Here is a 56,750-nt window from a genome sequence, read left to right on the forward strand (position 1 = left end):
TTACGTATCAACGTCTGGCTGAACAAAGATACTGCCAGTATTGCTCTGGATTTGAGCGGAGACGGTCTGCATCAGCGTGGCTATCGCGATCGCGCGGGTCAGGCACCGATCAAAGAAACGCTGGCCGCCGCCATCGTGATGCGTTCAGGCTGGCAGCCGGGTACGCCGCTGCTCGATCCGATGTGTGGTTCCGGTACGCTGCTGATCGAAGCGGCGATGTGGGCGACCGATCGTGCGCCGGGCCTGCATCGTGGATACTGGGGTTTTAGCGGCTGGGCACAGCATGATGAGGCTATCTGGCAAGAGGTCAAAGCGGAAGCTCAGGTGCGTGCGCGCAAAGGGCTGGCAGATTATACGTCGCATTTTTATGGCTCTGACAGCGATGCCCGCGTTATTGAAAAAGCCCGTAGCAACGCCCGCCGCGCCGGTATTGCCGATCTGGTGACGTTTGAAGTCAAAGATGTGGCTAAACTGAGCAACCCACTGCCGAAAGGGCCGTATGGGACGGTGATCAGCAACCCGCCATACGGCGAACGTCTGGATAGCGAACCGGCGCTGATCGCATTGCACAGCCTGCTGGGACGCACCATGAAAAACCAGTTTGGCGGCTGGAATCTGTCGCTGTTCAGCGCTTCCCCGGATTTGCTCAGCAGCCTGCAATTACGTGCCGATAAGCAGTTCAAAGCGAAAAACGGCCCACTGGATTGCGTGCAGAAAAACTATCACGTTGCGGAAACCACCGCAGACAGCAAGCCTGCGACCGTGGCGGAAGATTATGCGAACCGTCTGCGTAAGAATATCAAGAAACTGGAAAAATGGGCGCGTCAGGAAGGGATCGAATGCTATCGCCTGTACGATGCTGACCTGCCGGAATATAACGTTGCAGTAGACCGTTACGGTGACTGGGTCGTGGTACAGGAATACGCGCCACCGAAGACGGTTGATGCGCAAAAAGCACGTCAGCGCTTGTTCGACATTATTGCTGCCACGCTGTCGGTGCTGGAGATTGCGCCGAATAAACTGGTACTGAAGACCCGTGAGCGACAGAAAGGGAAAAATCAGTATCAGAAGATGAATGAGAAGGGTGAATTCATTGAGGTTGGCGAGTACAACGCACGTTTGTGGGTCAACCTGACTGACTATCTCGATACCGGTCTGTTCCTGGATCACCGTATTGCGCGTCGCATGCTGGGTCAGATGAGCAAAGGCAAAGACTTCCTCAATCTGTTCTCTTACACCGGCAGCGCCAGCGTACACGCTGGTCTGGGCGGTGCGCGTAGCACGACGACAGTCGATATGTCGCGTACTTATCTGGAGTGGGCGGAACGCAACCTGCGACTGAACGGACTGAGCGGTCGTGCGCATCGTTTAATTCAGGCGGATTGCCTGGGCTGGCTGCGCGAAGCAAATGAACAGTTCGATCTGATTTTTATCGATCCGCCGACGTTCTCTAACTCGAAACGTATGGAAGACTCGTTTGACGTCCAGCGCGATCATCTGGCGCTGATGAAAGATCTGAAGCGCCTGCTGCGTAAAGATGGCACGATCATGTTCTCCAACAACAAACGTGGATTCCGTATGGATCTCGACGGTCTGGCTGAACTGGGGCTGAAAGCACAAGAAATTACCCAAAAAACGCTTTCCCAGGACTTTGCCCGTAACCGTCAGATCCACAATTGCTGGCTGATCACCTCAGCCTGAAAGGAAAAGTAAATGTCATTAATCAGTATGCATGGCGCATGGCTATCGTTCAGCGATGCGCCGCTCCTTGATAACGCCGAGCTGCATATCGAGGATAACGAACGCGTCTGTCTGGTTGGCCGTAACGGCGCAGGCAAATCGACGCTGATGAAGATCCTTAACCGTGAACAGGGTCTTGACGACGGCCGGATTATTTATGAGCAGGATCTTGTCGTGGCGCGTCTGCAACAGGACCCGCCGCGTAATGTTGAAGGCAGCGTCTATGATTTCGTTGCGGAAGGGATTGAAGAACAGGCTGAATACCTGAAGCGCTATCACGATATTTCTCGCCTGGTAATGACCGATCCCAGCGAGAGAAATCTGAACGAAATGGCGCGGGTTCAGGAAATGCTCGATCACCACAATTTGTGGCAGCTCGAAAGCCGCATTAATGAAGTGCTGGCGCAGCTTGGGTTGGAGCCAGACATGGAGCTGGCATCGCTCTCTGGCGGCTGGCTGCGTAAAGCGGCGTTGGGCCGGGCGTTAGTCAGTAATCCACGCGTTTTGCTGCTGGATGAACCGACGAACCACCTGGATATCGAAACCATCGACTGGCTGGAAGGCTTCCTGAAATCGTTCAATGGAACGATCATTTTCATCTCTCACGACCGTTCGTTTATTCGCAATATGGCGACGCGTATTGTCGATCTTGACCGCGGCAAACTGGTGTCCTATCCGGGGAACTACGATCAGTATCTGCTGGAGAAAGAAGAAGCGCTGCGGGTTGAAGAGCTACAGAATGCGGAGTTTGACCGCAAGCTGGCACAGGAAGAAGTCTGGATCCGTCAGGGCATTAAAGCGCGCCGTACCCGTAACGAAGGCCGTGTGCGTGCGCTGAAGGCCATGCGTCGTGAACGTAGTGAACGTCGCGAAGTCATGGGTACAGCGAAGATGCAGGTTGAAGAGGCGAGCCGCTCGGGCAAGATCGTCTTTGAGATGGAAAATGTCGATTATCAGGTTGATGGTAAGCAACTGGTGAAAGACTTCTCTGCGCAGGTACAGCGTAGCGACAAAATTGCATTAATTGGTCCTAACGGCTGTGGAAAAACGACGTTGCTGAAGCTGATGTTAGGCCAACTTCAGGCGGACAGCGGCCGAATTCACGTCGGAACAAAGCTGGAAGTTGCCTATTTCGATCAGCATCGTGCGGAACTGGATCCCGATAAAACCGTGATGGACAACCTTGCTGAAGGTAAGCAAGAAGTGATGGTAAACGGTAAGCCACGCCACGTGCTGGGTTATCTGCAGGACTTCCTGTTCCATCCTAAACGCGCTATGACCCCTGTTCGTGCGCTCTCGGGTGGGGAACGAAATCGCCTGTTGCTGGCGCGTCTTTTCCTGAAACCCAGCAATCTTTTGATTCTCGATGAACCGACGAACGATCTCGATGTTGAAACGCTGGAATTACTCGAAGAGCTGATCGACGGGTATCAGGGCACCGTTTTACTGGTGAGCCACGACCGTCAGTTTGTCGACAACACTGTGACCGAGTGCTGGATCTTTGAAGGCGCAGGCAAAATTGGTCGTTATGTGGGCGGATACCATGACGCGCGCGGCCAACAGTCACAATATGTGGCGCTTAAACAGCCTGTCGCAAAAAAAACTGAGGAAGTTGCTGCTCCTAAAGCAGAAATTGTAAAACGTGGCACTAGCAAACTAAGCTATAAACTACAGCGCGAACTGGAGCAGCTTCCCGCGTTGCTTGAAGAGCTGGAAGCGAAACTGGAAGCACTACAAGCTCAGGTTGCAGACGCCGCTTTCTTCAGTCAGCCGCATGAGCAAACGCAACAAGTATTAGCTAATCTGAATGAAGCGGAACAAGAACTTGAGCAAGCCTTTGAGCGCTGGGAGTATCTTGAGTCTTTGAAGAATGGCGCATAATTAAAGGAGCACATATGTGCGAACATCACCATGCCGCGAAGCATATTCTATGTTCGCAGTGTGACATGCTGGTGGCGTTACCTCGCCTTGAGCATGGTCAGAAAGCGGCATGTCCACGATGTGGCACTACGTTAACCGTTGAGTGGGACGCGCCAAGGCAGCGTCCTACTGCTTATGTTATCGCAGCGTTGTTTATGCTGCTTTTATCTAACCTTTTCCCCTTTGTGAACATGAATGTCGCGGGGGTGAGCAGTGAAGTGACGCTGCTGGAAATCCCCGGTGTTCTTTTCTCTGAAGATTACGCCAGTCTTGGCACCTTCTTTTTATTATTTGTCCAGTTGGTTCCCGCTTTCTGCCTGATGAGTATCCTGCTGTTGGTGAATCGGGTAGAAATGCCCGGGCGGCTAAAAGCGCATCTGGCCCGTATTCTGTTTCAGTTAAAAAGCTGGGGGATGGCGGAAATCTTCCTTGCCGGCGTACTGGTCAGTTTCGTTAAGCTGATGGCTTATGGCGATATCGGGGTGGGGAGTAGCTTCATCCCATGGTGTCTGTTTTGTATTCTCCAGCTGCGCGCGTTTCAGTGTGTGGATCGACGCTGGCTGTGGGATGACATTGCCCCGATGCCTGAAATTAAGCAGGTTCTAAAGCCGGGCGTTCCCGGTATTCGACAAGGTTTACGTTCATGTTCTTGCTGCACGGCTATTCTTCCCGCTGATGAGCTGGTATGCCCACGTTGCCAGGCCAAAGGCTATGTGCGTCGCAGAAATAGTCTGCAATGGACGCTGGCGTTATTGTTCACGTCGATCATGCTTTATCTTCCAGCCAATATTTTGCCGATCATGATCACCGATTTGTTGGGGTCAAAACTGCCTTCAACGATTCTTGAGGGTGTCGTTTTAATCTGGAGTGAAGGTTCTTATCCGGTGGCGGCGGTGATATTTATCGCCAGTATTCTGGTGCCGACGTTAAAAATGATCGCTATTGCCTGGCTGTGTTGGGATGCAAAAGGGCATGGTAAGCGCGACAGCGAGCGGATGCATTTCATCTATGAGGTCGTGGAATTTGTCGGTCGTTGGTCAATGATCGATGTTTTTGTTATTGCGGTACTCTCTGCGCTGGTGCGCATGGGAGGATTGATGAACATTTATCCTGCAATGGGTGCTTTGATGTTTGCTTTAGTCGTCATTATGACAATGTTTTCTGCGATGACGTTTGATCCACGTCTGTCGTGGGATCGTGAACCAGAACCAGGCCATGAGGAGTCCTGACAGCATGGAATCTAAAAGTGGGGAAGCCAAAGTGCAGAAGGTGAAGAACTGGTCGCCCGTATGGATATTCCCGATCGTCACTGCACTCATTGGCGCATGGGTACTGTTTTACCACTACAGTCATCAGGGGCCGGAAGTCACGCTGATTACGACCAATGCCGAAGGTATTGAAGGGGGTAAGACAACGATTAAGAGCCGTAGCGTTGACGTTGGCGTGGTTGAAAGCGCGACGTTGACAGACGATTTAACGCACGTGGAAATTAAAGCACGGCTTAACTCCGGCATGGAAAAACTGCTCCATAAAGATTCGGTCTTTTGGGTGGTCAAACCGCAGGTGGGACGTGAAGGTATCAGCGGTTTAGGTACGCTGTTATCGGGTGCCTATATTGAACTGCAGCCCGGAAATCAGGGTAGCCGACTGGCTAACTATCAACTGCTGGACTCTCCGCCGCTGGCACCACCGGATGCGAAAGGGATCCGCGTGATTCTGGACAGCAAAAAAGCCGGTCAGTTAAGCCCGGGCGATCCGGTCTTGTTCCGTGGTTATCGTGTGGGTTCTGTTGAAACCAGCACGTTTGATGCGCAAAAACGCACGATCAGTTATCAACTGTTCATTAATGCGCCAAACGACCGCCTTGTCACCAGCAATGTGCGTTTCTGGAAAGACAGCGGTATTGCTGTGGATCTTACCTCTGCGGGTATGCGCGTAGAAATGGGATCCCTTGCCACATTGTTTGGCGGCGGAGTGAGCTTTGATGTACCTGAAGGGTTAGAACAGGGCCAGCCGGTTGCGCAGCAAGCGTCCTTTAATCTCTATGATGACCAAAAAAGTATTCAGGATTCACTCTATACCGACCACATTGATTACCTGATGTTCTTTAAAGATTCGGTTCGCGGATTGCAGCCTGGCGCGCCGCTTGAGTTTCGCGGCATTCGTCTTGGTACGGTGAGCAAAGTGCCTTTCTTCGCACCGAATATGCGTCAGGTCTTCAACGATGATTATCGTATTCCGGTCCTGGTCCGCATTGAACCTGAACGGTTGAAGGCGCAGTTGGGTGAAGATACCGATGTCGGGGCTCACCTGGCGGAATTGCTCAAGCGTGGGTTAAGAGGATCGTTGAAGACAGGGAACCTCGTGACAGGGGCATTGTATGTCGATCTCGACTTCTATCCGAAGGATCCGCCGATTACGGGCGTACGTGAATTTAATGGTTATCAAATTATCCCGACGGTGAGCGGTGGTCTGGCGCAGATCCAGCAGCGTTTGATGGAAGCGCTGGATAAGATTAATAATCTGCCGCTGAACCCAATGATTGAGCAGGCGACCACTACGCTGTCGGAAAGCCAGCGGACGATGAAACACCTGCAAACCACGCTGGATAATATGAATAAGATAACCGGTAGCCAGTCGATGCAGCAGCTTCCGGCAGATATGCAGAACACGCTGCGCGAGCTCAATCGTAGCATGCAGGGCTTCCAGCCAGGCTCCGCAGCCTATAACAAGATGGTGGCAGATATGCAGCGTCTTGATCAGGTTCTGCGTGAACTGCAGCCGGTTCTGAAAACGCTGAACGATAAGAGCAATGCGCTGGTGTTTGAAGCGAAGGACAAAAAAGATCCAGAACCGAAGAGGGCGAAACAATGAAAAAGTGGCTAGTAGTCATGATGGCGGTCTGGCTGACTTCATGCAGCTCAAGCGGAGAGAATAAAAGCTATTACCAGCTACCCATCGCGCAGGGAGGTGTGCAGAGCACGGCCAACCAGGGTAACCGTCTGCTGTGGGTTGAGCAGGTTGCGGTACCGGATTATCTGGCGGGTAATGGTGTGGTGTACCAAACCAGCGATGTTAAGTACGTGATAGCCAATAGTAATCTCTGGGCCAGCCCGTTAGATCAGCAACTGCGCAATACGCTTGTTGCTAATCTCGGCAAACAATTGCCCGGATGGGTTGTTGCTTCACAGCCGCTGGGCAGCACGCAGGACACGCTGAACGTGACGGTGACAGGCTTTCACGGCCGCTACGATGGCAAGGTCATTGTCAGCGGGGAATGGTTGCTGAATCATCAGGGGCAGCTGATCAAGCGTCCGTTCTACATCGAGACCGTGCAGACAGAGGACGGTTATGATGCGATGGTGAAGGTGCTGGCCAGCGCCTGGAGCCAGGAAGCGACGGCTATTGCACAAGCGCTGAAGCAGATCCCTTAGTTTAAATAATTGTAAATTCTACCGCCTCCGGCCAAGCGCCCGAGGCGGTTTTTTTTATTTTTTTATCCGTTGAGGTAGCTGTTCTGACAGCAAATTTTTGTACAAATGATTTACCAGGTAGCTCACAAATATGACACTGGCGTGAATTTTGCGCATTGACGAGCCTGGTGTTTAGAGGTATTCGTTTAGTGTGATTGCACACTTAGTAATCACTGTTTTCTTTTCCACCAGACCCAAAGATGAGGGAAACGAGGCATGAAGAGACAAAAACGAGATCGCCTGGAACGGGCACATCAACGTGGATATCAGGCCGGCATTGCCGGACGCTCAAAAGAAATGTGTCCCTATCAGACGCTGAATCAGAGGTCATACTGGCTGGGAGGCTGGCGAGAAGCCATGGGGGATAGGGTTTTAATGGCCTGATTCTGTCTCTTTAGATAAAAGAAACCTCCGCAGTGCGGAGGTTTCGCCTTTTTGTAGACCTGATAAGACGCAATCACATCATCATCATCAGATGTTCTACGCGCTCCTGGATTAGAACGCTGAAGTATCCTGGAAAAGGCCCACTTTCAGATCATTGGCGGTATAGATCAGACGACCATCAACCAGCACTTCACCATCAGCCAGGCCCATGATCAGGCGGCGGTTAACGATGCGTTTGAAGTGAATACGGTAAGTCACTTTCTTCGCCGTCGGCAGAACCTGGCCGGTGAATTTCACTTCACCTACGCCCAATGCACGGCCTTTACCTTCGCCGCCCAACCAGCCGAGGTAGAATCCAACCAGCTGCCACATGGCGTCCAGACCCAGGCAACCAGGCATCACCGGATCGCCAATAAAGTGGCATCCGAAGAACCAAAGGTCCGGGTTGATATCCAGTTCAGCTTCAACATAACCTTTGTCAAAGTTGCCGCCGGTTTCGGTCATCTTGATGACACGGTCCATCATCAGCATGCTTGGCGCAGGCAGTTGTGGGCCTTTTGCGCCGAACAGTTCACCGCGACCAGAGGCAAGAAGGTCTTCTTTTGTATAGGATTCGCGTTTATCTACCATGTTCTCTGTAAGCCTTATTTTATTGAAGCACGCAGGATAGCTAACACGTGTACGCTGAACAAGTCCGATCAGTTCGGAATAATGGCGTTCAGCCAACGTAGCGGCCATGGAAAACGGTGACGACCTTCCTGTTGCGTTGCGGTAGCAATACGCTCCTGGATAGTTTGCATCAGCGTTGTCTGGCCTTCACCGTCCCACACCAGATTTAACAATAATGGCAGCGCATCGGTCACATCGTCCACTGCCCAGATAGTGAATTTTTCTTCCTCAACGGCCTGTAACAACGCGGGCTGCAGACTCAGGTGTCTGACGTTGGCTGCAGGAATAATGACGCCCTGTGTACCCGTGAGTTCGCGTTGCTGGCAGATGGTAAAGAAGCCTTCGATTTTCTCATTCAAGCCGCCAACAGGTTGTGCACGACCGAACTGATCGACAGAGCCGGTAATGGCGATACTTTGATTAACCGGGACATCCGCAAGGGCGCTTATCAAGGCGCACAGTTCCGCCATTGATGCACTGTCGCCGTCCACTTCGCTATAAGATTGCTCGAAAGTCAGTGAGGCTGAGAAGGGGATCTGCTGTTCAAGCTGCAGTTCCGACATCAGGAATGCCTGCATAATCATCATGCCTTTGGCATGAATATTTCCGCCCAGCTCAGCTTTACGCTCGATATCCGTAAATTCGCCATCGCCAATGTGCACGACGCAGCTAATGCGAGAAGGTTCGCCAAACGCACGCGGGTGACCCGGAAATTCAATCACCGACAGGGCGTTGATTTGGCCAACACGCTCACCTTCAGTTTCGATAAGAATCTGCTCTTGCAGGATCTCATCCTGCATACGTTCGGCGAGGAAACCTTCTCGCCATTCACGTTGCGCAAGCATCAAACTGAACTGCTCGGCATTGCAGGTTTCGCTCTCGCACAATGGCGCAACTTCTTTGAGTTGTCGGGTGATCCACAACGGGTTTAGCGGCAATGTGTCTTGCTCGCCAGTGTAGCGCACGGCCTCACGGATCAATACTGGCCAGGCATCTGGCGCGGGATACGGCAGCGTGTTGCGTCTGGCGGTATGCGTCACCCACTGACACCATTGCGTCATTGTTTCAGCATCGACTATTTGCAGGTTATCTTCAAACTCGCTGTAAATGGCCTGTTCTGCCAGTTCGGGCTCCATTTCCTGGAAGTCTGCCAGCGATTCCCGCTCACCGACTAACACCACTTTCAGTTTAAGCGGCATAGAAGGCACGGAGACAGGAAGCGGACGAGACTCATCAAAGGCAACCCAGTCAAATCGCTCGTGGCTGACAATGGCTTTCAGTCGCATCCACAGGAGTGGTTGAGCCAGAAGGGTGCGTAATGAGATAACAAGCACACCGCCGTTAGCCTGATGCACCAGCCCCGGTTGCAGCGTAATTTCGCCATTGAACTGACGCAAACAGCCAAACAGTTGTTCGGCTTCAACCCAGTCAGCATTTACCACCTGAGTTAACGTCGCAAAATTGTCTTCTGCTTTCTCTGCTGTACGGTAACGGATGGTGTGACCAGAGATCTCGTAATGACCTCCGGTCAGGTTTCCGGCATCCATGTGCAACGCGCGCGCAGCCGTTGAAATAAGATTGAGATACTCAAGCTCTTCCGGCGCTTTAACCAGCATAAACGAGGATGTCGTCCAGTGCTGAAGAAGCTGCTCTAGCGCAAATTGTAAACGTGGTTGAGTATCACTGAGTAAGGTGTCAGTTTCGTCAGTGACGTGGGGCTGTGCAAATATTTCCTGATAACTGTCGGTATCAGGAACCAGATCACGCCATGCAAGTTTCGTAATGGTCAAAGTTGATGTTTTTTAGTCTGTTGTAAAAAACGAGATTATACCGTAACCGCCAGCACTGCACACGCGGAAAGCACCACGAAACGGATGCGATGGCGCGCGACAGTTCACAGGCTGGATATTCTTTTCTTCAGATGCTCAAAAAGCTGATATTCTGATAAGAGTTACACGGTAACATTGAGATCGCAATGAAATATCAACAACTTGAAAACCTTGAAAGCGGCTGGAAATGGAAGTATCTGGTGAAGAAGCATCGTGAGGGGGAATTGATCACCCGTTACGTGGAAGCCAGCGCTGCCGAAGAAGCCGTTGATTTGTTGCTAACCCTCGAAAATGAACCGGTTCGGGTTAATGCCTGGATTGAAAAACACATGAACTCTGCGCTGCTTAATCGTATGAAACAAACCATACGGGCGCGGCGTAAGCGGCACTTTAATGCCGAGCATCAGCATACGCGTAAGAAATCAATCGATCTGGAGTTTATCGTCTGGCAGCGCTTAGCCGGTCTTGCGCAGCGACGTGGTAAAACGCTCTCAGAAACGATAGTGCAGTTGATTGAGGATGCAGAGCATAAAGAGAAATACGCGAACAAAATGTCTACGTTGAAACAAGATTTGCAGGCGTTGTTGGGAAAAGAATAGGGCAGCAGTCGCGGTAATATGTTGAGAAACCGCGTTGTTCAGATCAATATTCAGATGAAAAAAAACCCCGCAGCGCGGGGTTTTTTTATAAGACGATAACTTATGCCTGAGGCTGAGTTACAACGTCTTTGATGCCTTTAACTTCGATCTCAACGCGACGATCCGGGGCCAGGCAGTCGATCAGTGCAGCGCGAGCTTTCACGTTGTCACAGGTGTTGCCGGTAACCGGGTTGGATTCGCCCATACCACGTGCGGAGATTTTGTCAGAAGGAATACCTTTAGAGATCAGGTAATCAACAACGGACTGAGCACGTTTCTCGGACAGACCCTGGTTGTAAGCGTCAGAACCGATGCGGTCAGTGAAGCCCAGAACCACTACGGAACCGTCTTTCGGATCCAGGTTGCTCAGCTGGCTGTACATCTGATCCAGAGCCTGCTGGCCTTCTGGTTTCAGAGTTGCTTTGTTGAAGTTGAACAGAACGTCAGACTTCAGAGTGAAGTGTTTGGTCTGTACTTCTGGAGCCGGAGCCGGAGCCGGAGCAACTACCGGAGCTGCTTCTTCCTGCTGGCCGAAACGGTAGGAAACACCTACGCTCAGCAGGCCGTTATCTGGACGACCACCAACGGTGTTCGCGTCACCGATGTTGTTGGTCCACTGGTATTCCAGACGGGTAGCGATATCAGGAGTAATTGCATACTCTACGCCACCAGCGAATACTGGGGATACACCAGTGTCGTGGTCTTTGAAGCCATTGCTGCTTTTAGCGTCTGCACGCCAAACCATACCACCCAGACGGGTATAAACGTCCAGATCGTCAGTGATTGGGTAACCCAGTTTAGCGGTCAGCTGAACGCCCTGAGCTTTGAAAGCGCCGTTTTGAGATACATCACCGTTAGCATAGCCTTTGTATGGCATACGACCTAACCAGTCGTAACCCATTTCAAAACCAACATACGGGTTAACCTGATAACCACCGAACGCACCAGCACCCAGTTGGCTTTCGTGGGTAGGACCGGTGTTGTTGATCTGGTTGTTGCCTACATCATGGAACTGAGACCAGCCCATTTTGGCACCAGCATACCAGGTGTTATCTTTCGGAGCGGCCTGCGCCACGGTAGCGAAACCAGCCAGTGCCACTGCAATTGCGATAGCTGTCTTTTTCATTTTTTGCGCCTCGTTATCATCCAAAATTCGCCATGAATATCTCCAGAGAGATAACACGGTTAAATCCTTCACCCGGGGACCAGTTCAATAGTTACTCTACCGATATCTGCGGCTTATGCCGAGCACCCCTGGCGATGTAAAGTCTACAACGTAGTTGAAAACTTACAAGTGTGAACTCCGTCAGGCATATGAAAAAAAAAGGCTTGTATACACACTATTTAACATTTATGGATGATTTATTGTGCTGCAAATACGCGGAAAACCGCTTCAGACAGGCATTCACACTAAAAATACGTTAGAGCTCAAAGCCAAATTGAGACATGAAAAAAAATTCCAGGAAAAATCCTAATTTTACTCAATGATACAAATTTGAGTGAATTTTTAGACCAGAAAGGTGTCTCCCGCCAGGAGCCTGTGCACGGACAGGACGCATTATAAATCCCATCGCGTTACCTTCATCTGCTGCTTTCACCAGTTCAGCATGCTCATCTTCCGTTAATTCTTCTGTCAGCCAGCCGATGACGACACTGTAGTTGCCTGTGCGCAGTGCGCGCACCATTGACTCCAGCGTATGACAAGGAGAAAGCTGGTGGATTTGCATCACTTTCGTCAATGGGAGTCCCGCTGATTGAACCCATTCACGGCTCAATTTTTGCTGAGGCGTGAGCCAGAGTTGCCAACGTGATTGCTGACCCAATTGCTGAAGCAAGGGTAAAAGCAGTAATTGCGTCATCATGGGCTGGTCCTCGCGATAGACAACTTCACTAATAAGCCCGGCGGTCGCGTTCTCAGAAGAGACGCGCGCAATATTGCTTGATGCGGAAGAGAACGACGAAGAGCGATTTGCGTAGCCTGAAGTGTACATAATCAATCCAGCCCTGTGAGTTACTGTATGGATATACAGTAACCCTGCAACCAACAAAGATCAACCTAATTTTCGGAAACAGTCTCGCAATTTTTAGTCGCCGTCACGGGAAAAATAAAATTCATCTTGCCCCACAACACTAAGTTGCCTATTTTCGTCATTAACGGATCCGTTATTACGAAGTATTCTTTTACGTTATGATTTAAAAGGATTTTTATGAAGAAACTTTCCTATGACAGGATCTATAAATCGCAAGAATATTTGGCATCGTTGGGGACCATTCACTATCGCTCATTGTTTGGCAGCTACAGTCTGACGGTTGGGGATACGGTCTTCGCAATGGTCGCCAGCGGTGAGCTATACCTTCGGGCTTGTGAGCAGAGCGTACAGTACTGTGTAAAGCATTCACCTGTCTGGCTGACGTTTATGAAGCGAGGGCGGCCGGTCATACTCAATTATTACCAGGTGAATGATGCGCTATGGCGAAACCAGACGCAGTTGCTGTCGTTATCTCAGTATTCGCTGGATGCGGCAGTGAAAGAAAAGCAGAGTCGTTTTGCGCATCATCGCTTGCGCGAATTACCGAACATGACGTATCACCTGGAGTCTCTGCTGAATGAGGCCGGTATTAAAGATGAAAGCACGTTGCGCGTGCTGGGTGCCAGGATGTGCTGGCTGAAGCTTCGACAAAGTAATCCATCTCTGACGGTGAAAATACTCTTTGCCCTCGAAGGGGCGATCAGCGGCGTGCATGAAGCGGCGCTCCCGGCAGTCCGTCGCCAGGAGCTGGTTGAATGGGTGAGTTCGCTTATGCCTGAACCGGGTTATTAGACGGCGACGCGGCGATTTGCTGCTGCAACCGTCTGATTTCTGGCAGCAATGCAATCAATAATCCAACTTGCTGTACGACCAGCGGTTCTTTACTGTCCGGGCGCGGTTCAAGATGTTGAATTCGCTTTTTCAGTCCCTCAAGAGCCTGATATACGCGCTGCTCGTCAGCGAGTTGATGGTGAAGCGCATCATCAACATAGCAGACGGCATCATCCAGCAATGCCAGAACTTCCGGGTTGGTCAGTTGCTCCCGGTGGGCGCCCAGGGCCGAAATATAGCTGGTAAAGGTATGGTTGAGGCACAGTAAACGGAATGCGATTTCACGCGTTTGAGCCGTCACATCAGGTTCACTGGACATATTCGACACCACGGATGCCAGTTCTGCATCACGATTATGAGCGTCGCGACGGGCAATCCGGTATGCCAGCCGGTTATCTCGTCCCTGATGATATTGTTCGAGAATGGCGTCGAGGTAGCGACAGTTAGCATCCGTTGCACGTTCAATGACGCGCGGCAGGTTACGAAAACGCCAGTCAGGCCAGATAAAACTGACGGCGGCCCAGGCGATTGCACAACCGATCAGCGTATCGATGACGCGCGGTAGAGCCACCTCAAAACCTTCGCCAAGCAGGTTAAAGCACAGTAAGACCAGCAGGGTAATAAACATCGTGGCATGCGCATACTGGACGTTGCGGAAGGCAAAAAAGAGCACGCCGGTAATCACTAATAATATCAACTGACCTTCCAGTGAGGGAACGAACCACAGGATTGGCAACCCAATGGCTATCCCCACTAATGTGCCGATAATCCTCAGCGCCAGACGATGTCGGGTTGCGTTGTAGTTAGGCTGACACACAAACAGACTGGTGAGCAGGATCCAGTACCCATGGTTCATCCCCGTGATCTGAATAATGGCGTAACCCACGCAGAGCACCAGCGACATGCGGATCGCATGGCGAAAGAGGGCGGACTCAGGCGTAAAATTGCGGCTCAGACGCAGCCATATATCACTAAACCCGTGCGGACTGTCATCGGCAAGCTGGTTTTCAGACTCATTTCGCGAGATGACCTGAGCCTGTTCGGACTCAATGGTTGCCAGCTGCGCATCGATAGCACGTAGGTTGGAAAGCAAGAAACCTAACGTGTTGAGGAGATCTGCCGGTGCGCCGGTTGCACGCATGCGTTCGAGGGCGGCATCAAGATGTGTGAAGGCGCGTTCAAAGTGCGGATCGTGCTGGTAAGGCGTGCGCAATAATATACAGCGTGACAGCTGCGTACAGGCTTGTCCCTGCATTGACATCAATCGCTGAAAGCGAAACATCACGTCGCTGTGACGAAAATGGTCGCGTAGCGTCTGGTACTGAATATGCGATGAACTTGCCCGTTCATGAATATCCTGAGCGACAAAATAGTAGTGCAGGGTGCGACGTGTACCACGTTGCCCACGGTCTCCGCGAAGACGGGTCAGTAATGACACCTTAGTTTGGTTTAGCGTCGCCATGAGCTGCCCGTTGGCCAGCGCTAAATCATAAAGCGGCGCCTGGCTTTCATCTTCGATATCAGGATCAAAAAGACGCGATTTCAGCTCCAGATAATGCGCCAATTGCTCGTAGCTACGGGCCAGATTATCTTGCAGAGGCCGGATCGGGAACAGAAGATGCCCGGTCAGCGTCAGCAGGTTGTACCAGATGGCGCCAGCAAGCAGCAGAACCGGCTGTTGATACCACTGATCGTATAGCGAAGTCCCCAGCATGGTGTAAATCGCTATCAGCAGCGCACCGAAGGCAATTGTCGCATAGCGTTGGCCTAGCCCGCCAAGCAGAATAAAACCGCTGGTAGAGAGCGTTAATCCAAGGGCGAAAAGCCACGGCCAGGGGAAGAGGAGTTCCACGGAGGCGGAGGCAATAAAAAAACAGATCAGCGTGATGATCAAATTGCGCAGCCGTCCGGCGAGCCGGTCGTCCAGGTCGGTCAGTGCGGCAGCTACCATGCCCAGCGTGAGAGGGATAGTCAGCTTTACGTCACCCAGCCACCACGGCAGTGCCGTTGTGCCGCAAAGCGCGATGAAAATCCGTACGTAATACAGCCAGGTGCTGTTCCAGGTATAGCGTTTAAGCAGAGGACTTAACATAAAGACGATGAGTCCTGATTATTGAAAGCGGCGGCGCGCATTGGCTTCACGTGCGGCGCGGGCAGTTTCAACAGAGACCACGCGACGACCGACGGGCCAGAGCGCAATGGCGGCAATCTTAAAGTTCGCAATGCCAACGGGAATACCGATAATCGTAATGCATTGCGCGATGCCGGAGGCAATGTGCAGCAGACACAGCCACCAGCCGAAGAAAATCAGCCAAAAGATATTCAGCAATGTTCCGCCGGTGTTCATCAGAACGCTTTGACCTGCCGGATTGAGTTCATCCACGTGAATCGCTTCGTTGCCGAAGGGAAACAAAGACAGGCGAGTGATTTCCCAGCATGAGCGTGTCAGCGGCAGAGTAAAAATAAGCACGATACTGACCAGCGTTGCCAGCAACCAGGCTAAGGTGGTGGCGAACCCCCCGAGTACAAAATTTAAAATATTCAGAACAGTGCGCATGAACCCTCGATAAACTCTGATTTTCTGTGAATTCGGCAATTGTAACGTTTTTTTAGGCTGGAGCACGTTTTCTCTGGCGGTTACACTGAGAGTAAACCTCTTCGTGTGGATCCGCTTAAGTCTATGGAACTGAAAGCAACTTCTCTTGGAAAACGTCTGGCTCAGCACCCTTACGATCGAGCCGTTATTCTCAATGCCGGTATTAAAGTTTCCGGCGATCGTCATGAGTATCTTATTCCATTCAATCAGTTACTGGCTATACATTGCAAACGCGGCCTTGTATGGGGGGAGCTTGAATTTGTGCTCCCGGAGGATAAGGTCGTGCGCCTGCACGGTACGGAATGGGCTGAAACGCAGCGTTTCCATCATCACTTGAATGCGCGCTGGCAGCAGTGGAGTCAGGAAATGAGCGAGGTGGCTGCGGGTGTGTTGCAGGAGCAACTGGCGGCCATCGCAGCCCGTACTGACGACACTAAATGGCTGACGCGCGATCAAACGCTGGGGCTGCAACAGCAGATACGCCGCGCATTTGCCGCTCTGCCGCTTCCGGTCAATCGTCTGGAAGAGTTTGAAAACTGTCGTGAAGCATTACGACTGTGCCAGGCATGGTTAAAAGACATTGAAGCTTGCCGCTTGCAGCATAATCAGGCCTACACCGATGCCATGCTGGTGGAACATGCCGAATTTTTCCAGAACATTGAATCCTCGCCGCTGAATCCGGCTCAGGCGCGTGCGGTTGTGAATGGCGAGAAATCGCTGCTGGTGCTTGCGGGAGCCGGAAGCGGTAAAACTTCTGTCCTGGTTGCCCGTGCGGGATGGCTACTGGCGCGGGGTGAAGCAGCGGCAGAACAAATTCTGCTGCTGGCTTTCGGTCGTAAAGCGGCTCAGGAGATGGATGAGCGTATTCGCGAGCGGCTGCATACCGAAGAAGTAAGTGCGAGGACATTCCACTCACTGGCGCTGCATATTATTCAGCAGGGCAGTAAAAAAGTTCCGACGGTTAGCAAACTTGAAAACGATACTGCTGCGCGGAATAAACTCTTTATCACAGCCTGGCGCCAGCAGTGCAGTGAGAAAAAAGCTCAGGCCAAAGGCTGGCGACAGTGGTTAGAAGAAGAGATGCAATGGTCGGTACCGGAAGGAAATTTCTGGGACGATGAAAAATTGCAACGTCGCCTGGCTTCAAGGCTGGATCGTTGGGTTGCGCTGATGCGTATGCATGGCGGGGCGCAGGCAGAGATGATTGCAAATGCGCCGGAGGAGATCCGCGATCTGTTCAGTAAACGAATCAAACTGATGTCGCCGCTACTCAAAGCCTGGAAAAGCGCCCTGAAAGATGAAAACGCCGTTGATTTCTCCGGGTTGATCCATCAGGCCATCATCATTCTTGAGAAAGGGCGCTTTGTCAGTCCCTGGAAGCATATCCTGGTTGATGAATTTCAGGATATTTCCCCGCAGCGCGCGGCCCTGTTAGCCGCATTACGGAAGCAAAATTCGCAAACTACCTTGTTTGCCGTGGGAGATGACTGGCAGGCAATTTACCGTTTTAGCGGTGCGCAGCTTTCGTTAACGACTGCATTCCATCAAACGTTTGGCGAGGGCGATCGTTGCGATCTGGATACAACATACCGCTTTAATAGCCGTATCGGAGAGATCGCAAACCGGTTTATCCAACAAAACCCCCATCAGCTCGTAAAACCGCTTAATAGCCTGAACGCAGGGGATAAGAAAGCCGTTACGCTGCTGGATGAAAATCAATTGGATGCGTTGCTGGATAAGTTATCCGGTTTTGCAAAAGCGGAAGAGCGCATTCTGGTTCTGGCGCGATACCATCATCTCAAACCCGCCAGTCTGGAGAAAGCGGCAACCCGTTGGCCTAAGCTACAGCTGGATTTTATGACAATCCATGCCAGTAAAGGACAGCAGGCGGATTACGTGATTGTCGTGGGGCTTCATGAAGGCAGCGATGGTTTTCCGGCTCCGGCTCGCGAGTCAATCATGGAAGAGGCGTTGCTTCCGGCAGTGGAAGATTTTCCTGATGCAGAAGAGAGAAGGTTACTGTATGTGGCGCTAACGCGTGCCCGACATCGGGTGTGGTTGCTGTTTAACACAGCGTCGCCATCCTGCTTTGTTGATGTGCTTAAACAACTGGATGTGCCGGTCGCCAGAAAGCCCTGAAACGCAGGCGGCAAATGCCGCCTGACAGGCGGTTATTTGAGGCGCTCCGCGAGGTAACGGGCGTAATCCGGGATCAGGATTTCCGTCGCATCATTGAAGTTAGGCGACTGGATGATGAAATCGGCAGTTGAAACGTTGGTGGCGACCGGAATGTTCCATACCGTGGCCAGACGCAGAAGCGCTTTGACATCAGGATCGTGCGGCACCGCATTGAGCGGATCCCAGAAGAAAATCAGCACGTCAATTTTGCCTTCTGAGATCAGCGCGCCTACCTGCTGATCGCCGCCCATCGGACCGCTCAGCATGGCGTTAACGTCCATGCCGGTTGCGCGCTGAATTAAGTTTCCAGTCGTGCCCGTCGCATAGAGAACGTGTTGTTCCAGCAATGGCTGGTGGCGTTCCACCCAGCTCATCAGCATCTGTTTACAGTGATCGTGTGCAACCAGCGCAATATGTTTACGCGCCGGTAAAGTGCGAGTCGTTAATTCCATAGTACTGCTCCCAAGTTAACCTCGTTACAGAGTACTGGAAGCACTTGACGCTGCAAGAGAAAGACAAAAAAAATGCGCACGCGAACATAAATGTCACGAAGGCGGTTGCTTCTCAGCCCATTGCAGAAAGTTGCTTCGTGTTTGCGGGTCGGCTTGCTGAAACCAGTATTTCAGACGTTGCTCGGTGAGTGTCTGCGATTGCGGTGGCACCCGATCCAGTTCCGACACGCCAGAAAGCAGCGAGCTATCATCAGCCATCATGGTGGCAAATTGCGGTAATGAGGCATGTCTGGAGGCTTTGTTATAGCGCTCAGTCTCACGTTCATAATCGATGATTTTCGCCGTGGACGTGATCGTCAGGATATCCAGTTTCACCGGAATGGGCATGGAATCCCCATCCAGCAGTTCTACGCGCGGGGCGCTATCAAAATGGGTCGCGTCGCGTTCATTGCCCAGGCGTGGAAGATGGAAATTGACCTGGCTGACGAGTTGAGTGTTAAAGCTTACCACCAGCGGTGGGGAAATATAAAGACGTTCTTCATGGCTGGACAGACGAATCGTTTTCTCTACGCGAAACACCAGTTGATGCGGGCCATTCTCAAGCTCAATGCTGTCAGCGCCACGCAGCAAAGAGCTGGAAACCTTTTTTCCGTCCAGCACCAGAAGATCAATGTCATTTGACAGGCGTAAAGACGTCGCAAAAACGGTTACCGGCAAACACAGGGCGAGCAATGCTGTCACAATGCCGGTTTTCATAAGGTTCTCCTGTCCAAAATGCCGGGTTAAGATGTATCAAAACTTTTCGACAATCATGTTTACTAACATATAGACATAATTTCCAGTTTAGCTCTCATGCGCCAGTATGGGATGAATGGTTGCAACGTCAGGTTTGTCGTACACTTTGCAAAACAGCCTGGAGGAAGATGATGAAAGAGACCGATATTGCTGGCATTTTGACATCCACCCGTACGATTGCGTTGGTGGGGGCAAGCGATAAGCCCGATCGTCCAAGTTATCGGGTAATGAAATATTTGCTCGATCAGGGCTATCACGTTATTCCGGTTTCCCCAAAAGTTGCCGGGAAAACGCTGCTGGGACAACAGGGCTACGCCACGCTGGCGGATGTCCCCGAGAAAGTGGATATGGTGGATGTCTTCCGTAATTCAGAGGCCGCGTGGGGTGTGGCGCAGGAAGCGATTGCTATAGGGGCGAAGACCTTATGGATGCAGCTTGGGGTCATTAATGAACAAGCGGCTGTGCTGGCGAGTGATGCCGGTCTGGCCGTGGTGATGGATCGCTGTCCGGCCATTGAAATCCCGCGACTGGGGCTGGCGAAGTAAGTCTTTACCGTGGTGCAGTTACGCGTTGCTTATCCGGCGTGTCGTTCACAGCCGGATAAGATGCGTAGACCCGATGGGCGAAGCGCCATCGGGCACGGCTTAACATCAGTTGCGCAGGCGTGGAGCCTGAAGCTGCCTACGGATTGTCCGCGCCAGTTCATCCATCGAGGGTTGCTCGGGATGCTCTTCCTGTAATTCACTGCTCAACTGTGCTTCCGCCAGATACGTATGTACTGGCAGGCCATTGTCGTCTTCCATCACCACGTGATACCAGGGAGCGGCGCGAAGTTCGTCGTTGACCGCCAACTCATCGGGTGACGGGTCATCAAGCGAATATTCCGGGTCGATATCCACGACCACTCCGAGGTAACCTAACAGGGAATGGCGGACCTGCTGGCCGATACCGAATTTGCTGGCAATCATAGTCACCTCCCGGGAAATAGATACCCTCTATGTAAGGGTAATATTCCTCATTTCAAGTTACATGATGCGACAGGCAAACCCTTTCAGATACAGCCCTTCCGGGTAGGTAGCGATCACGGGGTGATCGGCGGCCTGACGGAACTGCTCTATAAATTGTACATCACGACCAGCATCTATTGCGGCATCGGCGATGATTTTCTGAAATAAATCGGTGGTCATCAGTCCAGAGCAGGAGAATGTCAGCAATACGCCACCCGGATTCAGTAGCTGGATAGCCAGCATATTGATGTCTTTATAGCCGCGACAAGCGCCCATCAGCTGGCTTTTGTTTTCGACAAACTTCGGCGGATCCATCACGATGACATCAAATTTCTCACCGCGATCGCGATAAGTACGCAGCAGTTTGAACACGTCATCACGTACAAATTCGGCCTTGCTCAGATCCAGCTTGTTCAGTTCAACGTTCTGCCTGGCGATATCGAGCGCTTCCTGAGAGGTATCAACGCTGACCACCTGGCTGCATCCACCCATTAATGCCGACACGGCGAAGCCGCCGGTATAAGAGAAGCAGTTCAGTACGCGCTGATTTTCCACGTAGCGACGCGTTGCCAGACGGCTGTCACGTTGATCCAGGTAATAGCCGGTTTTATGACCGTGCTGGATATCAACCAGCAGCTTCATGCCGTGTTCTTCAATCGGCAGCAGGGCAGGCGGCAGTTCGCCGGTAACGGGCCCTTGTGTCAGCTCCATCCCTTCTTTCTTACGTACCGCCACGTCGCTACGGTCATAAATGGCGCATTCCGGGAACACGGCCTGCAGGGCGCTAATCAGGGCGGCACGTTGGTATTCAGCACCCGCACTGAGCAGTTGCAGAACGAGGAAGTTATCAAAACGGTCAATGGTGATGCCGGGCATACCATCAGATTCACCGGCAATCAGGCGGTAGCTATTCAGACCGTCCTTTTTCGCCAGCCAGTCGCGCCATTTCTGTGCTTGTTGCAGACGACGAATAAAGAAATCAATATCAATGGATTCAGACTTATCGAACGTCCAGACACGTGCACGGATCTGCGACGCAGGGGAATACGCACCGCGTGCTAACCATTTACCCTGATGGTCAACAATATCGATGGTTTCACCAAGATTGGCTTTACCTTCCATACGTGCGACGGCACCGGAAAAAACCCACGGATGGCGGCGAAGTAATGATTTTTCGCGCCCTTTGGCTAACACTAAACGTACACTCATAATTTACTATTCTGTCGATTCAGAGAAATGGGCGCCATTGTCCTGAGTTTTACGAGGATTTGCAACGCGCGCCGCGATGATAAGGAGAACTGCAATGTCGAAAGTCTGCATAATCGCATGGGTACACGGCCGGGTACAGGGGGTTGGATTTCGCTATACCACGCAACAAGAAGCACAACGCCTGGGGTTGACCGGGTATGCGAAGAATATGGATGACGGCAGCGTTGAAATTGTCGCCTGCGGCGAAGGCGAGCAGGTGGAAAAACTGATGAAGTGGTTAAAATCCGGAGGACCGCGCAGTGCCAGGGTAGAGCGTGTTCTCAGTGAACCGCATCGCCCTGGCGACGAACTAAAAGGGTTTAGTATTCGCTATTAAATACATTTTACCGGTTTAGGCAGACCCGCAATTTTAGTCGCCTGTTTGGCCGGACCTTTTGGGAACAGGCGATAGAGATAACGGCTGTTGCCTTTCTCTTCGCCGAACTTATTCGCCATGGCTTTTACCAGCATGCGAATGGCCGGAGACGTATTAAACTCCAGATAAAAATCGCGCACAAAACGCACGACTTCCCAGTGTTCTGCAGACAGGGTGATACCTTCGTTCTCAGCGATGACAGCCGCCAGCGGCTCGCTCCATTCGGTCGTGTCTTTTAAATAGCCTTCGCTATCGGTACTGATTTCTTTACCTTCAAAGATCAACATAATTCTTCACTGCGTTAGTCAGACTGGCGGCAGTTTACCAAAAAAGAAAGCCCCGCATAAGCGGGGCTGGATAATGCAGTGTGATGTCTTAGTCGCGGCTGGCGAAGCCCAGAATGCTCAGCAGGCTGACGAAGATGTTGTACAGCGAAACATACAGGCTGACAGTCGCACGGATGTAGTTGGTTTCACCGCCACGGATGATGTTGCTGGTTTCAAACAGGATTGCGCCTGAAGAAATCAGGATAAACACCGCGCTGATAGCCAGATGCAGAGCCGGCAGTTGCAGGAAAATATTCGCAACCATGCCGATCAGTACGACCACGATACCCGCCATCAGCATACCGCCGAGGAAGGACATATCTTTACGGGTGGTCAGCACATAGGCAGAGCAACTGAAGAAGACCAGCGCCGTCCCGCCCAACGCCATGGCGATAACATCACCCATGCCCGCAGACAGGTAGGTGTTCAGGATCGGCCCAAGGATATAACCCAGGAAGCCGGTGAAAGCGAAAGCTGACAGAATGCCGACTGGCTTATCTGCCGTCTTGTACGTCAGGAACATCAGTCCGTACATACCGACCAGTGTCAGGATAAGACCCGGAGATGGCAGCATCAGTACTGTGCTGGCGGTCGCAGTGATCGCCGAAAATGCCAGCGTCAGGCTCAGCAGAAAATAGGTATTGCGCAGCACTTTATGTGTGCTGAGTAGCGATGTACGGTCGCGCGAAGAACTAATAATACGATCCATGAGTCACTCTCTTATGACAGATGTAATTAATGACGGAGGATAATGAAATCACTGGCAATGACACAGCGGTTTTACCCATCTTTACGCATTTTAACCCGCCAGGCTTAAGCATTTTATTTCAGCAAAAGCGCATGAATTAGATGTTATCACTTATTGTGTGAAAATGTCAGATCGACATCTTATAGGTAACTGAAAAATATTGCGTTATCCCCAGCATCCCTTTATGAGTGACTGCGGTGTCATCATAAAACAGAACAACAAGGTGAAGGGAATGACTCAACATAAACCGAAGGTATTAACGTATACGCTGCTGGCTGCCTGTTTGATGTCTGTAAATGGCGCTGCATGGGCAGCCAATGTTCCCGCAGGAACAGAACTGGCAGAGAAACAGGAGCTGGTCAGAAATAACGGAAGCGAGCCTGCATCGCTGGACCCACATAAAGTCGAAAGCAACGTTGAGTTTAATTTAATCAGCGATATGTTCGATGGGCTGGTTGCCGTCAATCTGGCAGGGGAGATTGAGCCACGTCTGGCCGCATCCTGGGAGAATAAAGATAACACCGTCTGGACCTTTCATTTACGTCCGGGCGTAACCTGGTCAGATGGTTCTGCGATCACGGCTCAGGATGTTGTCTGGAGCTGGCAGCGCCTTGTCTCACCGCAAACCGCATCACCGTATGCCTCCTACCTGGGTAATATGCACGTCGCGAATGCGGCTGAGATTGCACAGGGGAAAAAAGAACCGACAACCCTGGGGGTGAAAGCCCTGAATGACACGACGCTGGAGATTACCCTGACGCAGCCAACGGCGGCGTTTCTGGCGATGCTGGCCCATCCGTCACTGGTACCGCTGGATAAAGTGCTGATTAGCCGCTTTGGCGATAAGTGGACAAAGCCCGAACATTTTGTCAGCAGTGGCGCGTATAAGCTGTCGCAATGGGTGGTGAACGAGCGGATCGTTGCCGTGCGTAATACGCATTACTGGAATGATAAACACACCGTAATCAATCAAGTCACTTATCTGCCCATCAGTTCAGAAGCGGCTGATGTTAACCGTTATAAAGCCGGGGAAATCGACATTGTCTTTAGCGTGCCGGTGAATCAGTTCACGCAGTTGAAAAAGACGATGGGCGATGAACTCCATGTCTCTCCACTGCTTTCAACTTATTACTATCAGTTCAATACGACCCGTGCGCCGTTTAATGATCCCCGTGTGCGTCGGGCGCTGAATATGGCGCTGGATAAAGAGATCATTGCGCAAAAGGTGATGGGGCAGGGACAACGCGAAGCGTGGGTTATCAGCCAGCCTGAAATCGGTGGGGTGAAATTGCATGCGCCAGAGTACGCGTCCTGGCCGCGCGATAAACGCATTGCGGAGGCAAAAAAACTGCTGGCAGAAGCAGGGTTTGGACCGGAACATCCTCTCTCAGTAAACCTGCTCTATAACACCTTCGAAACGCATCAACGTATTGCGATTGCCGCATCGTCGATGTGGAAGAAAAATCTTGGCGTCGAGGTGAAGTTGCAGAACCAGGAATGGAAAACCATGCTGGACACCATGCACACCGGCAATTTCGATATGGTGCGCTATGCGTGGATTGCCGATTATGACGATGCTTCAAGCTTCCTCAATATCTTCCGTACCGGGGACAGTGAGAACACCACAAAGTACAGCAATCCTGCCTACGACAATGCGATGCGCAATGCGGCAAAAGCAAATACGGTGGAAGAGCGCGGTAAATACTACCAGCAGGCCGAAGATCTTTTAGGTGAGGATGTACCGGCCATTCCGGTTTACCACTATGTGCACACGCATCTGGTAAAACCGTGGGTGGGTGGATTTGCCCCTAATAGTTTGGGAAATTACTACACCAAAGATATGTATATCAAAAAGCATTAAGCGGTTGCAGGCTGCAATTGTGCTGAATAAACGGTCAATCTGTTGTTATTTCAGTCAATTAACAACATTTTGGCTGTTTTTCAGGCAAACGAACGTTTTGGTGCTTTACAGGTCCGTTCGGGATGTTTATAGTGCGCCTCATTGGAAGCGTGGCCGAGCGGTTGAAGGCACCGGTCTTGAAAACCGGCGACCCGAAAGGGTTCTAGAGTTCGAATCTCTACGCTTCCGCCAAACAATAAAAAGGGGTTACCGAAAGGTAACCCCTTTTTGCTTTATACCGTTGGCGTAATCCAGCTGTTATAAGGAGAGTACGATGATAAAAGTAGGTATCTTGTTGGCAGCGAGCGTTCTGTCGCTCTCAGCGAACGCGGCAATGACGGAGCCTCACAGCCCGGCTCCTGGCGTGTTATGTGATAAAACTGTCTGTGCAAACGAGCACGGTATCTCAGTGGCGCTGACCACGAAGTACATCGGGAAGAAGCAGGGAGATAAACTGGCTGCGCTCGGAGACTTTGACACAACGGCCTTTACATTCCGTGGTGGACTGTTTTGTGACACCACTGAGCGCTTGTGTCGGGAAGACCGATATTTCGGACCTGATGGTAAGCACAGTGGGAAAGTCAACCCGCATTACACCGCGCTACTGTTTGGTCAGGCCGAAAAGCCCTGATTTTCTTCGCTATTGTCACCCCGGGTCTACCTGACGGGGTGACACTGATTTCTCTGCTGTACACCTCCCGCAACAATAACTCTCAAAAATGAGAGGCCGATCCTCCCAGCAGGACTTTTGTCCTCAATCCTCTTCATTCGTCTGGTTACAATCCCTGCATCTTTTCAATATCACTGATTCAGGAATTGTTATGACTGCACATATTAATGCTAACCCCGGGGATTTTGCGCCCACGGTTATTATGCCGGGTGACCCTTTACGCGCTAAGTTTATTGCCGAAAATTATTTGATGGATTATCGGGAAGTCACCAATGTACGGAATATGTTGGGATATACCGGATTCTATTTTGGACAACCTGTTTCTGTTATGGGGCACGGGATGGGCATTCCATCCATGACGCTGTATGCACACGAATTGGTACATGATTTTGGTGTGCGAAGAATTATTCGGGTTGGTAGCCTGGGCGCAACACAACATCATATTAAAATGCGCGATATTATTTTGGCCGTCGCTGCCGGAACGGACTCTGTGACGAATCTGAAGCGAAGTTCTGGTTATGCAATGGCGACATCGGCTCACTTTCCATTATTACAACAGGCATGGGTGCTGGCGCAGAAAGCGGGTATTGATATTAAGGTTGGAAATGTTTTCAGCGGCGATCTCTATTACGATCCCGACGAAAATTTAATTCCGGCGCTGGAGAAGTTTGGTGTTCTGGGTGTTGATATGGAAGTTGCGGGTTTGTATGCCTTAGCGCATCAATTTGGCATTGAAGCACTGGCCATTTTAACCGTATCCGATCATTGCCTGACGGGAGAAGAAACAACGGCGGAGGAACGACAACTCACCTTTAATAATATGATTGAACTGGCATTGAATACAGCCGTTACGGCGTAGCGTAGAATTTAAATCGAACCAATCAGGGATGTCTGTATATGAAGAATAAAATAGCACTTACACTGATTAGTTTTCTGGCAAATTTTATTATGGCAGGGTTTGCCAGTCAGTTTGGAATGCTGATTGAACCGATTGCAGTACGTTACAACGCTGATGTGAACGCAGTGGCCTCTATCTTCTCGTTACTGAATGGAGGTGCATTGGCGGGTACTATCGCCGCGTTTTTCCTGATTGAAAAAATCGGCGTAAAGCGAATGACGTTAATTATCTATTCGATCGTTTTCCTCTGTGCTCTGGCGATGCATGTCAGTCACGGCTTATGGCCGGTGATGGTTGCGATGACGTTAGTCGGGTTTTGCGGCGGGATTGGTCTGTGCGTGGCGGGAACGATCGTGGTTTCGGTCTGGCAGGATCGTATTCAGAGTACGATGCTGGTGGTTCAGGACGCTACGTTCAACGTCGCCGGGGTCGTTTTCCCGCTGATCACGACTTTCGCGCTGACGCACAACATGTCGTGGAGTTATAGCTACCTGAGTGTCGGTATGGTGGCTCTAATCACGCTGGGAATAGTGGCATTGACCCGCTTTACCGTCTGTGAAGCGTCACCCGCGTCGGATCAGTCAGAAGCGGTGAGATCGGAATGGAATCCAGGGATTATCAGCGGTGGCGTTGGCCTGTTTTTAGGTATGCTCGCGTTGTATACCTTCCTGACCTGGGCACCTTTATTTGTTAAGAACAAATTTGGTATTCCCTTTGAAGAGGCCGGTAATATTATCACCCAGTACTGGGGGGCGGCACTGGTGGGTGCGTTAGTCTCAACGGTTATTGTCGCCAGGGTAAAAATACATTATTTCCTGTTGAGTATTATTCTGCTGGCGTGTGTTATCACCACCATTATTGTCACCAAAGAGAATATTTCTGGTCTCGACTATCTGGCATACAGTTACGGATTTGTTTGCGCAGCGCTGTATAACTCATTTATTGCATACGGGGTTTCTTTCGTTAAGCGTGCGAGTAGCCAGAACGTTTCATATATTTTAATTAGCGGCAGTGCGGGTGCGATGTTTAGCCCGGCAATCAGTGCGCTAATGGAAAAGACAATGGGATTGCAGAAAATTATGTATGCAATACCGGTATTATATCTGGTTATCTTTATCATGCTATTGGGCACGCTGAAGCTGAAACGCAATTAATTCAGATAAACGCTTACCTCTTTTAATTATAAATCCCATCGTCACGTCATTATTGATGGGGCGGTGTGCACCCTTGCTCAAAGGAATGGAACATGTTGAAGAAAAATATATCAATGATTAAAAAACTGATTCTGGGTACTGTTATTGGTTTGGGCAGCGCGTATGCCACGGCGGCTGATTATGTTGATGGCAATATTCGGAAAAATAATTTTAACTGGATGCAGATGAATTTAATGCAAAGTGTTGATGCGAAACTGCCTTATGGTATTCGTAATGACACTTATCTTGAACTGGAATTTGGTGCCCGTTCTGGCATTGTCGATCTGTATGGTTATGTCGATTTTTTTGACGTATTTGACAGTAAGCAGGACGATCGTCATGGTGGTGATAACTTTTTTGCCAAAATATCGCCAAGGTTTTCACTGGATGCCATCTTTAATAAAGATCTCTCCGTTGGACCGTTTAATGAGTTTTACATCGCCACGGTGAATAACATGGGTGATCGGGAGTTATTTGAACACTATGTTGGTCTGGGAACCGATGTGAAGGTGCCGTGGTTTGGTATGGTTGGAATGAACCTCTATGCCCACTACGTGCGCGAAAACTATGGCGCAGATAACGAAGGTAAATGGGATGGCTATATGTTTTCGACGAACTGGTCAACGCCCTTTTATCACTTCGCCAATGGCAGTTATTTAAACTATCAGGGGTATTTTGATTACCAGTTTGCCGCCAACAAAATCGCCGATCAGGCGCTATACAGCAATAACGCCATTGAATGGTACAACGGAATTTACTGGCATTCAGAGCACTATGCAGTGGGTTACGGACTGAAGTATTTCCGCAATATGGCCTTGATGGAAAACCACGGTGGGGCAGGGCGCACAACGGGTCTTGGCCACTATTTTAGTCTGACGTATAAGTTTTAATCACTTCAGACGACACACCAGCGGGGCTCTTCGTGCTGGTGTGTCAGTCAATAATGTCATTTCCGAGGAATTTGCGTAGCCCATCCAGATCTTTAATTTCCAGCCCTTGCTTTGTACGTGTTACCAGCCCTGCATCGGTGAGCGCTTTAACCGCCCGCCGGTAGACCCGATCGGTGGTGCCGAACCGCTCCGCTTCCTGATACTTTTTACTGAAACCGTCCATGGGTTGCTTGTTCTGATGTTGGCGATACAGATCGTATGCGACATTATGCACAATCGGATAAAGCATACGGTGCAGGAATATTTCCAGCATATCCTGATAATCTACCGCCATCGCACTGGCAAAGAATATGGCCAGTCTGGGGTGCTGATTCAGCGCCTCTTCCAGTCGCTCGCAACTGCATATCGCAACAGTGAGGGGTTCTTCGGCCACGATATCAAGCTGGCAGCGATAGCCTGTAAAAAACTCCATTTCACCAAACAGTTGTTCATCGCACTCCATCGCGCCCAGTTGAAAACGGCGACCATTCTCCGCACTGTAACGCAGAGAAATCCTTCCGGACTGCACCATGATTAAACGGTCAACAACCTGTCCCTGATGGTAGAGATACTCATCTTCCTGGATGAGCTGCGTTTCTGAGAGCAGCTCGCGGAATGTCTTCTCGATAAACGCATCGTCCTGCTGCCAGATATTATGAAAGCGGCCTTTGGTCAGTGGCTTTAGCTGCATGGTTTAACGTCTTATGATTTAAGATAATTCTTATCTCAGAATGTATGCGATCTGTCGGTGAATGTCATTAAGGCGGGTCGCCCTGATACCCGAAAAAGGGGGAGCGTGATGCCACCCCTTTATGTGGGAAGATAACGACGTTACGGATGAGCGATAAAGCGAGACAGGCGCTGTCGCAGCAGGCGATTTTCATGACGCAATTGCGCGTTCTCTTCAAGCAACGTCAGCGCAACGGCTATTCCTGGCCAATCCAGTTCCAGTTCCTGACGCAGGCGTAACGCGCGCTTCACGACGTTTAAGGCGCGATCGTCAAACTGCCAGTGGGCGGCGTCGTCTTCGCGGGGTTCTATTACCCCCAAACCGACAATCTCGTTAAGCTCTTCTTCCGATACGCCGGTATGCAGACAAAACTCGGTAATGGTAAAGGTGACGGTAACGTTAGCCATTATGCTTTCCCCCACTCTTTGCGCGGATCAAAGGACTTCTGCGCATCCGCCAGTTGTTGCCACAATGCAGTGCTGTTGTCGTCAGGTTTCGGCGGCATGACGATTTTGATCACCGCATACAGATCGCCGGTCTGTTTTTTACTGACCAGACCCTTGCCCTTAATACGTAATCGCTGTCCGGCCTGGCTGCCCGGGGGGATCGTCAACAGGATGCTCTCTTTGAGGGTGGGGACAGTCACTTTTGCGCCCAGTGCGGCTTCCCATGGTGCAAGGGGAACAACAATTTCCAGATCCTGATTGACGATATCAAACAACGGATGTGGCGCGATATGAATGACCAACCACAAATCTCCGTTAGGGCCGCCATTTTCACCCGGCGTACCCTGGCCTTTTACGCGAATGCGCTGACCGTTACCTACACCGGCCGGAATTTTCACGTTCAATGTTTTGGGTGTTTCCCGCTCGACCATGCCAAACACGTTGTAGACCGGCAGGTTATAACTGATTGTACGGGTGTGCTCAGTGAGCGTTTCTTCGAGGAAAACGGCGACTTCAATTTCAATATCATGTCCGCGACTGGCATGGCGCTGTCGCGACTGATGCGCATGCTGACCGAAAATAGAGGAGAAAATATCGTCAAAATCTTCGGTATTGTAGCTCTGGTTTTCACCTTGCTGGAATTGACGGTTGAACTGCGGATCATTGCGGTGTTGCCACAACTGATCGTATTCAGCCCGGCGCTGCTCATCGCTGAGGACTTCCCATGCTTCAGCAACTTCTTTAAAACGGGCTTCAGCGTCAGACTCTTTGCTGACATCGGGATGGTATTTGCGGGCAAGCCGACGATAGGCGGTCTTGATTGTCTTGAGATCGTCTGTCGGTTTTACGCCCATGATGGCGTAATAATCCTTTAATTCCATAGCGTTCTCTCATGTAAATCAACACATTAAGAAGGAGACCCCTCAATAAAGGCATCACCGTTAAGTTTAGGGTAATCCTGATGAGGGCGAATGCCAACTCTGATGCGTAAAGAGAGGCGGCCGGAGAAGAGCGAAAGTCAGCGGGAGCCCCCAACAGGAACAGAACATGTTGGGGGCGATATACGTATCGACTGGAAATCAGGGTTTGGAAATAAGGAACTGCACGGTCTCAGCGTAGTTCTGTACAAAAGCGTTAACGCTGTCGGAATTTAGCCCTTTAGGGTTAATCATATATTTACCCTTGATGAAAATTGCAGGGACGCCTTGTAAATCTACCGCTTTGGCCAGGTCTTGTTGTTTGGCTGTCAGTGATTTCACCGCAAAACTATTCCATGCGGCATCATAATCACTCGCGCTGACACCGGCGCGGATAAACAGGTCACGAATATCCCCGGTGGTTTTAATAGTCTGTTGTTTCTGAACTGCATCAAACAGTAAAGGCTTCACTTTATTCTCAACGTTCAACAGTAAGGCGACTGACCAGGCATGAGTCAGGTCTTGTCCCAGTGGACCGAGAAAATCAACGTGATATTCAGTGAGTTTGACGTCAGCAGGTAAGACTTTTTCCACGTTATCAGTCACTTTGAAGACTTCGTCATACTGATAACAAGAAGGGCAGTAAAATGAGAAAAATTTCACCGCGGCAGGGGCTGACGGTACTGGTTTTTCAAGGGAGATATATTCTTTACCCTCGGTAAAAGTGGCTGCCTGGGCACTCACGGTAAAAAGTAATCCAATCAGGGGGAGTAAATATTTTTTCATTTCCATATACTCTAAATAACATATTATAAACAAAGTGTTTTTATAATGGATAAAACATCCAATATGTTTCCCTATAATACGATTTTCAGCTAAAAATGCTTCGCTCCTTACTTTCATTTACGCATAGCAACGCATAACGCCATTTTTACCGGGATTGGAACGCCTGGTATTAAATTTCCTCGGGAACGTTTCGAAAATAATGAGTGATAACGTCTGTTATATTTTCAAGGGGATCTTATTAGCCAGGCTATTTATTATCAGGTAAGAGTGATTTCGATAATATATGTGCATTTTTTGCCGCTACACTCAGGTAAAAATGACCGCTGACCTTGCCGGACCGACATAACTTTACAGCGCAAAGGTTGCCAAAACCCCGTCAGCGGCTAAGATAACTCGCGTCAATCAGTGAGGGTACAATGGCGAAACGTCAACGGATGGGATGGTGGTTCCTCTGCCTGGCATGTGTTGTGGTGATGGTTTGCACCGCACAGCGCATGGCGGGTCTGCATGCGTTGCAGATGAACACCGTTGCCACGGCTGTCGTTGCGAGCGTGCAAACGGAGACTGATGAATCCTCGCCCGTCACTCCCTGTGAACTGAGTGCGAAGTCATTACTGGCTTCACCTCCCGTGCTGTTTGAAGGTGCCATTCTGGTGCTGTGCCTGCTTTTGTCGCTGTTAGCGCCTGTGCAGGCATTTCGTCTGCCTTTCTTCCCCCCACGCGCTATCTCGCCGCCCACGCTTAGGGTTCATCTCAGGTTTTGCGTCTTCCGTGAATGACAGACCAGCCGTTGCTGACTGTTAGATAATTATTCACGGAGAAAAAATATGATGACTGTGCTCAGGCAGGCGCTGTTCTGTCTGTTATTGCTATGGCTGCCCGTCTCCTGGGCGGCTGATATCGGCTGGCTACGTTCACCCGATAACGACCACGCCAGCGTTCGCTTACGCGCCGATACCTCTGCTGACGGTGAAACCCGGCTACTGCTGGATGTGAAACTGGAAGATGGCTGGAAAACCTACTGGCGCTCGCCGGGTGAGGGGGGTGTGGCGCCTTCAATCGCCTGGAAAGGTGAAAAGCCCACCGTGGACTGGTTCTGGCCAACGCCAGCGCGCTTTGACGTCGCGAATATCACCACCCAGGGGTATCACGATAAGGTGACATTCCCGATGGTTGTTCGCGATACACCGCCAGACGTGTTTACCGGCGTACTGACGCTCTCGACCTGCAGCAATGTCTGTCTGCTGACGGACTATCCATTTTCCGTGACGCCTACCGTTCAGGAACCGACGTTTGCGCATGACTATGCTCAGGCGATGGGGCAAATCCCCCTTGCCACTGGGCTGACGGAGTCGCTCAGTGTCGGCGCGCGCGCCGGAGAACTGGTTGTCGATGCATATCGTGCGGGAGGCTGGTCTGCGCCTGAACTGTATCTGGATACGGTTGATGAGGCGGATTTCGGTAAGCCACACATCCGTGTGGTCGGAGAAAAACTACAGGCGACGATCCCCGTTCACGACAGTTGGGGAGAAGGGGCACCTGACTTACGCGGTCAGTCGCTGACGCTGGTCCTGGTTGATAACGGGGTTGCGCAAGAAAGCCGGTTGATGATTGGTGAGGCTCCGGCACCGGAAAGCGCTGCGTTTCCATTATGGCAGGTTGTTTTAATGGCGCTGCTGGGCGGGCTTATCCTGAATCTGATGCCCTGTGTGCTCCCGGTGTTAGGCATGAAACTCGGCTCGATTTTACTCGTCGAGGAGAAAAATCGTCATCAGATCCGCCGCCAGTTTCTGGCATCGGTAGCCGGCATTCTGGTTTCTTTTATGGCGATGGCGTTACTGATGACGGTATTGCGTATGACCCATCAGGCGCTCGGTTGGGGGATTCAGTTCCAGAGTCCGTGGTTTATCGGCGTGATGACACTGGTGATGCTGATTTTTAGCGCCAGCCTGTTTGGGATGTTTGAATTCCGTCTTCCGTCATCGATGACGACCACGCTGGCGACTCACGGTGGTCATGGGCTGGCCGGGCATTTCTGGCAAGGCGCATTTGCGACGCTGCTTGCGACACCGTGCAGCGCGCCTTTTCTGGGGACGGCAGTCGCGGTGGCGCTGACGGCTTCACTGCCAACGCTTTGGGGGCTTTTTCTCGCGCTTGGACTGGGGATGAGCGTGCCCTGGCTGCTGGTGGCACTGCGCCCGGGTCTGGCTCTGCGTCTGCCACGCCCGGGACGTTGGATGAATACCCTACGGTATCTTCTCGGCGTGATGATGCTCGGTTCGGCTATCTGGCTGGCGACCTTGCTGCTACCGCATTTGGGGTTCTCCACGAACAGCGCCATCAAAGAGAGCGTGAACTGGCAACCGCTGAGTGAGCAGGCCATCGACAATGCCCTGGCTCAAAACAAGCGCGTCTTCATCGATGTGACCGCCGACTGGTGTATCACCTGTAAAGTAAATAAATACAACGTATTGCAAAAAGATGATGTGCAGGCCGCTCTGCAACAGCCCGATGTCGTGGCGCTGCGGGGGGACTGGACGCTGCCCTCGGCTGACATTAGCGAATTTTTGAAAAAACGCGGCCAGGTTGCTGTGCCGTTTAATCAAATTTATGGCCCCGGTTTGCCGGAAGGTCAGGCGTTACCAACGCTGCTAACCCGCGATGCGGTGTTACAAACGCTGGTGGATGCCCAAGGAGCGAAACCATGAAAATCCTGATCGTTCTGTTGTTAACCCTGTTTTCAGCCGTAAGTACGGCAAAAGCGCCTGCGCCGTTTACCCCGGAGCAGGAAAAGCAAATTGAAGCGCTCATTCAGGAAGCCTTGTTTAATGATCCCAATAGCCCCCGCATTGGCGCGAAGAATGCGAAACTGACGCTGATTAATTTTACCGACTACAACTGTCCGTACTGTAAGCAACTCGACCCTATGCTGGAAAAAATTGTGCAAAAGTACCCGGATGTCGCGGTGGTCATTAAACCGTTACCGTTTAAAGGTGAAACTTCGGTGCTGTCGGCACGAACGGTACTGACGACCTGGCGCCAGCATCCTGAGCAGTTTCTGGCTCTGCATGAAAAGCTGATGCAGAAGAAGGGTTACCATACCGACGTGAGTATCAAACAGGCGCAGGAAAAGGCTGCGGCCAGCCCGGTAACGCTGGATGAGCAAAGCCAGGAAACGCTGAGTACTAACCTGCAACTGGCGCGGCTGGTCGGGGTACAGGGGACCCCCGCGACAATTATTGGCGATGAGCTGATACCGGGGGCGGTCTCCTGGGAAACGCTGGAAGAGGTCGTCAAAGAAAAACTGGCGGTCGCCAATGGTCAGTAAGCTGCGGCGTTGGTTGCGCGAAGGCCTCATCTTACTGGTGCTGCTGGCCGGAGTGATGTTGCTGATGGACGCCTGGCGAGCGCCTCAACTTCCCGCCTCATTTGACAGCACGCCGTTGCAGACGCTGGATGGTGAAACCGTCACACTGGCGGCGCTCAGTCATGAGGAGCCCGTACTGCTCTATTTCTGGGCCAGTTGGTGCGGCGTTTGTCGATTCACGACGCCTGAGGTCGCCAGATTACGCGGCGAGGGCGAAAACGTCATGACGGTTGCACTCCGCTCCGGCAATGAAGCGGAGGTTTCACGCTGGTTATCGCGCAAGGGCGTGGCGTTTCCGGTCATCAATGATGCCGATGGCGCAATCTCCCGCAGTTGGGAAATCAGCGTCACACCGACGATTGTGGTTATCTCAAAAGGAGAGGTGGTTTCCACCACCAGCGGCTGGACCAGCTACTGGGGCATGAAGCTTCGGTTGTGGTGGGCAAAAACGTTCTGAACAGCATGCCGGGGAAACCCGGCATTTTTTATGGTGTGACCAGGAAAAGAAGAAGGCATATTTCGTTGCCCGGCGAAGCAAGTCCGCTCATGAGTCTCCAGAATGGAGCATCTTCTCTTTTTCAGGAAAGTGCAGCATGGCGAGTTCATTAGCGTTTGAACCTTCTCTGGTGATGATGATTGCGGCAACGTTTGTCCTGGCAGGTATGGTGAAAGGTGTCACCGGGATGGGATTGCCGACTGTTGCGATGGGGATACTCGGATCGATTATCTCACCGGTTGCAGCAGCGGCCATGCTGCTGCTCCCCTCCCTGATCAGCAATGTGTTTCAGTTTGGCGGCGGCGGAAATACCCGCACATTACTGAAACGGCTTTGGCCGATGTTGTTGACAGTGGTGATTGCGACCCTGCTTGCCAGCGTCTGGATCACCGGAGGCGATACGACACGCACGCAGTTTGCGCTTGGCGTGGCGCTGGTCGCGTACGCCATCTGGACGCTGGCGGGGAAAAAGATCCCGGTGGATCCGCGGCGTGAAAAACCGCTCTCGCTTATCATTGGCTTTATCACCGGCTTATTGACCGGTGGCACAGGCGTATTTGTTATGCCTGCAGTCCCGTGGATCCAGTCTTTAGGGTTTGAAAAAGATGAGTTGGTGCAGGCGCTCGGGATCTCGTTTACGTTTTCGACGCTGGCGCTCGCGCTTGGGCTGTGGTGGCACAATGCGCTACCCGTCCAGTCGCTAACCGTATCCGCTTTTGCCATCGTTCCTGCATTAATGGGTCAATGGATTGGCACCCATGTGCGGCGACTGATTTCGCCTTTGGTATTTAAACGCTGTTTTCTGCTATGCCTGGTGGGGCTCGGCGCGGAAATGATGCTACGCGCGGCGTGATATGCGCGATGACTTAACGGTTGTTTCATGGCATCGTTATTCCCGATAACCCGTGGCGGAGGGGGAGTGATGACATCACTGATGCTCAATAATGAAGACGATGAACTGGAATCGCGAATGGCGTTAACCGCAGCGGTCATGGCGGATAAATCACGTTCGCGCATGCTGTGTGCCCTGATGGATGGCCGGGCCTGGACTGCGACTGAACTTAGCGCAGTGGCGGATGTGTCAGCCTCTACCGCCAGCGCTCATCTGGCTCGTCTGTGCGAACAGCGTTTCGTGATTGCGCTTGCTCAGGGACGGCATCGTTATTTTCGTCTGGCGGGGACGGATATCGCTGAACTGCTGGAGCGCCTGATGGGCGTAGCATGGGCCGTACCTCCGCCCAGGAAAATCTCCACACCGCCCGGTTTACGACATGCCCGAACCTGCTATGACCATCTTGCCGGAGAAGTTGCGGTGATGTTGTTCGATACGCTGGTATCACGGCAATGGCTAACGGCGGATGGCGAAACGCTAACCGATTCTGGACAAGAAAAGCTGGCGGGAATGGGGATTGTCTTCCCCTCTGGCGTATCCCGACGAAAATTCAGTTGTGGCTGCCTGGACTGGAGTGAGCGACGTTACCATCCCGGTGGGGTGCTCGGGGCAACGCTTTTAACCTGGTTTATCGGCCAACGGTGGATTAAAACGGAGGTCGGGAGCCGTCGGGTCACCTTTACGCCGTTGGGTATTCGCAAACTCCAGACGGAGTTTGGCATTAAAGCGGCACGATAGATCGCCTGTTTTGCGAATGCGTTCCCGGAAAAATGTCATATTTCTGTCACACTCTATGAGAATGAATAACAACAAGAGGTCGTAGGGATGAAAAAATCGTTAATTGCCGCAGCGGTAGCGGGGGCGGTGTTGCTGTCATCCGCCGCACAGGCGCAGACAGCGCCGGATGGCTATCAGCTGCAGCAAGTATTGATGATGAGCCGACATAACTTACGTGCACCTTTAGCCAATAACGGCAGCGTTCTTGAACAATCAACGCCAAAGCAATGGCCGGAATGGGATGTCCCTGGTGGGCAACTCACCACCAAAGGCGGGGTGCTGGAAATTTATATGGGCCATTACATGCGTGAATGGCTGGCAGAGCAGGGGATGGTGAAGTCAGGTGAATGTCCACCGCCTGAAACGGTGTATACCTATGCCAACAGCCTCCAGCGTACGGTCGCCACGGCGCAGTTCTTCGTGACTGGCGCTTTTCCGGGATGCGATATTCCGGTACATCATCAGGAAAAAATGGGCACCATGGATCCAACGTTCAATCCGGTGATCACGGATGATTCGACGGCCTTTAGCCAGCAGGCCGTTCAGGCGATGGAAAAAGAGCGCAGCAAAATGCAGCTCAACGACAGCTATCAGCTGCTTGAGCAAATGACAAATTACAAAGATTCCCCATCCTGCAAAGAAAAACAGCAATGTTCCCTGACCGATGCCAAAGACACGTTTAGCGCGAAGTATCAACAGGAGCCTGGCGTATCGGGACCGCTGAAAGTGGGTAACTCGCTGGTGGATGCGTTCACTCTGCAATATTACGAAGGCTTCCCGATGGATGACGTTGCCTGGGGTGAGATTAAATCCGATCAGCAGTGGAAAGTCTTGTCGAAGCTGAAAAATGGGTATCAGGACAGTCTGTTTACCTCCCCGGAAGTGGCGCAGAACGTTGCCAAACCGCTGGTGAAATATATCGACAATGCCCTGGTGACGGAGCGGGCGAAGGCACCGAAGATCACCGTGCTGGTGGGGCATGACTCGAACATTGCCTCGCTGCTGACGGCGCTGGATTTCAAACCCTACCAGCTACATGACCAGAATGAGCGCACGCCGATTGGCGGGAAGATCGTCTTCCAGCGTTGGCATGACAGCAACACTAACCGTGATCTGATGAAAATTGAGTATGTGTATCAGAGCTCGCAGCAGTTGCGTAATGCCGAGGTTCTGACGCTGAAAGCACCCGCACAGCGTGTGACCCTGGAGCTGAAAGGGTGTCCGATAGACGCGAATGGATTTTGCCCTATTGATCAATTCGATAGCGTGTTGAATCAGGCGGCTAAGTAAAAGAAAACTCCCCCGTGCAGTCGCGGGGGAGTCAGAACGCTAGACGTTTTTACGTTCGATAGTTTGTTCACCCCAATAGAGTGAATCTTTGTCGGTTTTCTCAAAGGCTTTGATAAGCACTTCGTCACTCCCTTCTTCCCAAATTTTCTCTGCCAGTTTCTCGTCATAATGGGCGACTTCAAAAATGGCTTCGGCTATTTCCGGCGATGTATTGCGCAGACTTGCCCATTCGCCGACGCGATGGGCTTTCGCTTCTTGAGTTGGCATTCGAATCCTCCTGTTGAAGATTAGCCGTTGAGTTTTACTGCCAGACCTGCGACATATTCACCCTGATAGCGGGCAATAGACAATTCTTCCTGGCTTGGCTGGCGAGAGCCATCGCCTCCGGCAATCGTGGTTGCGCCGTACGGTGTACCGCCGCGAACCTGTGAGACATCAAACAGTTCTTGTGCTGCATAACCAATAGGAACAATGACCATCCCGTGGTGGGCAAGGGTGGTCCAGGTTGATGTGATGGTTTGTTCCTGGCCGCCGCCGGTTCCCGTCGAGCTGAATACGCTGGCGAGTTTGCCGTACAGGCCGCCAGAAGCCCACAGCCCACCGGTCTGATCCAGGAAGGTCCGCATTTGACCGGACATATTGCCAAAGCGTGTGGGGGTACCGAAAATGATAGCGTCGTAATCAGCCAGTTCCTGTGGGGTTGCGACTGGTGCGTTTTGCGTTTTGCCCCCCGCCTTCGCGAAGATCTCTGGCTGCATCGTTTCTGGCACGCGCTTAATGATAACCTCTGCGCCAGCCACTTTCTGTGCGCCTTCTGCGACTGCATGGGCCATGGTTTCAATGTGTCCGTACATGGAATAATAAAGCACCAGAACTTTTGCCATTTTGCACTACTCCTTGAGTTAACGGTGTCCGTAGCGATTCGCTACCTACCTTTAAAGATATGACGTACTGCCAGGAGTGCAAATTTCACAATCATTTCTTTGATTTATAACAATTTTTATAACAATTGTTTTTGTTGCAAAATGATACATTTTTAATCAGGCAGAATTTAGCAGTCATAAGAAAGGCTTATTGATTTCACGGTGTGATTATTTATGTGATGCTCCCGATCCTGTTGCAGGATATTACAGTGAGCGCGCCGAGAGGCCAGTCTTCACTATGCTTAATCCCACGCAGTGAAAACCAGGGCATCGCCCAAACGCTGCGCGAGGTATCACACCTCAGTACCTATGCAATATGATGTCTAATCAATGACGGAGGTCAGTAATGGCAAACCATCGAGGCGGTTCCGGCAACTTTGCGGAAGACCGTGAAAGAGCATCAGAAGCAGGTCGAAAAGGTGGCCAGCACAGCGGGGGAAACTTCAAGAATGACCCGCAACGCGCTTCAGAAGCAGGCAAAAAAGGGGGCAAAAATAGTCACGGCAATAACAAATCGTAATTGTCGGGCTGTCTGTTAGATCTAACGTGACGGCTGGGCGTACAGCGTCAGACGTTACGTCGCCACCGCCGCCGGGTGACACCGGCGGTTTTTTTTGTCTGCAAGGTTGAACTGTAACAAAACGCAACGCAGACTAATGACATTCAGTTAATCGGGTGTCGCATGTCATTACTTTCTCGTTATTCCTTCTCTGTTAAACCCCAGGAGGCGATCCTTATTGTGATCACCATGTTCTGGGGTGGAACCTTTCTGGCGGTACAATATGCGGTAACGCTGAGTGGCCCTTTTTTCTTTGTCGGTGTGCGCTTTGCGACAGCGGCGCTTGCCGTGGCGGTACTGTCGTTACATACGCTATGCGGCCTAACATGGTTGGAAGTGAAAGCCGGCGTGGCGATCGGGATCTCCATTGCGCTGGGTTATAGTCTGCAAACCTGGGGGCTACAGTTTATTCCCAGCAGTAAGTCTGCATTTATTACTGCCATGTATGTGCCGCTGGTCCCCCTTTTGCAGTGGCTGTGTCTGGGACGTATGCCTGGGCTAATGCCGTGCGTGGGTATTGTGCTGGCCTTTATCGGGCTGGTTTTTCTTGCCGGGCCCGGTGGCAATTTACTTGCGCTCGGCACCGGCGAATGGATCACGCTCGCCAGCGCAGTCGCTATTGCGGCAGAAATTATTCTGATTAGCGCGTGGGCAGGAAAAGTCGATGTCCGTCGGGTCACGGTAGTGCAACTGGCGACGGCATCCGTGGTGGCATTTATTGCCATGGCCCCGGCAGGAGAGTCTGTACCGCCCATGTCGACAGGGTTGCTGGTCGTGGCGTTAGGACTGGGTATTTTCAGCGCCATTATTCAGGTTACGATGAACTGGGCTCAGCGCAGCGTTTCTCCAACGCGCGCGACGGTCATTTATACCGGCGAGCCGGTGTGGGCAGGGATCTTTGGTCGGCTTGCCGGCGAGCGTTTACCGTTGCTTGCTCTGCTGGGGGCCGCGTTCATTATCGTGGGCGTCCTGGTCAGCGAACTGAAGTTCAAAAAGAAAAAGCCGGTACCGCAAGACGCGCCACCGGAGTCGCTTTAATTTAACCATTCACCGTGTGATTTGTTATGCTGACGCCCTCAAAACAAGGAGAGGGCGCATGGCTCAACGCGCAGAGAAAAAAACCGGTAAACGTTCGCAGGCTGTCAGTGCGAAACGCCAGGCCATTTTAACCGCGGCATTAAACATCTTTTCCCAATATGGGATCCACGGAACTCGCCTGGAGCAGGTTGCGGAGATGGCGGGGGTGTCTAAAACCAATCTACTCTATTACTACCCGTCAAAAGAGGTGCTTTACATTGCCGTTCTGCGCCAGATCCTCGATATCTGGCTGGCGCCGCTCAAAGCATTTCGTGAAGATTTTGCACCGCTGGTGGCAATCAAAGAGTATATCCGCCTCAAACTGGAGGTTTCCCGCGATTACCCTCAGGCCTCCCGGCTGTTTTGTATGGAGATGCTGGCGGGCGCGCCGCTGCTGATGGCAGAGTTAACGGGCGATCTTAAGACGCTGATTGATGAGAAATCTGCGCTGATTGCGGGATGGATAAAGAGTGGGAAACTGGCGCCGGTTGATCCGCATCATCTGATTTTCATGATATGGGCTTCAACGCAGCATTACGCGGATTTTGCCCCGCAGGTCGAGGCGGTAACGGGCGCAACGCTGCGAGATGAAGCCTTTTTTAACCAAACGGTTGAGAGCGTCCAGCGGATGATTATTGAAGGGATCCGCGTACGTTAATTCGCCGGAGGTAGTGGGCAACTGACATCGCCCTCTTCACACTGGAGAAGCGAGGCGAGAAACGCTTCACGCTCGTGGGTTTTATCCATCAGGCACTGGCTGGAAATCATCGACTGCATGCTGCCGCCTTCGGTACCCGAACTGATTAACGCGCAGTCAGCATCGCGCAGGGTGATCCACGCGACTTGTGCCTGTTTCAGGAGATCTCGTTGGGCGGGCGCCGCGCGTTGCAGCGCATTCTGATACGTCTCATTCAGTTTCGCGTCAGCCACTTTGTACTGCCCGGCAGCACAGGTGTTCATTTCGATTTGGGTGTTGGCATTGGCGCAATCTTCCGCCAGCGCCTGGCTGCTGAGCAGCAGTGCTGCACATGTCAGTATTATTCGTTTCATGTTTCCCTCTGGCTCCATAAAAAAAGGCCCCGTAACCGGAGCCTTAATTAACCACAGCCTTAGCCGATTGTCATCAGGCTGGCGTTGCCTCCGGCAGCGGCGGTGTTAACGCTCAGGGAGCGTTCAATGTACAACCTCTCCAAGAGAATGTTGCTCTCGCCGCGGGCAAATCCTTGTACCGAGACAATCGCGCCATCCCGTGCGGCAACGGCTTCACATAATGCGCGCAGCTGGTCGGAATCGCCGTGGAAAATAACAGCATCGAACGGCTGAGCGGTGATGTTTTCCGCTTTGGCAAACTGAATGCGTCCGGTGAGCGCCGTAGGCAGGCGTTTTGCCAGTTCACTGTGGAATGCATCATCCGGCCACAGGATTAAACTGCCAACGGACGCTACAGCGGCAACCTGCACCAGCGCATCCTGCTCGTCATCGGCAATACACAGTACGCGTTCGCGCGGCAGGAGCGTCCAGGTATTACGCTCCCCGGTAGGGCCTGGCAGCAGACGCTGGGTTCCGGCCTGCGCCAGTTCAGCAAATTGCAGACAAAGCGCGTGCAGTGACGGGCGATCGACGGCCCATTCAGTGAGCGCCTCGAGGGGCTGAATCAGCGCCGACTTGAGCTGTGCATCGACAGGATAGTCTGCATCCTGGCGGGCAAGCGTTACGCCCAGCGCATTTTCCGGGCGGTTGGCCAGCAGACGATACAGGTAGAGAGGACCGCCTGCTTTTGGACCGGTTCCGGATAAGCCTTCGCCACCGAAAGGCTGTACGCCTACCACGGCGCCGACCATATTACGGTTGACGTACAGGTTGCCGACATGTGCCGTACCCGTGACCTGGGCGATGGTTTCATCAATGCGGGTGTGCACACCCAGCGTCAGGCCGTAGCCAGAAGCATTGATTTGTTCAATCAGATTACCCAGGTTATTGCGGGTGTAGCGCACCACGTGCAGTACCGGACCGAACACCTCTTTTTGCAATTCATCGAAGCTCTCAAGCTCGATAAGCGTTGGGGGAACAAAGGTTCCGGTTTGCCATTCACGGGCATCGTCACTGTTTTCACGCACCGCCTGGAATACCGGACGGCCTTTAGCACGCATGGTCTGGATATGACGCTCAATATTGGTTTTGGCTTCTTCATCAATCACCGGTCCAATATCGGTGGTCAGGCGACCCGGGTTGCCCATGCGGCATTCCGCCATCGCGCCACGCAGCATTTTCAGCGTGTGATCGGCGATGTCATCCTGCAGGCACAGAACGCGCAGAGCCGAGCAACGCTGTCCGGCGCTATCAAAGGCAGAGGCCAGAACATCCACCACAACCTGTTCCGTCAGCGCAGAGGAGTCCACGATCATCGCATTCATCCCGCCCGTTTCTGCCACGAGTGGGATCGGGCGACCCTGGGCATCAAGACGCGTGGCAATATTGCGTTGTAACAGCGTGGCGACTTCCGTTGAACCGGTGAACATCACACCGCGAACGCGTTCGTCGGAGGTGAGTTGTGCGCCGACGGTTTCACCCTGACCGGGTAACAGTTGCACCACGCCCGGGGGTACCCCGGCTTCCAGCAAAATCGCGATGCCCTGAGCGGCAATCAGCGGGGTCTGTTCTGCCGGTTTCGCCAGTACGCTGTTGCCCGCAGCCAGCGCGGCGGCAATCTGTCCGGTGAAAATCGCCAGCGGGAAGTTCCACGGGCTGATACAGACGACCGGGCCTAACGGACGATGGGTCTCGTTATCGAAATCATCGCGTACTTGTCCGGCGTAATAGTGCAGGAAGTCTACCGCTTCGCGCACTTCGGCAATGGCGTTGCTAAAGGTTTTCCCGGCTTCACGTACCAGAATACCAATCAACTGCTGCATCTGACCTTCCATCAGGATGGCGGCGCGATGCAGAATGGCAGCACGTTCCTGCGGCGGCGTGGCGAACCAGATCGGGGCATTATTTACCGCATTCTGTAATGCCTGTTCCACTTCAACAGAAGAGGCTTCGCGCACATAGCCAACAATATCTTTAGGTTCGGCAGGGTTGATGACGGGCGTCATTTCGCCGTCAGCGACCGGATGCTCCAGTATCGGTTTGGCCTGCCATTTTTGCAGGGCGCTATTGAGCAGGGCAGAGGAGAGTGAGGCCAGACGGTGTTCGTTAGCCAGATCCAGCCCGCCGGAGTTATCGCGTCCTTTACCATACAGGTCGCGCGGTAGCGCAATCTTCGGATGCGGCAGACCTGCCTGGCCTTCCTGCTGCGCCATTTTTTCAACGGCTTCAACCGGGTCGGCAACCAGTTCATCCAACGGCAGTGTGGTATCTGCAATACGGTTAACGAACGACGTGTTCGCCCCGTTTTCCAGCAAACGGCGCACCAGGTACGCCAGCAGGGTTTCATGTGTGCCTACGGGGGCATAAATACGGCAGGGACGATTCAGTTTACCGTCTGCTACTTTGCCGGTGACCTGCTCGTACAGTGGCTCACCCATACCATGCAGGCACTGGAATTCGTACTGCCCTGGGTAGTAGTTTTGACCCGCCAGCTGATAAATCGCCGCCAGCGTATGGGCATTGTGCGTGGCGAATTGCGGATAGATCAGGTTTGGTACGGCGAGCAGTTTTTTGGCGCAAGCCAGATAAGAAACGTCGGTGTAAACCTTGCGGGTGTAGACCGGATAACCTTCCAGCCCGTCCATCTGGGCACGTTTGATCTCGCTGTCCCAGTATGCGCCTTTAACCAGACGGATCATCAGGCGACGGCGGCTGCGTGTTGCCAGATCAACCAGATAATCGATCACATACGGGCAGCGCTTCTGATAGGCCTGGATAACAAATCCAATACCATTCCAGCCTGCCAGTTCAGGTTCAAAGCAAAGTTTTTCCAGCAGATCGAGGGAGATTTCCAGACGATCGGCTTCTTCGGCGTCAATATTGATACCGATATCGTACTGACGCGCCAGTAGGGTGAGCGACTTCAGGCGCGGATACAGCTCATCCATCACACGGTCATACTGTGCGCGGCTATAGCGTGGGTGTAGCGCCGAGAGTTTGATGGAGATCCCCGGCCCTTCATAAATGCCGCGTCCGTTAGACGCTTTACCAATAGCGTGGATCGCCTGCTGGTAAGAGACCATATAGGCCTGTGCATCGGCGGCAGTCAGCGCCGCTTCGCCCAGCATGTCGTAGGAGTAGCGGAACCCTTTCTCTTCCAGTTTACGCGCGTTAGCCAGCGCCTCGGCGATGGTTTCGCCGGTGACAAACTGCTCGCCCATCAGGCGCATTGCCATATCCACGCCTTTACGGATCAGCGGTTCTCCGCTCTTGCCGATAATGCGGTTCAGCGAGCGCGAGAGGCTGGCTTCGTTATGTGTGGAGACCAGACGACCGGTGAACAACAGCCCCCAGGTGGCCGCATTAACGAACAGAGATGGGCTGCGTCCGATGTGCGACTGCCAGTTACCGTTGCTGATTTTGTCGCGGATGAGCGCATCACGTGTGGCTTTGTCGGGAATACGCAGCAGGGCTTCCGCCAGACACATCAGCGCGACACCTTCCTGGGAGGAAAGAGAAAACTCCTGCAATAAACTCTGTACCATTCCGGCACGACCGCTGGCCGTTTTCTGGTTACGCAGTTTTTCGGCGAGTTGGTACGCCAGCTTATGCGCTTGTTCAGCGATCGGCTGAGGCAGGCGAGCCTGCTCCATCAGCATAGGAACTGCGTCGGTTTCAGCGCGGCGATACGCGGCGGTGATTGCCGCACGAGAAACAGACTGAGGCAGGATCTGCTCGGCAAACTCGAGGAAAGGCTGATGCGTTTCATTCTGATGCGCGACGGATTCTTCGCTCTCATTCGCTGCGCCCGCCAGCAGGGCGGGTAGCTCAGGAAGCGCATCGTCGTTTTCCAGTCTTTCGAGATAATTAAAGATAGCCTGTTTGATTAGCCAGTGCGGGGTGCGATCGATTCGTGATGCTGCTGTTTTAATACGTTCGCGTGTGGCGTCGTCAAGCTTAACCCCCATCGTGGTGGTTCCCATGCCGTTTACTCCTGTTGTACTGAAATACGGGTCTGATAGTTACCGAGAAATATCCACTATGTTGCAACTTTGTGCAACCGTGTTAAATGTGACTTGGTTTGCAAGCTTGAAAATGAATGAAATGTTAATAAAGGTGATGCGAATGAGATGAGTGGTAAAAATAGCGAAAACTTTTTCTCTGCGGTAGTTAACAGTTTTTAAAGGTGCAACCAGAAAAAATGTGAGGGAGTGCAACCTACAGAAAAATGCTATCTACTCTGGATCAAAATTGATGTAAATGGTGTGTTAAATCGATTGTGAATGACCATCGCTTCCGGCAGGATACGGTCGCCTGGTAAACATAGATAGCTTTGCCACGTTCCGGCAGGGTAATAAAACGGCAGGTTACGACATTGCCGATACATAATTTTGGAGAGTTTTGATGGCTATTAGCACACCGATGTTAGTGACATTCTGTGTCTATATTTTCGGCATGATATTGATAGGGTTTATTGCATGGCGTTCGACCAAAAACTTTGATGACTACATTCTCGGTGGACGTAGTCTGGGGCCATTTGTGACGGCGTTGTCTGCCGGGGCATCGGATATGAGCGGCTGGCTGCTGATGGGGTTACCGGGCGCCATCTTCCTGTCGGGTATTTCAGAAAGCTGGATCGCTATCGGCCTGACATTAGGCGCGTGGATCAACTGGAAACTGGTGGCGGGTCGCTTACGTGTCCACACGGAATACAATAATAATGCCCTGACACTGCCGGATTACTTTACCGGTCGTTTTGAAGACAAGAGCCGTATTCTGCGTATTATCTCTGCGCTGGTTATTCTGCTGTTTTTCACCATCTATTGTGCTTCAGGGATTGTGGCAGGGGCGCGCTTGTTTGAAAGCACCTTTGGTATGAGCTATGAAACCGCACTGTGGGCGGGAGCGGCAGCCACGATTATTTACACCTTTATCGGTGGTTTCCTGGCAGTCAGTTGGACCGATACCGTCCAGGCCAGTCTGATGATTTTTGCGCTGATCCTGACGCCGGTGATGGTCATTATTGGTGTGGGTGGATTCGAAGACTCATTGGAAGTCATCAAACAAAAGAGCATTGAGAACGTGGATATGCTCAAGGGTCTGAACTTCGTCGCCATCATTTCTCTGATGGGCTGGGGCTTGGGTTACTTTGGTCAACCGCACATCCTGGCACGCTTTATGGCGGCCGATTCTCACCACAGTATTGTTCATGCACGTCGCATCAGTATGACCTGGATGATCCTGTGTCTGGCGGGCGCGGTTGCCGTTGGCTTCTTTGGTATCGCATATTTTAATAACAACCCGGCGCTGGCGGGCGCAGTCAACCAAAACGCCGAGCGTGTATTTATTGAACTGGCGCAAATCCTGTTCAACCCGTGGATTGCCGGTATTCTGCTGTCTGCAATCCTCGCCGCCGTGATGTCAACCTTGAGCTGCCAATTGCTGGTGTGCTCCAGTGCGATTACAGAAGATTTGTATAAAGCGTTCCTGCGCAAAAATGCCAGCCAGAAAGAACTGGTGTGGATAGGGCGCATCATGGTGCTGGTTGTTGCGCTGGTGTCTATTGCGTTGGCGGCGAACCCTGAGAACCGCGTTCTCGGTCTGGTGAGCTATGCCTGGGCAGGCTTTGGCGCGGCATTCGGTCCGGTAGTACTGTTCTCCGTAATGTGGTCGCGTATGACCCGTAACGGCGCACTGGCGGGCATGATCATCGGTGCGGTGACCGTTATCGTCTGGAAACAGTTTGCCTGGCTGGGGCTGTATGAAATCATCCCGGGCTTTGTTTTCGGCAGCATTGGGATCGTTGTCTTCAGCCTGTTGGGCAAAGCGCCATCAGCCACCATGCAGAAACGTTTTGCTGAGGCGGATGCACACTATCACTCTGCGCCACCGTCACGTTTACAAGTCGAATAAACGACGCACTTCCTCTCTGGCCCGCTCTGTGCGGGCCTTTTTATGACTTTCTTCGCCCACTAATACGACCCGTTACCAGACTAACTATTTACATTTAATCATCATTCTCAAAACATTCTGCTTGAGTTTTTCTTTTCTGTAATGATAATCACTATCACTGTAATTTACTTTTCTTTGCATCAATTGACTGAGAATAACGTTTAAGGGTGCTTCGCATGTTTGTTCCATTTCTGATTATGTTACGCGAAGGGTTAGAGGCCGCGCTGATTGTCAGCCTGATCGCCAGTTACCTGAAACGGACTCAGCGCGGTCGTTGGATCAGCGTGATGTGGATTGGTGTTCTGCTGGCGGCGGCGCTCTGCCTGGCGTTGGGGATTTTCATCAATGAAACCACGGGAGAATTTCCGCAAAAAGAGCAGGAGCTTTTTGAGGGCATCGTGGCGGTCATTGCCGTTGTGATCCTCACCTGGATGGTGTTCTGGATGCGTAAAGTCTCGCGCAACGTCAAAGTTCAGCTGGAGCAGGCGGTCGATAACGCGTTACAGCGCGGCAACCATCACGGTTGGGCGCTGGTGATGATGGTCTTTTTTGCCGTGGCCCGCGAAGGGCTGGAGTCTGTCTTTTTCCTGCTGGCCGCTTTTCAACAGGATGTCGGTATCTGGCCGCCACTAGGCGCAATGCTGGGACTGGCAACGGCCGTCGTGCTGGGTTACTTAATCTACCTTGGCGGGATTCGACTGAATCTTGGCGCGTTCTTCAAATGGACCAGCCTGTTTATTCTGCTGGTGGCTGCAGGTCTTGCTGCCGGGGCTATCCGTGCGTTCCACGAGGCCGGGCTTTGGAATCATTTTCAGGATGTGGCGTTTGATATCAGCGGTGTTCTTTCTACGCACTCGCTGTTTGGCACGCTGATGGAAGGGATATTTGGTTATCAGGAAGCGCCAAGCGTCAGTGAGGTCGCGGTCTGGTTTATCTACCTGATTCCGGCACTGATTATATTTGCATTACCGCCTCGTTCAGGCTCTACGGCCTCTCGTACAGCACCCTGATAAAGCGCGACGTAAAACATTACTTAGTTACAACATACTTATTTATAGGGATAGGTCATGACGATTAACTTTCGCCGTAGTGCGCTGCAGCTGGGTATTGCTGCGCTGTTTGCTTCCGCTTTTGCTACTCATGCTGCAGAGATTCCGCAGGTCAAAGTCACCGTAAACGACAAACAGTGTGAACCGATGACGCTCACGGTGAATGCCGGGAAAACGCAGTTCATCATCCAGAACCACAGCCAGAAAGCGCTGGAGTGGGAAATCCTCAAAGGCGTCATGGTTGTGGAAGAGCGTGAAAATATTGCGCCAGGTTTCAGCCAGAAGATGACGGCCAACCTGCAACCCGGCGAATACGATATGACCTGTGGTTTGCTGACCAACCCTAAAGGGAAGCTGATCGTGAAGGGAAGCGCCACGGCCGATGCGGCACAGGGTGATGCCTTGTTGAGCCTGAGCGGAGCGATTACCGAATATAAAACCTATGTAACGGCAGAAACGGCACAGCTGGTCGCGGGTACGCAAGCGTTCACGGATGCCATCAAAGCGGGCAATCTGGAGAAAGCCAAATCCCTGTATGCGCCAACGCGTCAGCATTATGAGCGGATTGAACCTATCGCTGAATTGTTCTCCGATCTCGATGGCAGCATTGATGCGCGTGAAGATGATTACGAGCAAAAAGCCGCCGATCCGAAGTTCACTGGCTTCCACCGCCTGGAAAAAGCATTGTTTGGCGACAATACCACGAAGGGCATGGAGAAATATGCAGACCAATTGAATAGCGATGTTATCGATCTGCAAACGCGTATTAGCGAACTGGCATTCCCGCCGTCAAAAGTGGTGGGTGGCGCGGCTGGCCTGATTGAAGAAGTTGCCGCCAGTAAAATTAGCGGTGAAGAGGATCGTTACAGCCATACCGACCTGTGGGACTTCCAGGCTAACGTCGATGGCGCACAGAAAATTGTCGATCTTCTGCGTCCCCAGTTGCAAAAGTCCAATGCTGAGCTGCTGGCAAAAGTGGATGCGAACTTCAAAAAAGTCGATGCTATCCTGACGAAATACCGTACCAAAGACGGTTTTGAAACCTACGACAAACTGACTGATGCTGACCGCAATGCGCTGAAAGGACCGATCACAACGCTGGCAGAAGATTTGTCTCAATTACGCGGCGTACTGGGCCTGGATTAAGCATTATGCAGCAAGATAATGAAAACGGTGTGAGTGAACCGTCACGCCGACGTTTACTGAAAGGGATGGGCGCACTGGGTGGCGCACTGGCGCTGGCGGGTGGCTGCCCGGTAGCCCACGCGCAGAAACCGCAGAGCGCGCCGGGGACGTTATCACCCGATGCGCGCAGCGAAGCGCAGCCATTTTACGGCCAGCATCAGGCCGGGATCCTGACGCCGCAGCAGGCATCGATGATGCTGGTGGCGTTTGATGTTCTCGCCAGCGATAAGGCTGACCTTGAACGTCTGTTCCGCCTGCTGACCAGCCGTTTTGCGTTTTTGACGACGGGCGGGCCTGCACCAGAAACGCCGAATCCACGTTTACCGCCAATGGATTCTGGCATCCTGGGGGCTTACATTGCACCGGATAATCTGACGATGACGCTGTCGGTGGGGCATTCGTTGTTCGATGAGCGTTATGGTTTGAGCGCCCGGATGCCGAAGAAGCTGCAAAAAATGACACGCTTTCCGAATGACTCGCTGGATGCGACGCTGTGTCACGGTGATTTGCTGCTACAGATTTGCGCTAACACGCAGGACACGGTCATACATGCGTTGCGCGATATCATAAAACATACCCCGGATCTCCTCAGTGTCCGTTGGAAGCGCGAAGGGTTTATCTCCGATCATGCCGCGCGCAGTAAAGGAAAGGAAACCCCGGTTAATCTGCTCGGCTTTAAAGATGGGACGGCGAACCCGGACGCCACCAATGCAAAACTGATGCAGAACGTCGTGTGGGTCACGGCCGACCAGGGCGAACCCAAATGGGCGGAAGGCGGAAGTTACCAGGCGGTGAGGCTGATTCAGTTTCGCGTTGAGTTTTGGGATCGTACGCCGCTTAAAGAACAACAAACTATTTTCGGGCGCGACAAACACACGGGTGCACCGCTGGGTATGCAGCACGAACATGATGTACCGGATTACGCCAGCGATCCTGAAGGCGAGGTGATAGCACTCGACAGCCATATCCGTCTGGCGAATCCGCGCACTCAGGAAACGGAGTCCAGCCTGATGATGCGTCGTGGTTACAGCTATTCGCTTGGTGTGACAAACTCGGGTCAACTCGATATGGGGCTGCTGTTCGTTTGCTATCAGCACGATCTGGAGAAAGGTTTTTTGGCCGTGCAGAAGCGCCTGAACGGTGAAGCGCTGGAAGAGTATGTTAAACCGATTGGGGGGGGATATTTCTTTGCTTTACCCGGGGTTAAAACGGCTGACCGGTATCTGGGGCAATCACTTCTCGAAGCATAATCCTGGTGCCCCGCATGGCTGTGGGGCACTTCCTGACGCATTGATGAATGAAATAATTATTTTTTATGATCGTTGTTGCGCTGAAATAATTCTGTCATCTCCACGTAAGAAACTGTGCTCACTGGTAAGATGTAATTTAGTTAACAATAAGTAAAAATATTGTTGCACTGACAATAAATTCTGTTGTAATTATAGGTAATAGCGGTAGTTCCCGGCAGTGATGGTCATTCACTATGGAGATCGCGAATGGTAATGTCCTGTAATGGACGTGTTTTTTACAGTCGCAACACCCCTTTACGCGGACGTTTCTCTTCCGGTAGCCATCTCGTCACCGCAAAATTCCTCTCACTTCCTGACGTTAACCTCGTTACCGACACCCTGTACGGTGCGCGTAGCCGTGTGTGGTGTCTTATTCGAAAGCAAGCAATGGCTTACAAGGAAGCCAACCCTCTGATGTTCGTGCGCATAATCGTGCCGCTCGCGGCGCGTGTGATGTATACCTACAACTCAAGGTGCTATCCATGGGAAGACAAAAAGCAGTGATCAAAGCTCGTCGTGAAGCAAAACGTGTGCTGAGGCGGGATTCGCGTAGTCATAAACAACGTGAAGATGAATCGGTCACCTCGCTTGTGCAGATGGGCGGCGTAGAGGCGATTGGAATGGCGCGCGACAGTCGCGATACCACACCAATCATGGCGCGTAATGAAGCTCAGGCGCACTACCTGAATGCTATCGAGAGTAAACAGCTGATCTTCGCCACGGGTGAAGCCGGGTGTGGTAAAACCTGGATCAGCGCGGCAAAAGCAGCAGAGGCCCTGATTCACAAAGATGTGGACAGGATCATTGTCACTCGTCCAGTTCTGCAAGCTGATGAAGATCTCGGCTTCTTACCTGGAGATGTATCCGAAAAGTTTGCTCCCTATTTTCGACCAGTATATGACGTGCTGGTAAAACGCCTGGGCGCTTCCTTTATGCAATATTGCCTGCGACCTGAGATTGGTAAGGTGGAAATCGCGCCGTTCGCTTATATGCGTGGACGTACATTTGAAAATGCAGTTGTGATTCTCGACGAGGCTCAGAATGTGACTGCTGCGCAAATGAAGATGTTTTTGACTCGCCTCGGGGAGAATGTGACGGTTATCGTCAATGGGGATGTGACCCAGTGTGATTTACCGGCACATGTGCGATCCGGGCTTAGCGACGCGCTGGCTCGTTTCGAAGAAGATGAGATGATTGGGATCGTTCGTTTCAATAAAGATGATTGCGTTCGCTCGGCGCTCTGTCAGCGGACGCTTAACGCTTACAACTGATGTGTTCTTCGTCTTCAAGGCCCGGGCGACCGGGCTTTGTTTTTTTGAGGTTTTCGCTTTAGGGCAAATTGCAGATGAAAAAAAAGCCCGCATATCAATGCGAGCTCTTCTTTAAATATGGCGGTGAGGCGGGGATTCGAACCCCGGATACGTTGCCGTATACACACTTTCCAGGCGTGCTCCTTCAGCCACTCGGACACCTCACCATATTGTCGTTCCTGCGTTACCGGAACGGGCGCTAATGTAGGGGAAATACCGCCCTGACGTCAATCATCTTTTATAAAAAATCGTGTGTTTACACAAACTTCAAACAACATGCAGCATAAATAAGCGGAAATAGCTTTTTTTGCCAGCACTCTAAAATTTGCTATGCTGATGTTCCCCAAAAAAGATGATTATAAGTGCGAGAAAATTCCGCATAACACATTCAGGAGACAACATGGACATCATTTTCTACCACCCCACATTCGATGCAGCCTGGTGGCTGAAGGCGCTGGCTAAAGCAATACCGGGCGCAAATGTCCGTGAGTGGAAGCCGGGTGATAATGCCCATGCTGATTATGCACTTGTCTGGCATCCACCGGTTGAAATGCTGGCCGGACGCAAATTAAAAGCGGTATTTGCGCTTGGCGCCGGTGTAGATTCTATTTTGAGCAAACTCAAAGCTCACCCGGAAATGCTGGATGCGTCAATCCCGTTGTTCCGCCTGGAAGATACCGGAATGGGCCTGCAAATGCAGGAGTATGCGGTGAGTCAGGTGTTGCATTGGTTCCGTCGCTTTGACGATTATCAGGCGTTAAAAGAGCAGGCGAAATGGCAACCGTTGCCAGAGTATACCCGCGAAGAGTTCACCATCGGGATCATGGGAGCTGGGGTGTTGGGCGCGAAAGTTGCTGAGAGTCTGCAATCATGGGGCTTTCCGTTGCGCTGCTGGAGCCGTACCCGCAAATCCTGGCCTGGCGTGGAAAGTTTTGCCGGAACGGCAGAGTTAGGCGCGTTTTTAAGTCAAACGCGTGTGCTGATTAACCTTTTACCCAATACGGCAGAAACGGTCGGCATCATCAACGCCGGGTTGCTGGATCAGTTACAGGATGGCGCGTATGTGCTTAATCTGGCGCGCGGTGTCCACCTTAATGAAGATGCGCTTCTGGATGCACTGAACGGTGGAAAACTCAAAGGGGCGATGCTGGACGTCTATAGCCGTGAACCGTTGCCGGAAGAGAGCCCGCTGTGGAAACATCCGCGTGTGGCGATGACGCCACATATTGCCGCTGTAACGCGTCCGGCAGAAGCGGTGGACTATATCTCGCGCACTATTACAGGTCTGGAACGTGGCGATGCTGTCACGGGTCAGGTCGATCGCGTTCGGGGATATTAATACCAACCCGTTACTTTACGCGCCATCTGCGTTGGCTACGATTGTTCACCCAAATCACTGACTCAAGTCAGCGCATCGGAAATCATGAGGGACATCGCTGTCCCTCGCCGTAAGTCAGCCTTTGGCTGGTCAACGTCTTTCCTGACTCATTTGTTACTCTCCTGGCGCATATCTGCGACTCGCATTATTTAGGGTATTAATGGTGGCGATACCTGCTATCCTTGACGAAAAATGATTACAGGAGAGAGTTATGTATCCCGTTGACCTGCATATGCATACCGTCGCCAGCACCCATGCTTACAGTACTCTGAGTGATTACGTCGCTGAAGCCAAACGTAAAGGCATCAAATTGTTTGCCATTACCGACCATGGGCCGGATATGGCGGATGCTCCACACCATTGGCATTTTATTAACATGCGTATTTGGCCGCGCGTGGTAGATGGCGTGGGCATTCTTCGTGGTATCGAAGCGAACATTAAGAATGAAGCGGGGGAGATCGACTGCTCCGGCCCTATGTTCGACTCTTTAGATCTGATTATTGCGGGCTTCCATGAGCCTGTTTTTGCGCCACATGATAAAGCCACCAACACGCAGGCGATGATTGCGGCGATGGCCAGTGGCCATGTGCACATTATCAGCCATCCAGGAAATCCGAAGTATCCCGTTGATTTCACAGCTATTGCTGAGGCTGCTGCGAAATACCAGGTCGCTCTGGAAATCAATAACTCCTCGTTTTTGCATTCACGTAAGGGTAGCGAAGACAATTGCCGTGCCGTTGCCGCAGCGGTACGTGATGCCGGAGGTTGGGTCGCATTAGGATCGGATTCCCATACTGCGTTCACATTAGGGGAATTCGGCGAGTGCCGTAAAATTCTGGATGATGTGAATTTCCCGGAAGATCGAATTTTGAACGTATCACCAAAACGCTTACTGGCGTTTCTGGCTTCGCGCGGCATGGAGCCTGTCGCGGAATTTGCTGAACTGTAATTGCTAATAACTGGAATATATCGATGAACGAGTTTTCTATCCTGTGTCGTGTACTGGGCTCGCTGTTTTACCGCCAGCCGCAGGACCCTTTACTGGTCCCCCTGTTTACCATGATTAGCGAAGGTAAACTGTCCGCCAACTGGCCGCTCGAACAGGACGAGTTGCTGACTCGCCTGCAGAAAAGTTGCGACATGTCTCAGGTAGCCGCGGATTATAACGCGCTGTTTGTCGGCGAAGAGTGTGCCGTGCCACCTTATCGTAGCGCCTGGGTAGAAGGCGCGACAGAGTCTGATGTTCGCGCTTTTCTCTCCTCGCGCGGGATGCCGCTGGCCGATACGCCGGCTGATCATATTGGTACGTTGTTGCTGGCCGCTTCATGGCTTGAAGACCAGTCTGCTGAAGATGAAAGTGAGGCGCTCGAAACTCTGTTTGTTGAGTACCTGCTTCCCTGGTGCGGTACGTTCCTTGGCAAAGTTGAAGCGCATGCGGGCACCCCGTTTTGGCGCACCATGGCGCCACTGACCCGCGATGCAATTGGCGCGATGTGGGATGAGTTGCAGGAAGATACCGAAGAATAAATGTGATGCAGATCACGCATGCATGCAACTGAGCTTATAGTCTTGCATAAATTGTGTGCACGATCTCATTAACATGCCGTTTTTCTGATAAGATGCGCGGCATGAACATACTTATTTCTATTGCAATCACAACGGGCATTCTCTCCGGGATCTGGGGATGGGTGGCCGTTTCTCTTGGTTTACTCAGCTGGGCGGGTTTTCTGGGCTGCACAGCCTATTTCGCCTGCCCGCAGGGTGGGTTGAAAGGGTTGTGGATCTCAGCGAGCACATTGCTAAGCGGTGTGGTGTGGGCGTTGGTCATTATTAACGGTAGCGCGCTGGCTCCCCACATGGACATTATCGGCTATGTCATCACCGGTATTGTCGCCTTTTTGATGTGCGTTCAGGCGAAACAATGGCTGCTTTCATTTGTACCCGGTACGTTTATCGGTGCATGTGCAACGTTTGCAGGGCAGGGGGACTGGCGACTGGTTCTGCCTTCTCTGGCACTTGGACTGGTATTTGGCTATGCAATGAAAAACAGCGGGTTGTGGCTGGCTTCACGCCGTGAAAATCGGGTATCTCAATCGCTGGTCAGTAAATAAAAAAGCGTGAGGTTTCCCTCACGCTTTTTTGGTTATCTCGACTATCAGGATTCCGGGGGAACCGACATATGGCGGTATTTAACCAGAATATCGTTTTGCACTTCTTTCTTATCCTGCAAATCCCACAAGCCGCGATCGATTCCGTCATTAATCAGGAAGATAACGCCAGTTTCAATGGCTGACATCAGACAAAGCATAACCGGTTCGTTAGAGGTATAGCCAATTTCACCTTCCAGAAGACGTTGGTAGTCAATGAAACGGAATACCCCCGCCTGCACTTCATAAGACAGAATGGTT

57 protein-coding genes and 2 tRNA genes (2 of these 59 cut by a window edge) are annotated in these 56,750 nt (G+C 51.9%); 37 read left to right on the forward strand and 22 right to left on the reverse strand.

Going from position 1 to position 56,750, the window contains the following annotated elements; all coding sequences use genetic code 11:
- The 6 genes from rlmKL to rmf all read left to right on the forward strand — a co-directional run.
- Positions 1-1,701 carry the 3' portion of a bifunctional 23S rRNA (guanine(2069)-N(7))-methyltransferase RlmK/23S rRNA (guanine(2445)-N(2))-methyltransferase RlmL gene (gene rlmKL, locus N7268_RS17720; protein ID WP_260863896.1) on the forward strand. The gene continues 408 nt to the left of window position 1, outside the view, so 1,701 of the gene's 2,109 nt are visible here — the last part of the coding sequence; the start codon falls outside the window, past its left edge; it ends in the stop codon at positions 1,699-1,701.
- A 12-nt stretch (positions 1,702-1,713) separates the two neighbouring features.
- Positions 1,714-3,621 (forward strand): ABC transporter ATP-binding protein, encoded by a 1,908-nt coding sequence (locus tag N7268_RS17725; protein ID WP_260863897.1) that lies wholly within the window; start codon positions 1,714-1,716, stop codon positions 3,619-3,621.
- Positions 3,622-3,635: 14 nt separating this feature from the next.
- Entirely contained in the window at positions 3,636-4,889 is a 1,254-nt protein-coding gene (pqiA, locus tag N7268_RS17730; RefSeq protein ID WP_260863898.1) for a membrane integrity-associated transporter subunit PqiA, read from the forward strand.
- 4 nt (positions 4,890-4,893) lie between these two features.
- Positions 4,894-6,534, forward strand: coding sequence for an intermembrane transport protein PqiB (pqiB, locus tag N7268_RS17735; protein ID WP_260863899.1), 1,641 nt, complete (start codon positions 4,894-4,896; stop codon positions 6,532-6,534).
- The gene (gene pqiC, locus N7268_RS17740; protein ID WP_260863900.1) at positions 6,531-7,094 is read left to right on the forward strand and encodes a membrane integrity-associated transporter subunit PqiC; all 564 of its coding nucleotides are present in this window, start codon (positions 6,531-6,533) and stop codon (positions 7,092-7,094) included. Before pqiB ends, pqiC begins: the two co-directional genes overlap by 4 nt.
- A gap of 255 nt (positions 7,095-7,349) precedes the next feature.
- Positions 7,350-7,517, forward strand: coding sequence for a ribosome modulation factor (rmf, locus tag N7268_RS17745; RefSeq protein WP_003035871.1), 168 nt, complete (start codon positions 7,350-7,352; stop codon positions 7,515-7,517).
- Between the two features lie 111 nt (positions 7,518-7,628).
- Here rmf and fabA read toward each other — a convergent pair whose 3' ends face one another.
- Together fabA and N7268_RS17755 are read right to left on the reverse strand one after the other, a co-directional pair.
- The gene (gene fabA / locus N7268_RS17750) at positions 7,629-8,147 is read right to left on the reverse strand and encodes a bifunctional 3-hydroxydecanoyl-ACP dehydratase/trans-2-decenoyl-ACP isomerase (protein ID WP_003035875.1); all 519 of its coding nucleotides are present in this window, start codon (positions 8,145-8,147) and stop codon (positions 7,629-7,631) included.
- Positions 8,148-8,215: 68 nt separating this feature from the next.
- On the reverse strand, positions 8,216-9,976 hold the full coding sequence (locus tag N7268_RS17755) for a Lon protease family protein (protein WP_260863901.1): 1,761 nt from the start codon (positions 9,974-9,976) through the stop codon (positions 8,216-8,218).
- Positions 9,977-10,161: 185 nt separating this feature from the next.
- On the opposite strand from N7268_RS17755, the gene matP reads away from it, so the two are divergent.
- Entirely contained in the window at positions 10,162-10,614 is a 453-nt protein-coding gene (gene matP / locus N7268_RS17760; protein ID WP_260863902.1) for a macrodomain Ter protein MatP, read from the forward strand.
- 100 nt (positions 10,615-10,714) lie between these two features.
- Here matP and ompA read toward each other — a convergent pair whose 3' ends face one another.
- Entirely contained in the window at positions 10,715-11,779 is a 1,065-nt protein-coding gene (gene ompA, locus N7268_RS17765) for a porin OmpA (protein WP_260863903.1), read from the reverse strand.
- A 355-nt stretch (positions 11,780-12,134) separates the two neighbouring features.
- Positions 12,135-12,644 (reverse strand): SOS-induced cell division inhibitor SulA, encoded by a 510-nt coding sequence (gene sulA, locus N7268_RS17770; protein WP_260863904.1) that lies wholly within the window; start codon positions 12,642-12,644, stop codon positions 12,135-12,137.
- A gap of 216 nt (positions 12,645-12,860) precedes the next feature.
- Here sulA and N7268_RS17775 point away from each other — a divergent pair, with 216 nt between their 5' ends.
- A complete protein-coding gene (locus tag N7268_RS17775) occupies positions 12,861-13,475 on the forward strand; it encodes a TfoX/Sxy family DNA transformation protein (RefSeq protein WP_260863905.1) in 615 nt (204 codons plus the stop codon).
- On the opposite strand, the gene yccS is transcribed toward N7268_RS17775, so the two are convergent.
- Entirely contained in the window at positions 13,453-15,606 is a 2,154-nt protein-coding gene (gene yccS / locus N7268_RS17780; RefSeq protein WP_260863906.1) for a YccS family putative transporter, read from the reverse strand. The genes N7268_RS17775 and yccS overlap by 23 nt on opposite strands.
- Positions 15,607-15,624: 18 nt before the next feature.
- Positions 15,625-16,071: a YccF domain-containing protein gene (locus N7268_RS17785; RefSeq protein ID WP_260863907.1), complete on the reverse strand. Its 447-nt coding sequence runs from the start codon at positions 16,069-16,071 to the stop codon at positions 15,625-15,627.
- 123 nt (positions 16,072-16,194) lie between these two features.
- Between N7268_RS17785 and helD the strand changes: the two genes are divergently transcribed.
- Positions 16,195-18,249, forward strand: a complete 2,055-nt coding sequence (helD, locus tag N7268_RS17790; protein ID WP_260863908.1) for a DNA helicase IV — start codon at positions 16,195-16,197, stop codon at positions 18,247-18,249.
- 32 nt (positions 18,250-18,281) lie between these two features.
- Here the strand turns inward: helD and mgsA are convergent, their stop codons facing one another.
- Entirely contained in the window at positions 18,282-18,740 is a 459-nt protein-coding gene (gene mgsA / locus N7268_RS17795; protein WP_260863909.1) for a methylglyoxal synthase, read from the reverse strand.
- A gap of 93 nt (positions 18,741-18,833) precedes the next feature.
- Entirely contained in the window at positions 18,834-19,496 is a 663-nt protein-coding gene (gene csgI, locus N7268_RS17800) for a curli synthesis inhibitor (protein WP_260863910.1), read from the reverse strand.
- 170 nt (positions 19,497-19,666) lie between these two features.
- On the opposite strand from csgI, the gene N7268_RS17805 reads away from it, so the two are divergent.
- Positions 19,667-20,080, forward strand: a complete 414-nt coding sequence (locus N7268_RS17805) for a CoA-binding protein (RefSeq protein ID WP_260863911.1) — start codon at positions 19,667-19,669, stop codon at positions 20,078-20,080.
- A gap of 105 nt (positions 20,081-20,185) precedes the next feature.
- On the opposite strand, the gene hspQ is transcribed toward N7268_RS17805, so the two are convergent.
- Both hspQ and rlmI read right to left on the reverse strand, forming a co-directional pair.
- Positions 20,186-20,503 carry a heat shock protein HspQ gene (hspQ, locus tag N7268_RS17810; protein WP_260863912.1) on the reverse strand — a complete coding sequence of 106 codons (318 nt, stop codon included), beginning with the start codon at positions 20,501-20,503 and terminating at the stop codon, positions 20,186-20,188.
- A gap of 57 nt (positions 20,504-20,560) precedes the next feature.
- Positions 20,561-21,751 carry a 23S rRNA (cytosine(1962)-C(5))-methyltransferase RlmI gene (gene rlmI, locus N7268_RS17815; protein WP_260863913.1) on the reverse strand — a complete coding sequence of 397 codons (1,191 nt, stop codon included), beginning with the start codon at positions 21,749-21,751 and terminating at the stop codon, positions 20,561-20,563.
- A gap of 94 nt (positions 21,752-21,845) precedes the next feature.
- Between rlmI and yccX the strand changes: the two genes are divergently transcribed.
- Positions 21,846-22,127: an acylphosphatase gene (yccX, locus tag N7268_RS17820; RefSeq protein WP_260863914.1), complete on the forward strand. Its 282-nt coding sequence runs from the start codon at positions 21,846-21,848 to the stop codon at positions 22,125-22,127.
- Here the strand turns inward: yccX and tusE are convergent.
- Both tusE and yccA read right to left on the reverse strand, forming a co-directional pair.
- Positions 22,124-22,453 (reverse strand): sulfurtransferase TusE, encoded by a 330-nt coding sequence (tusE, locus tag N7268_RS17825; protein WP_198903646.1) that lies wholly within the window; start codon positions 22,451-22,453, stop codon positions 22,124-22,126. The two genes, yccX and tusE, sit on opposite strands and share 4 nt — an antisense overlap.
- An 88-nt stretch (positions 22,454-22,541) precedes the next feature.
- Positions 22,542-23,201, reverse strand: a complete 660-nt coding sequence (gene yccA / locus N7268_RS17830; RefSeq protein ID WP_043015806.1) for an FtsH protease modulator YccA — start codon at positions 23,199-23,201, stop codon at positions 22,542-22,544.
- Between the two features lie 271 nt (positions 23,202-23,472).
- Between yccA and N7268_RS17835 the strand changes: the two genes are divergently transcribed.
- From N7268_RS17835 to N7268_RS17860, 6 genes are all read left to right on the forward strand, one after another.
- Positions 23,473-25,101, forward strand: a complete 1,629-nt coding sequence (locus N7268_RS17835; RefSeq protein WP_260863915.1) for an ABC transporter substrate-binding protein — start codon at positions 23,473-23,475, stop codon at positions 25,099-25,101.
- Positions 25,102-25,244: 143 nt separating this feature from the next.
- Positions 25,245-25,332 (forward strand) — tRNA-Ser (locus tag N7268_RS17840).
- Between the two features lie 82 nt (positions 25,333-25,414).
- The gene (locus N7268_RS17845) at positions 25,415-25,771 is read left to right on the forward strand and encodes a YcgJ family protein (RefSeq protein ID WP_260863916.1); all 357 of its coding nucleotides are present in this window, start codon (positions 25,415-25,417) and stop codon (positions 25,769-25,771) included.
- A 190-nt stretch (positions 25,772-25,961) separates the two neighbouring features.
- Entirely contained in the window at positions 25,962-26,669 is a 708-nt protein-coding gene (deoD, locus tag N7268_RS17850; RefSeq protein ID WP_260863917.1) for a purine-nucleoside phosphorylase, read from the forward strand.
- A 38-nt stretch (positions 26,670-26,707) separates the two neighbouring features.
- Entirely contained in the window at positions 26,708-27,862 is a 1,155-nt protein-coding gene (gene tsgA, locus N7268_RS17855) for an MFS transporter TsgA (protein WP_260863918.1), read from the forward strand.
- A 92-nt stretch (positions 27,863-27,954) separates the two neighbouring features.
- Positions 27,955-28,791: an outer membrane protein OmpK gene (locus N7268_RS17860; RefSeq protein WP_260863919.1), complete on the forward strand. Its 837-nt coding sequence runs from the start codon at positions 27,955-27,957 to the stop codon at positions 28,789-28,791.
- Positions 28,792-28,834: 43 nt separating this feature from the next.
- Here the strand turns inward: N7268_RS17860 and N7268_RS17865 are convergent, their stop codons facing one another.
- The 4 genes from N7268_RS17865 to dsbA form a co-directional block, all read right to left on the reverse strand.
- Positions 28,835-29,521 carry a Crp/Fnr family transcriptional regulator gene (locus N7268_RS17865; protein WP_260863920.1) on the reverse strand — a complete coding sequence of 229 codons (687 nt, stop codon included), beginning with the start codon at positions 29,519-29,521 and terminating at the stop codon, positions 28,835-28,837.
- Between the two features lie 140 nt (positions 29,522-29,661).
- A complete protein-coding gene (gene cbpM, locus N7268_RS17870) occupies positions 29,662-29,967 on the reverse strand; it encodes a chaperone modulator CbpM (protein WP_260863921.1) in 306 nt (101 codons plus the stop codon).
- Complete coding sequence (cbpA, locus tag N7268_RS17875) at positions 29,967-30,887, reverse strand: curved DNA-binding protein (RefSeq protein WP_260863922.1); 921 nt, start codon at positions 30,885-30,887, stop codon at positions 29,967-29,969. Before cbpA ends, cbpM begins: the two co-directional genes overlap by 1 nt.
- Before the next feature lie 198 nt (positions 30,888-31,085).
- Positions 31,086-31,709 (reverse strand): thiol:disulfide interchange protein DsbA, encoded by a 624-nt coding sequence (gene dsbA / locus N7268_RS17880; RefSeq protein ID WP_260864695.1) that lies wholly within the window; start codon positions 31,707-31,709, stop codon positions 31,086-31,088.
- 416 nt (positions 31,710-32,125) lie between these two features.
- On the opposite strand from dsbA, the gene N7268_RS17885 reads away from it, so the two are divergent.
- The 7 genes from N7268_RS17885 (at position 32,126) to agp (ending at position 38,531) form a co-directional block, all read left to right on the forward strand.
- Positions 32,126-32,488 carry a copper resistance protein gene (locus tag N7268_RS17885; RefSeq protein WP_260863923.1) on the forward strand — a complete coding sequence of 121 codons (363 nt, stop codon included), beginning with the start codon at positions 32,126-32,128 and terminating at the stop codon, positions 32,486-32,488.
- A gap of 48 nt (positions 32,489-32,536) precedes the next feature.
- Positions 32,537-34,417 carry a protein-disulfide reductase DsbD family protein gene (locus N7268_RS17890; protein ID WP_260863924.1) on the forward strand — a complete coding sequence of 627 codons (1,881 nt, stop codon included), beginning with the start codon at positions 32,537-32,539 and terminating at the stop codon, positions 34,415-34,417.
- Entirely contained in the window at positions 34,414-35,037 is a 624-nt protein-coding gene (locus N7268_RS17895) for a DsbA family protein (RefSeq protein WP_260863925.1), read from the forward strand. Before N7268_RS17890 ends, N7268_RS17895 begins: the two co-directional genes overlap by 4 nt.
- Positions 35,027-35,533, forward strand: a complete 507-nt coding sequence (locus N7268_RS17900) for a protein disulfide oxidoreductase (protein ID WP_260863926.1) — start codon at positions 35,027-35,029, stop codon at positions 35,531-35,533. Before N7268_RS17895 ends, N7268_RS17900 begins: the two co-directional genes overlap by 11 nt.
- 136 nt (positions 35,534-35,669) lie before the next feature.
- Entirely contained in the window at positions 35,670-36,425 is a 756-nt protein-coding gene (locus N7268_RS17905) for a sulfite exporter TauE/SafE family protein (RefSeq protein ID WP_260863927.1), read from the forward strand.
- Between the two features lie 69 nt (positions 36,426-36,494).
- The gene (locus tag N7268_RS17910; protein ID WP_260863928.1) at positions 36,495-37,202 is read left to right on the forward strand and encodes an ArsR/SmtB family transcription factor; all 708 of its coding nucleotides are present in this window, start codon (positions 36,495-36,497) and stop codon (positions 37,200-37,202) included.
- 87 nt (positions 37,203-37,289) lie between these two features.
- Positions 37,290-38,531: a bifunctional glucose-1-phosphatase/inositol phosphatase gene (gene agp, locus N7268_RS17915; protein ID WP_260863929.1), complete on the forward strand. Its 1,242-nt coding sequence runs from the start codon at positions 37,290-37,292 to the stop codon at positions 38,529-38,531.
- Between the two features lie 39 nt (positions 38,532-38,570).
- Here the strand turns inward: agp and N7268_RS17920 are convergent, their stop codons facing one another.
- Together N7268_RS17920 and wrbA are read right to left on the reverse strand one after the other, a co-directional pair.
- A complete protein-coding gene (locus N7268_RS17920; RefSeq protein ID WP_198903656.1) occupies positions 38,571-38,798 on the reverse strand; it encodes a YccJ family protein in 228 nt (75 codons plus the stop codon).
- A 20-nt stretch (positions 38,799-38,818) separates the two neighbouring features.
- Positions 38,819-39,415 carry an NAD(P)H:quinone oxidoreductase gene (gene wrbA, locus N7268_RS17925; RefSeq protein WP_198903657.1) on the reverse strand — a complete coding sequence of 199 codons (597 nt, stop codon included), beginning with the start codon at positions 39,413-39,415 and terminating at the stop codon, positions 38,819-38,821.
- A gap of 385 nt (positions 39,416-39,800) precedes the next feature.
- Between wrbA and N7268_RS17930 the strand changes: the two genes are divergently transcribed.
- The 3 genes from N7268_RS17930 (at position 39,801) to rutR (ending at position 41,748) form a co-directional block, all read left to right on the forward strand.
- Positions 39,801-39,974: a general stress protein gene (locus N7268_RS17930; RefSeq protein ID WP_003036022.1), complete on the forward strand. Its 174-nt coding sequence runs from the start codon at positions 39,801-39,803 to the stop codon at positions 39,972-39,974.
- A gap of 162 nt (positions 39,975-40,136) precedes the next feature.
- Entirely contained in the window at positions 40,137-41,051 is a 915-nt protein-coding gene (locus N7268_RS17935; RefSeq protein ID WP_260863930.1) for a DMT family transporter, read from the forward strand.
- Between the two features lie 58 nt (positions 41,052-41,109).
- Positions 41,110-41,748 (forward strand): HTH-type transcriptional regulator RutR, encoded by a 639-nt coding sequence (gene rutR, locus N7268_RS17940; protein ID WP_260863931.1) that lies wholly within the window; start codon positions 41,110-41,112, stop codon positions 41,746-41,748.
- Here the strand turns inward: rutR and N7268_RS17945 are convergent.
- Positions 41,745-42,140 carry a lysozyme inhibitor LprI family protein gene (locus N7268_RS17945; protein ID WP_260863932.1) on the reverse strand — a complete coding sequence of 132 codons (396 nt, stop codon included), beginning with the start codon at positions 42,138-42,140 and terminating at the stop codon, positions 41,745-41,747. The genes rutR and N7268_RS17945 overlap by 4 nt on opposite strands.
- 59 nt (positions 42,141-42,199) lie before the next feature.
- Positions 42,200-46,162 carry a trifunctional transcriptional regulator/proline dehydrogenase/L-glutamate gamma-semialdehyde dehydrogenase gene (putA, locus tag N7268_RS17950; RefSeq protein WP_260863933.1) on the reverse strand — a complete coding sequence of 1,321 codons (3,963 nt, stop codon included), beginning with the start codon at positions 46,160-46,162 and terminating at the stop codon, positions 42,200-42,202.
- Positions 46,163-46,583: 421 nt separating this feature from the next.
- On the opposite strand from putA, the gene putP reads away from it, so the two are divergent.
- The 6 genes from putP to phoH all read left to right on the forward strand — a co-directional run bounded on the left by putP (position 46,584) and on the right by phoH (position 52,925).
- Positions 46,584-48,092, forward strand: coding sequence for a sodium/proline symporter PutP (gene putP / locus N7268_RS17955; protein WP_260863934.1), 1,509 nt, complete (start codon positions 46,584-46,586; stop codon positions 48,090-48,092).
- Between the two features lie 215 nt (positions 48,093-48,307).
- On the forward strand, positions 48,308-49,141 hold the full coding sequence (efeU, locus tag N7268_RS17960) for an iron uptake transporter permease EfeU (RefSeq protein ID WP_260863935.1): 834 nt from the start codon (positions 48,308-48,310) through the stop codon (positions 49,139-49,141).
- 57 nt (positions 49,142-49,198) lie between these two features.
- Positions 49,199-50,326 carry an iron uptake system protein EfeO gene (efeO, locus tag N7268_RS17965; RefSeq protein ID WP_260863936.1) on the forward strand — a complete coding sequence of 376 codons (1,128 nt, stop codon included), beginning with the start codon at positions 49,199-49,201 and terminating at the stop codon, positions 50,324-50,326.
- Positions 50,327-50,331: 5 nt separating this feature from the next.
- Positions 50,332-51,615, forward strand: a complete 1,284-nt coding sequence (efeB, locus tag N7268_RS17970) for an iron uptake transporter deferrochelatase/peroxidase subunit (RefSeq protein WP_260863937.1) — start codon at positions 50,332-50,334, stop codon at positions 51,613-51,615.
- A gap of 246 nt (positions 51,616-51,861) precedes the next feature.
- Positions 51,862-52,158, forward strand: a complete 297-nt coding sequence (locus N7268_RS17975) for a hypothetical protein (RefSeq protein WP_198903666.1) — start codon at positions 51,862-51,864, stop codon at positions 52,156-52,158.
- On the forward strand, positions 52,137-52,925 hold the full coding sequence (gene phoH / locus N7268_RS17980; protein WP_198903667.1) for a phosphate starvation-inducible protein PhoH: 789 nt from the start codon (positions 52,137-52,139) through the stop codon (positions 52,923-52,925). Before N7268_RS17975 ends, phoH begins: the two co-directional genes overlap by 22 nt.
- A gap of 118 nt (positions 52,926-53,043) precedes the next feature.
- Here the strand turns inward: phoH and N7268_RS17985 are convergent.
- Positions 53,044-53,131 (reverse strand) — tRNA-Ser (locus N7268_RS17985).
- 233 nt (positions 53,132-53,364) lie between these two features.
- Between N7268_RS17985 and ghrA the strand changes: the two genes are divergently transcribed.
- From ghrA to N7268_RS18005, 4 genes are all read left to right on the forward strand, one after another.
- The gene (gene ghrA, locus N7268_RS17990; RefSeq protein ID WP_260863938.1) at positions 53,365-54,303 is read left to right on the forward strand and encodes a glyoxylate/hydroxypyruvate reductase GhrA; all 939 of its coding nucleotides are present in this window, start codon (positions 53,365-53,367) and stop codon (positions 54,301-54,303) included.
- Between the two features lie 250 nt (positions 54,304-54,553).
- Positions 54,554-55,291, forward strand: coding sequence for a phosphatase (locus N7268_RS17995; protein WP_198903669.1), 738 nt, complete (start codon positions 54,554-54,556; stop codon positions 55,289-55,291).
- A 23-nt stretch (positions 55,292-55,314) separates the two neighbouring features.
- Positions 55,315-55,869 (forward strand): molecular chaperone, encoded by a 555-nt coding sequence (locus N7268_RS18000; RefSeq protein WP_260863939.1) that lies wholly within the window; start codon positions 55,315-55,317, stop codon positions 55,867-55,869.
- A 101-nt stretch (positions 55,870-55,970) separates the two neighbouring features.
- The gene (locus tag N7268_RS18005) at positions 55,971-56,453 is read left to right on the forward strand and encodes a DUF1097 domain-containing protein (protein ID WP_260863940.1); all 483 of its coding nucleotides are present in this window, start codon (positions 55,971-55,973) and stop codon (positions 56,451-56,453) included.
- Between the two features lie 44 nt (positions 56,454-56,497).
- Here N7268_RS18005 and csgG read toward each other — a convergent pair whose 3' ends face one another.
- Positions 56,498-56,750 carry the 3' portion of a curli production assembly/transport protein CsgG gene (gene csgG, locus N7268_RS18010; protein WP_198903672.1) on the reverse strand. The gene runs 581 nt beyond the window's last position, so only the last 253 of its 834 coding nucleotides appear in the window; the start codon falls outside the window, past its right edge; the stop codon is at positions 56,498-56,500.

The organism is Citrobacter sp. Marseille-Q6884 (genome assembly GCF_945906775.1).
GTDB lineage: Bacteria > Pseudomonadota > Gammaproteobacteria > Enterobacterales > Enterobacteriaceae > Citrobacter.

Excerpts from the sequence above, each read along its gene's own strand:
- N7268_RS17725 (WP_260863897.1), top strand. The coding sequence starts at position 1,714 with ATGTCATTAATCAGTATGCATGGCGCATGGCTATCGTTCAGCGATGCG.
- pqiA (WP_260863898.1), top strand. The coding sequence starts at position 3,636 with ATGTGCGAACATCACCATGCCGCGAAGCATATTCTATGTTCGCAGTGT.
- pqiB (WP_260863899.1), top strand. The coding sequence starts at position 4,894 with ATGGAATCTAAAAGTGGGGAAGCCAAAGTGCAGAAGGTGAAGAACTGG.
- pqiC (WP_260863900.1), top strand. The coding sequence starts at position 6,531 with ATGAAAAAGTGGCTAGTAGTCATGATGGCGGTCTGGCTGACTTCATGC.
- rmf (WP_003035871.1), top strand. The coding sequence starts at position 7,350 with ATGAAGAGACAAAAACGAGATCGCCTGGAACGGGCACATCAACGTGGA.
- fabA (WP_003035875.1), bottom strand. The coding sequence starts at position 8,147 with ATGGTAGATAAACGCGAATCCTATACAAAAGAAGACCTTCTTGCCTCT.
- matP (WP_260863902.1), top strand. The coding sequence starts at position 10,162 with ATGAAATATCAACAACTTGAAAACCTTGAAAGCGGCTGGAAATGGAAG.
- ompA (WP_260863903.1), bottom strand. The coding sequence starts at position 11,779 with ATGAAAAAGACAGCTATCGCAATTGCAGTGGCACTGGCTGGTTTCGCT.
- sulA (WP_260863904.1), bottom strand. The coding sequence starts at position 12,644 with ATGTACACTTCAGGCTACGCAAATCGCTCTTCGTCGTTCTCTTCCGCA.
- N7268_RS17775 (WP_260863905.1), top strand. The coding sequence starts at position 12,861 with ATGAAGAAACTTTCCTATGACAGGATCTATAAATCGCAAGAATATTTG.
- yccS (WP_260863906.1), bottom strand. The coding sequence starts at position 15,606 with ATGTTAAGTCCTCTGCTTAAACGCTATACCTGGAACAGCACCTGGCTG.
- N7268_RS17785 (WP_260863907.1), bottom strand. The coding sequence starts at position 16,071 with ATGCGCACTGTTCTGAATATTTTAAATTTTGTACTCGGGGGGTTCGCC.
- helD (WP_260863908.1), top strand. The coding sequence starts at position 16,195 with ATGGAACTGAAAGCAACTTCTCTTGGAAAACGTCTGGCTCAGCACCCT.
- mgsA (WP_260863909.1), bottom strand. The coding sequence starts at position 18,740 with ATGGAATTAACGACTCGCACTTTACCGGCGCGTAAACATATTGCGCTG.
- csgI (WP_260863910.1), bottom strand. The coding sequence starts at position 19,496 with ATGAAAACCGGCATTGTGACAGCATTGCTCGCCCTGTGTTTGCCGGTA.
- N7268_RS17805 (WP_260863911.1), top strand. The coding sequence starts at position 19,667 with ATGAAAGAGACCGATATTGCTGGCATTTTGACATCCACCCGTACGATT.
- hspQ (WP_260863912.1), bottom strand. The coding sequence starts at position 20,503 with ATGATTGCCAGCAAATTCGGTATCGGCCAGCAGGTCCGCCATTCCCTG.
- rlmI (WP_260863913.1), bottom strand. The coding sequence starts at position 21,751 with ATGAGTGTACGTTTAGTGTTAGCCAAAGGGCGCGAAAAATCATTACTT.
- yccX (WP_260863914.1), top strand. The coding sequence starts at position 21,846 with ATGTCGAAAGTCTGCATAATCGCATGGGTACACGGCCGGGTACAGGGG.
- tusE (WP_198903646.1), bottom strand. The coding sequence starts at position 22,453 with ATGTTGATCTTTGAAGGTAAAGAAATCAGTACCGATAGCGAAGGCTAT.
- yccA (WP_043015806.1), bottom strand. The coding sequence starts at position 23,201 with ATGGATCGTATTATTAGTTCTTCGCGCGACCGTACATCGCTACTCAGC.
- N7268_RS17835 (WP_260863915.1), top strand. The coding sequence starts at position 23,473 with ATGACTCAACATAAACCGAAGGTATTAACGTATACGCTGCTGGCTGCC.
- N7268_RS17845 (WP_260863916.1), top strand. The coding sequence starts at position 25,415 with ATGATAAAAGTAGGTATCTTGTTGGCAGCGAGCGTTCTGTCGCTCTCA.
- deoD (WP_260863917.1), top strand. The coding sequence starts at position 25,962 with ATGACTGCACATATTAATGCTAACCCCGGGGATTTTGCGCCCACGGTT.
- tsgA (WP_260863918.1), top strand. The coding sequence starts at position 26,708 with ATGAAGAATAAAATAGCACTTACACTGATTAGTTTTCTGGCAAATTTT.
- N7268_RS17860 (WP_260863919.1), top strand. The coding sequence starts at position 27,955 with ATGTTGAAGAAAAATATATCAATGATTAAAAAACTGATTCTGGGTACT.
- N7268_RS17865 (WP_260863920.1), bottom strand. The coding sequence starts at position 29,521 with ATGCAGCTAAAGCCACTGACCAAAGGCCGCTTTCATAATATCTGGCAG.
- cbpM (WP_260863921.1), bottom strand. The coding sequence starts at position 29,967 with ATGGCTAACGTTACCGTCACCTTTACCATTACCGAGTTTTGTCTGCAT.
- cbpA (WP_260863922.1), bottom strand. The coding sequence starts at position 30,887 with ATGGAATTAAAGGATTATTACGCCATCATGGGCGTAAAACCGACAGAC.
- dsbA (WP_260864695.1), bottom strand. The coding sequence starts at position 31,709 with ATGAAAAAATATTTACTCCCCCTGATTGGATTACTTTTTACCGTGAGT.
- N7268_RS17885 (WP_260863923.1), top strand. The coding sequence starts at position 32,126 with ATGGCGAAACGTCAACGGATGGGATGGTGGTTCCTCTGCCTGGCATGT.
- N7268_RS17890 (WP_260863924.1), top strand. The coding sequence starts at position 32,537 with ATGATGACTGTGCTCAGGCAGGCGCTGTTCTGTCTGTTATTGCTATGG.
- N7268_RS17895 (WP_260863925.1), top strand. The coding sequence starts at position 34,414 with ATGAAAATCCTGATCGTTCTGTTGTTAACCCTGTTTTCAGCCGTAAGT.
- N7268_RS17900 (WP_260863926.1), top strand. The coding sequence starts at position 35,027 with ATGGTCAGTAAGCTGCGGCGTTGGTTGCGCGAAGGCCTCATCTTACTG.
- N7268_RS17905 (WP_260863927.1), top strand. The coding sequence starts at position 35,670 with ATGGCGAGTTCATTAGCGTTTGAACCTTCTCTGGTGATGATGATTGCG.
- N7268_RS17910 (WP_260863928.1), top strand. The coding sequence starts at position 36,495 with ATGACATCACTGATGCTCAATAATGAAGACGATGAACTGGAATCGCGA.
- agp (WP_260863929.1), top strand. The coding sequence starts at position 37,290 with ATGAAAAAATCGTTAATTGCCGCAGCGGTAGCGGGGGCGGTGTTGCTG.
- N7268_RS17920 (WP_198903656.1), bottom strand. The coding sequence starts at position 38,798 with ATGCCAACTCAAGAAGCGAAAGCCCATCGCGTCGGCGAATGGGCAAGT.
- wrbA (WP_198903657.1), bottom strand. The coding sequence starts at position 39,415 with ATGGCAAAAGTTCTGGTGCTTTATTATTCCATGTACGGACACATTGAA.
- N7268_RS17930 (WP_003036022.1), top strand. The coding sequence starts at position 39,801 with ATGGCAAACCATCGAGGCGGTTCCGGCAACTTTGCGGAAGACCGTGAA.
- N7268_RS17935 (WP_260863930.1), top strand. The coding sequence starts at position 40,137 with ATGTCATTACTTTCTCGTTATTCCTTCTCTGTTAAACCCCAGGAGGCG.
- rutR (WP_260863931.1), top strand. The coding sequence starts at position 41,110 with ATGGCTCAACGCGCAGAGAAAAAAACCGGTAAACGTTCGCAGGCTGTC.
- N7268_RS17945 (WP_260863932.1), bottom strand. The coding sequence starts at position 42,140 with ATGAAACGAATAATACTGACATGTGCAGCACTGCTGCTCAGCAGCCAG.
- putA (WP_260863933.1), bottom strand. The coding sequence starts at position 46,162 with ATGGGAACCACCACGATGGGGGTTAAGCTTGACGACGCCACACGCGAA.
- putP (WP_260863934.1), top strand. The coding sequence starts at position 46,584 with ATGGCTATTAGCACACCGATGTTAGTGACATTCTGTGTCTATATTTTC.
- efeU (WP_260863935.1), top strand. The coding sequence starts at position 48,308 with ATGTTTGTTCCATTTCTGATTATGTTACGCGAAGGGTTAGAGGCCGCG.
- efeO (WP_260863936.1), top strand. The coding sequence starts at position 49,199 with ATGACGATTAACTTTCGCCGTAGTGCGCTGCAGCTGGGTATTGCTGCG.
- efeB (WP_260863937.1), top strand. The coding sequence starts at position 50,332 with ATGCAGCAAGATAATGAAAACGGTGTGAGTGAACCGTCACGCCGACGT.
- N7268_RS17975 (WP_198903666.1), top strand. The coding sequence starts at position 51,862 with ATGGTAATGTCCTGTAATGGACGTGTTTTTTACAGTCGCAACACCCCT.
- phoH (WP_198903667.1), top strand. The coding sequence starts at position 52,137 with ATGGGAAGACAAAAAGCAGTGATCAAAGCTCGTCGTGAAGCAAAACGT.
- ghrA (WP_260863938.1), top strand. The coding sequence starts at position 53,365 with ATGGACATCATTTTCTACCACCCCACATTCGATGCAGCCTGGTGGCTG.
- N7268_RS17995 (WP_198903669.1), top strand. The coding sequence starts at position 54,554 with ATGTATCCCGTTGACCTGCATATGCATACCGTCGCCAGCACCCATGCT.
- N7268_RS18000 (WP_260863939.1), top strand. The coding sequence starts at position 55,315 with ATGAACGAGTTTTCTATCCTGTGTCGTGTACTGGGCTCGCTGTTTTAC.
- N7268_RS18005 (WP_260863940.1), top strand. The coding sequence starts at position 55,971 with ATGAACATACTTATTTCTATTGCAATCACAACGGGCATTCTCTCCGGG.